The organism is Streptomyces cavernae, assembly GCF_004023625.1.
Lineage (GTDB): Bacteria > Actinomycetota > Actinomycetes > Streptomycetales > Streptomycetaceae > Streptomyces > Streptomyces cavernae.
Genome location: NZ_RPDJ01000011.1, coordinates 115344 through 173014 on the forward strand (window position 1 = coordinate 115344; position 57671 = coordinate 173014).

Annotated in this window: 47 protein-coding genes and 2 pseudogenes (2 of these 49 cut by a window edge); 42 read left to right on the forward strand and 7 right to left on the reverse strand. The window is 70.5% G+C overall.

Annotation, left to right across the window (positions count from 1 at the left end):
• The 4 genes from secD to EF387_RS22435 form a co-directional block, all read left to right on the forward strand.
• On the forward strand, positions 1–1523 hold the 3' portion of the coding sequence (gene secD / locus EF387_RS22420; RefSeq protein ID WP_128378383.1) for a protein translocase subunit SecD. 262 nt of this gene lie to the left of the window's left edge; the window shows 1523 of its 1785 coding nt (coding positions 263–1785); the start codon falls outside the window, past its left edge; its stop codon occupies positions 1521–1523.
• Between the two features lie 3 nt (positions 1524–1526).
• Positions 1527–2651, forward strand: coding sequence for a protein translocase subunit SecF (gene secF / locus EF387_RS22425; protein ID WP_128378384.1), 1125 nt, complete (start codon positions 1527–1529; stop codon positions 2649–2651).
• Positions 2648–3187: an adenine phosphoribosyltransferase gene (locus EF387_RS22430; protein ID WP_128378385.1), complete on the forward strand. Its 540-nt coding sequence runs from the start codon at positions 2648–2650 to the stop codon at positions 3185–3187. The genes secF and EF387_RS22430 overlap by 4 nt, the downstream gene beginning before the upstream one ends.
• A 238-nt stretch (positions 3188–3425) precedes the next feature.
• Positions 3426–5933: a RelA/SpoT family protein gene (locus tag EF387_RS22435; RefSeq protein ID WP_128378386.1), complete on the forward strand. Its 2508-nt coding sequence runs from the start codon at positions 3426–3428 to the stop codon at positions 5931–5933.
• A 136-nt stretch (positions 5934–6069) separates the two neighbouring features.
• On the opposite strand, the gene EF387_RS22440 is transcribed toward EF387_RS22435, so the two are convergent.
• Both EF387_RS22440 and EF387_RS22445 read right to left on the reverse strand, forming a co-directional pair.
• The gene (locus EF387_RS22440) at positions 6070–7299 is read right to left on the reverse strand and encodes a DUF349 domain-containing protein (protein ID WP_128378387.1); all 1230 of its coding nucleotides are present in this window, start codon (positions 7297–7299) and stop codon (positions 6070–6072) included.
• A 135-nt stretch (positions 7300–7434) separates the two neighbouring features.
• On the reverse strand, positions 7435–8253 hold the full coding sequence (locus tag EF387_RS22445) for a peptidylprolyl isomerase (RefSeq protein WP_128378388.1): 819 nt from the start codon (positions 8251–8253) through the stop codon (positions 7435–7437).
• Between the two features lie 159 nt (positions 8254–8412).
• Between EF387_RS22445 and EF387_RS22450 the strand changes: the two genes are divergently transcribed.
• Positions 8413–9129, forward strand: a complete 717-nt coding sequence (locus tag EF387_RS22450) for an MBL fold metallo-hydrolase (RefSeq protein WP_128378389.1) — start codon at positions 8413–8415, stop codon at positions 9127–9129.
• A gap of 13 nt (positions 9130–9142) precedes the next feature.
• A complete protein-coding gene (gene hisS / locus EF387_RS22455; RefSeq protein WP_128378390.1) occupies positions 9143–10405 on the forward strand; it encodes a histidine--tRNA ligase in 1263 nt (420 codons plus the stop codon).
• A gap of 225 nt (positions 10406–10630) precedes the next feature.
• Here hisS and EF387_RS48475 read toward each other — a convergent pair.
• Both EF387_RS48475 and EF387_RS22465 read right to left on the reverse strand, forming a co-directional pair.
• A pseudogene (locus EF387_RS48475) lies at positions 10631–10811 on the reverse strand (LuxR C-terminal-related transcriptional regulator); the annotation flags it as partial.
• A 73-nt stretch (positions 10812–10884) separates the two neighbouring features.
• Positions 10885–11588: pseudogene (locus EF387_RS22465) on the reverse strand (ATP-binding cassette domain-containing protein).
• Positions 11589–11772: 184 nt separating this feature from the next.
• Between EF387_RS22465 and EF387_RS22470 the strand changes: the two are divergent.
• The 17 genes from EF387_RS22470 to nusB all read left to right on the forward strand — a co-directional run bounded on the left by EF387_RS22470 (position 11773) and on the right by nusB (position 29492).
• The gene (locus EF387_RS22470) at positions 11773–12426 is read left to right on the forward strand and encodes a vitamin K epoxide reductase family protein (protein ID WP_128378391.1); all 654 of its coding nucleotides are present in this window, start codon (positions 11773–11775) and stop codon (positions 12424–12426) included.
• A 103-nt stretch (positions 12427–12529) separates the two neighbouring features.
• Positions 12530–13885, forward strand: coding sequence for a replication-associated recombination protein A (locus tag EF387_RS22475; RefSeq protein WP_128378392.1), 1356 nt, complete (start codon positions 12530–12532; stop codon positions 13883–13885).
• Positions 13886–14241: 356 nt separating this feature from the next.
• Positions 14242–14856 carry a 30S ribosomal protein S4 gene (gene rpsD / locus EF387_RS22480; protein WP_128378393.1) on the forward strand — a complete coding sequence of 205 codons (615 nt, stop codon included), beginning with the start codon at positions 14242–14244 and terminating at the stop codon, positions 14854–14856.
• A 223-nt stretch (positions 14857–15079) separates the two neighbouring features.
• Positions 15080–15514, forward strand: a complete 435-nt coding sequence (locus EF387_RS22485) for a DUF948 domain-containing protein (protein WP_128378394.1) — start codon at positions 15080–15082, stop codon at positions 15512–15514.
• A gap of 7 nt (positions 15515–15521) precedes the next feature.
• On the forward strand, positions 15522–15884 hold the full coding sequence (locus EF387_RS22490; RefSeq protein ID WP_128378395.1) for a hypothetical protein: 363 nt from the start codon (positions 15522–15524) through the stop codon (positions 15882–15884).
• Positions 15884–18556: an alanine--tRNA ligase gene (alaS, locus tag EF387_RS22495; RefSeq protein ID WP_128378396.1), complete on the forward strand. Its 2673-nt coding sequence runs from the start codon at positions 15884–15886 to the stop codon at positions 18554–18556. The genes EF387_RS22490 and alaS overlap by 1 nt, the downstream gene beginning before the upstream one ends.
• A 28-nt stretch (positions 18557–18584) precedes the next feature.
• On the forward strand, positions 18585–19049 hold the full coding sequence (ruvX, locus tag EF387_RS22500; protein WP_128378397.1) for a Holliday junction resolvase RuvX: 465 nt from the start codon (positions 18585–18587) through the stop codon (positions 19047–19049).
• A gap of 347 nt (positions 19050–19396) precedes the next feature.
• Positions 19397–21202: an endolytic transglycosylase MltG gene (gene mltG, locus EF387_RS22505; protein ID WP_128378398.1), complete on the forward strand. Its 1806-nt coding sequence runs from the start codon at positions 19397–19399 to the stop codon at positions 21200–21202.
• Between the two features lie 387 nt (positions 21203–21589).
• Positions 21590–22417, forward strand: a complete 828-nt coding sequence (locus EF387_RS22510; protein WP_128378399.1) for a shikimate dehydrogenase — start codon at positions 21590–21592, stop codon at positions 22415–22417.
• A gap of 46 nt (positions 22418–22463) precedes the next feature.
• The gene (locus EF387_RS22515) at positions 22464–22943 is read left to right on the forward strand and encodes a hypothetical protein (protein ID WP_238431637.1); all 480 of its coding nucleotides are present in this window, start codon (positions 22464–22466) and stop codon (positions 22941–22943) included.
• 189 nt (positions 22944–23132) lie between these two features.
• Positions 23133–24317, forward strand: a complete 1185-nt coding sequence (aroC, locus tag EF387_RS22520; protein WP_128378400.1) for a chorismate synthase — start codon at positions 23133–23135, stop codon at positions 24315–24317.
• Between the two features lie 35 nt (positions 24318–24352).
• Positions 24353–24838 (forward strand): shikimate kinase, encoded by a 486-nt coding sequence (locus EF387_RS22525; protein ID WP_128378580.1) that lies wholly within the window; start codon positions 24353–24355, stop codon positions 24836–24838.
• Entirely contained in the window at positions 24835–25956 is a 1122-nt protein-coding gene (gene aroB / locus EF387_RS22530) for a 3-dehydroquinate synthase (RefSeq protein ID WP_128378401.1), read from the forward strand. Before EF387_RS22525 ends, aroB begins: the two co-directional genes overlap by 4 nt.
• Positions 25957–26167: 211 nt before the next feature.
• Positions 26168–27061 carry a Pro-rich N-terminal domain-containing protein gene (locus tag EF387_RS22535; protein ID WP_128378402.1) on the forward strand — a complete coding sequence of 298 codons (894 nt, stop codon included), beginning with the start codon at positions 26168–26170 and terminating at the stop codon, positions 27059–27061.
• Between the two features lie 254 nt (positions 27062–27315).
• A complete protein-coding gene (locus EF387_RS22540) occupies positions 27316–28422 on the forward strand; it encodes an aminopeptidase P family protein (RefSeq protein ID WP_128378403.1) in 1107 nt (368 codons plus the stop codon).
• A gap of 66 nt (positions 28423–28488) precedes the next feature.
• Positions 28489–29055 (forward strand): elongation factor P, encoded by a 567-nt coding sequence (gene efp / locus EF387_RS22545; protein ID WP_128378404.1) that lies wholly within the window; start codon positions 28489–28491, stop codon positions 29053–29055.
• A 2-nt stretch (positions 29056–29057) separates the two neighbouring features.
• Entirely contained in the window at positions 29058–29492 is a 435-nt protein-coding gene (gene nusB, locus EF387_RS22550) for a transcription antitermination factor NusB (RefSeq protein WP_128378405.1), read from the forward strand.
• Positions 29493–30582: 1090 nt separating this feature from the next.
• Here the strand turns inward: nusB and bldD are convergent.
• Complete coding sequence (gene bldD / locus EF387_RS22555; RefSeq protein WP_128378406.1) at positions 30583–31083, reverse strand: transcriptional regulator BldD; 501 nt, start codon at positions 31081–31083, stop codon at positions 30583–30585.
• Positions 31084–31325: 242 nt separating this feature from the next.
• Here bldD and pyrR point away from each other — a divergent pair, with 242 nt between their 5' ends.
• The 14 genes from pyrR (at position 31326) to EF387_RS22625 (ending at position 47933) form a co-directional block, all read left to right on the forward strand.
• Complete coding sequence (gene pyrR, locus EF387_RS22560) at positions 31326–31898, forward strand: bifunctional pyr operon transcriptional regulator/uracil phosphoribosyltransferase PyrR (protein WP_128378407.1); 573 nt, start codon at positions 31326–31328, stop codon at positions 31896–31898.
• A 122-nt stretch (positions 31899–32020) separates the two neighbouring features.
• Positions 32021–32998 carry an aspartate carbamoyltransferase catalytic subunit gene (locus tag EF387_RS22565; protein ID WP_128378408.1) on the forward strand — a complete coding sequence of 326 codons (978 nt, stop codon included), beginning with the start codon at positions 32021–32023 and terminating at the stop codon, positions 32996–32998.
• A gap of 5 nt (positions 32999–33003) precedes the next feature.
• Positions 33004–34290 (forward strand): dihydroorotase, encoded by a 1287-nt coding sequence (locus EF387_RS22570; protein WP_128378409.1) that lies wholly within the window; start codon positions 33004–33006, stop codon positions 34288–34290.
• Complete coding sequence (locus tag EF387_RS22575; protein ID WP_128378410.1) at positions 34287–34868, forward strand: PH-like domain-containing protein; 582 nt, start codon at positions 34287–34289, stop codon at positions 34866–34868. The genes EF387_RS22570 and EF387_RS22575 overlap by 4 nt, the downstream gene beginning before the upstream one ends.
• Positions 34865–36007 carry a glutamine-hydrolyzing carbamoyl-phosphate synthase small subunit gene (gene carA / locus EF387_RS22580; protein WP_128378411.1) on the forward strand — a complete coding sequence of 381 codons (1143 nt, stop codon included), beginning with the start codon at positions 34865–34867 and terminating at the stop codon, positions 36005–36007. Before EF387_RS22575 ends, carA begins: the two co-directional genes overlap by 4 nt.
• Positions 36000–39308, forward strand: a complete 3309-nt coding sequence (carB, locus tag EF387_RS22585; protein WP_128378412.1) for a carbamoyl-phosphate synthase large subunit — start codon at positions 36000–36002, stop codon at positions 39306–39308. The genes carA and carB overlap by 8 nt, the downstream gene beginning before the upstream one ends.
• A 14-nt stretch (positions 39309–39322) precedes the next feature.
• Positions 39323–40450: a quinone-dependent dihydroorotate dehydrogenase gene (locus tag EF387_RS22590; RefSeq protein WP_128378581.1), complete on the forward strand. Its 1128-nt coding sequence runs from the start codon at positions 39323–39325 to the stop codon at positions 40448–40450.
• The gene (gene pyrF, locus EF387_RS22595; RefSeq protein WP_162467188.1) at positions 40447–41295 is read left to right on the forward strand and encodes an orotidine-5'-phosphate decarboxylase; all 849 of its coding nucleotides are present in this window, start codon (positions 40447–40449) and stop codon (positions 41293–41295) included. Before EF387_RS22590 ends, pyrF begins: the two co-directional genes overlap by 4 nt.
• A 347-nt stretch (positions 41296–41642) precedes the next feature.
• The gene (locus EF387_RS22600; protein WP_026246651.1) at positions 41643–41966 is read left to right on the forward strand and encodes an integration host factor; all 324 of its coding nucleotides are present in this window, start codon (positions 41643–41645) and stop codon (positions 41964–41966) included.
• A 36-nt stretch (positions 41967–42002) separates the two neighbouring features.
• Positions 42003–42560, forward strand: coding sequence for a guanylate kinase (gene gmk, locus EF387_RS22605; protein WP_128378413.1), 558 nt, complete (start codon positions 42003–42005; stop codon positions 42558–42560).
• 48 nt (positions 42561–42608) lie between these two features.
• Entirely contained in the window at positions 42609–42881 is a 273-nt protein-coding gene (gene rpoZ / locus EF387_RS22610) for a DNA-directed RNA polymerase subunit omega (RefSeq protein WP_003982715.1), read from the forward strand.
• Positions 42882–43003: 122 nt separating this feature from the next.
• Positions 43004–44206 carry a bifunctional phosphopantothenoylcysteine decarboxylase/phosphopantothenate--cysteine ligase CoaBC gene (gene coaBC / locus EF387_RS22615; RefSeq protein WP_128378414.1) on the forward strand — a complete coding sequence of 401 codons (1203 nt, stop codon included), beginning with the start codon at positions 43004–43006 and terminating at the stop codon, positions 44204–44206.
• A 238-nt stretch (positions 44207–44444) separates the two neighbouring features.
• Positions 44445–45653 carry a methionine adenosyltransferase gene (gene metK / locus EF387_RS22620; RefSeq protein ID WP_128378415.1) on the forward strand — a complete coding sequence of 403 codons (1209 nt, stop codon included), beginning with the start codon at positions 44445–44447 and terminating at the stop codon, positions 45651–45653.
• A gap of 114 nt (positions 45654–45767) precedes the next feature.
• Complete coding sequence (locus EF387_RS22625) at positions 45768–47933, forward strand: primosomal protein N' (RefSeq protein ID WP_128378416.1); 2166 nt, start codon at positions 45768–45770, stop codon at positions 47931–47933.
• 177 nt (positions 47934–48110) lie between these two features.
• On the opposite strand, the gene EF387_RS22630 is transcribed toward EF387_RS22625, so the two are convergent.
• The gene (locus EF387_RS22630; RefSeq protein WP_128378417.1) at positions 48111–48722 is read right to left on the reverse strand and encodes a hypothetical protein; all 612 of its coding nucleotides are present in this window, start codon (positions 48720–48722) and stop codon (positions 48111–48113) included.
• 386 nt (positions 48723–49108) lie between these two features.
• Between EF387_RS22630 and fmt the strand changes: the two genes are divergently transcribed.
• Both fmt and EF387_RS22640 read left to right on the forward strand, forming a co-directional pair.
• Positions 49109–50041: a methionyl-tRNA formyltransferase gene (gene fmt / locus EF387_RS22635; protein WP_128378418.1), complete on the forward strand. Its 933-nt coding sequence runs from the start codon at positions 49109–49111 to the stop codon at positions 50039–50041.
• Between the two features lie 115 nt (positions 50042–50156).
• Positions 50157–51587 (forward strand): RsmB/NOP family class I SAM-dependent RNA methyltransferase, encoded by a 1431-nt coding sequence (locus tag EF387_RS22640; protein WP_128378419.1) that lies wholly within the window; start codon positions 50157–50159, stop codon positions 51585–51587.
• Positions 51588–51941: 354 nt separating this feature from the next.
• Here the strand turns inward: EF387_RS22640 and EF387_RS22645 are convergent, their stop codons facing one another.
• The gene (locus EF387_RS22645) at positions 51942–54113 is read right to left on the reverse strand and encodes an MMPL family transporter (protein WP_128378420.1); all 2172 of its coding nucleotides are present in this window, start codon (positions 54111–54113) and stop codon (positions 51942–51944) included.
• Positions 54114–54343: 230 nt separating this feature from the next.
• Here EF387_RS22645 and rpe point away from each other — a divergent pair, with 230 nt between their 5' ends.
• The 3 genes from rpe to EF387_RS22660 form a co-directional block, all read left to right on the forward strand.
• Positions 54344–55030: a ribulose-phosphate 3-epimerase gene (gene rpe, locus EF387_RS22650; RefSeq protein WP_128378421.1), complete on the forward strand. Its 687-nt coding sequence runs from the start codon at positions 54344–54346 to the stop codon at positions 55028–55030.
• Positions 55031–55168: 138 nt separating this feature from the next.
• On the forward strand, positions 55169–56215 hold the full coding sequence (locus EF387_RS22655) for a sugar-binding transcriptional regulator (RefSeq protein ID WP_128378422.1): 1047 nt from the start codon (positions 55169–55171) through the stop codon (positions 56213–56215).
• A 190-nt stretch (positions 56216–56405) separates the two neighbouring features.
• A protein-coding gene (locus EF387_RS22660; protein ID WP_162467194.1) for a GuaB1 family IMP dehydrogenase-related protein crosses the window boundary here: on the forward strand, positions 56406–57671 show its 5' portion. It continues 177 nt past the right edge of the window; the window shows 1266 of its 1443 coding nt (coding positions 1–1266); it begins with the start codon at positions 56406–56408; its stop codon lies off the right edge, out of view.

Consider the following 57671-nt stretch of genomic DNA (forward strand, 5'->3'; position numbering starts at 1 on the left):
TGGGCGTCTCGGAAGCGGAGGTCCAGACCCAGGGCAGCGACAACATCATCGTCAACATCCCCAAGGGCACCGACTCCAAGCAGGCCCGCGAGCAGGTCGGCACCACCGCGAAGCTGTACTTCCGCCCGGTGCTGGCGACCGAGGTCTCCGGCGCGGCGGCTTCGCCCAGCCCGTCCCCGAGCGCTTCCGGCAGCCCCTCGGCGTCCCCTTCGGACAAGCCGACGGAGAAGGACAAGGCGACCCCGTCCGGCTCCGCCACCCCGTCGGCCGGCGCCACCTCCCAGGGCCGCGCGCTCACCGACGCCCTGAAGGCCGACCCCACACCGAGCGGCAGCGCGTCGGCGTCCGCCAAGGCGAGCACGTCGCCGTCCGCCAGTGCCTCGCCCTCCCCGAGCGGCACCCCCTCGGACGACACCGCCAAGCTCCAGGCCGCGTACGCCGCGCTCGACTGCACCAAGGAGGCGCAGCGCGCCAAGGCCGGTGACGGGGTCAAGGCGAACGAGCCCACCCTCGCCTGCGGTCAGAACTCGCAGAAGCAGTGGCAGAAGTACATCCTCGGCCCGGCCGAGGTCGACGGCACGGACGTCGACAAGGCGGAGGCGGTGTTCGACACCCAGAGCTCCGCCGGGTGGAAAGTCACGATGAACTTCACGGACAAGGGAAGCGACAAGTTCGCGGCCATCACCGGCAAGCTGGCCAAGAACCAGTCCCCGCAGAACCAGTTCGCCATCGTCCTCGACGGTGACGTGGTCTCCGACCCCTACGTCAACCAGGCGCTGACCGGCGGAAGCGCCGAGATCTCCGGCAGCTTCACCCAGGACGAGGCCAAGAACCTCGCCAACGTCCTGTCCTACGGCGCCCTGCCGCTGTCCTTCAAGGAGGACAGCGTCACCACGGTGAACGCCGCGCTCGGCGGTGAGCAGCTGCGCGCCGGTCTGATCGCCGGCGCCATCGGTCTCGCCCTGGTCGTCATCTACCTGGTGGTCTACTACCGAGGCCTGTCGCTCATCGCGGTCGCCTCGCTGCTCGTCTCCGCGGCCCTCACCTACGTGATCATGTCGCTGCTCGGCCCGACGATCAAGTTCGCGCTGAACCTGCCCGCCGTCTGCGGTGCCATCGTGGCCATCGGCATCACAGCGGACTCGTTCATCGTGTACTTCGAACGCGTCCGGGACGAGATCCGTGAAGGACGCACCCTGCGCCCCGCCGTCGAGCGGGCCTGGCCGCGCGCCCGGCGCACGATCCTCGTCTCCGACTTCGTGTCCTTCCTCGCCGCCGCCGTGCTCTTCGTCGTCACCGTCGGCAAGGTCCAGGGCTTCGCGTTCACGCTGGGCCTGACCACCGTGCTCGACGTGGTCGTGGTCTTCTTCTTCACCAAGCCGCTGCTGACCCTCCTCGCCCGCACCAAATTCTTCGCGAACGGGCACCCGTGGTCCGGGCTCGACCCGAAGCGGCTCGGCGCCAAACCCCCGCTGCGCCGCACCCGCCGTCCCTCCGCCGCCGTCGACCCGAAGGAGGCGTGAGAGATGTCGAAACTCGGCAACCTCGGCGCCCGACTCCACCGAGGCGAGGTCGGTTACGACTTCGTCGGCAACCGCAAGATCTGGTACGGCATCTCGATCCTGATCACCATCACGGCCATCGTGGGCCTGGCGGTACGCGGGCTGAACATGGGCATCGAGTTCCAGGGCGGTGCCGCCTTCACCACCTCCAAGACCAGCGTCTCCGTCAGCCAGGCACGGTCGTACGCGGAGGAGGCGTCCGGCCACGACGCCGTCGTGCAGAAGCTCGGCACCGGCGGGCTGCGCATCCAGGTGGCCGGTGTGGACACCGACAAGGCAGACCAGATCGCGGAGAAACTCGCCGACGACATGAACGTCGAGGCGTCGTCCATCAACGCGGAGCTGGTCGGCCCCAGTTGGGGTGAGCAGGTCGCCAACAAGGCATGGACCGGTCTCGGCATCTTCATGGTCCTGGTGGTCATCTACCTGGCCATCGCCTTCGAATGGCGGATGGCCCTGGCCGCCCTCGTGGCCCTCATCCACGACATCACCATCACGGTCGGCATCTACGCCCTCGTCGGCTTCGAAGTGACACCGGGCACCGTGATCGGTCTGCTCACGATCCTCGGCTACTCGCTCTACGACACCGTCGTCGTCTTCGACAGCCTCAAGGAACAGACGAAGGACCTCACCAAACAGACCCGCTGGACCTACAGCGACGTCGCCAACCGGTCCATCAACAGCACCCTGGTGCGCTCCATCAACACCACGGTCGTCGCCCTGCTGCCGGTCGCCGGTCTGCTCTTCATCGGCGGCGGAGTGCTGGGCGCGGGCATGCTCAACGACATCTCGCTGTCGCTGTTCGTCGGCCTCGCGGCCGGTGCCTACTCCTCGATCTTCATCGCCACGCCGCTCGTCGCCGACCTCAAGGAGCGCGAGCCGCAGATGCGGAGCCTGAAGAAGCGGGTCCTGGCCAAGCGGCAGGCCGCGGCGCAGGGTGACGTCGCGGAGGGCGCCGAGCCCGTCGAGACGTCCTACGACGCGGAGCCGGAGGACGCGACGCCCGCGGTCGTCGGTCCGCGCGGCCAGCGCTCGCAACCCGCGGCCCGCGGCCGTGGGCGGGGCCGTCCCTCGGGGAAGCGCCGATGACCGAGATCAAGCAACTGCTGCTCAGCTGCATCCGGGACGTGCCCGACCACCCGGAGCCGGGAGTGATGTTCAAGGACATCACCCCGCTGCTGGCCGACCCGTCGGCGTTCGCGGCGCTCACCGGCGCGCTCGCCGACCTGTGCGTCAAGCACGGCGCCACCAAGGTCGTCGGCCTGGAGGCCCGCGGGTTCATCCTGGGCGCGCCGGCCGCCGTCCGCGCGGGCCTCGGCTTCATCCCCGTACGCAAGGCGGGCAAGCTCCCCGGCGCCACCCTCAGCCAGGCGTACGACCTGGAGTACGGCTCGGCCGAGATCGAGGTGCACGCCGAGGACCTGACGGCGGGCGACCGCGTCATGGTCATCGACGACGTCCTCGCCACCGGCGGCACCGCCGAGGCGTCGATCCAGCTGATCCGCCGCGCCGGCGCCGAGGTGGCGGGCGTGTCGGTGCTGATGGAGCTGGGCTTCCTGGGCGGCCGCGGGCGGCTGGAGCCGGCCCTGGAAGGCGCGCCGCTGGAGGCACTGCTGCAGCTCTGACGAACCTCCGGCGAGCGTCTGACCAACGTCCGACGAGGGTGTGACGGGAGTTCGACGCGGCTCTGAGCGTCACCCGTTCGGCCGCTGGGGCGGGCCCGGAGGAATCCGGCGCCCGCCTCGTGCGTTTCTCCTGCACAGAGGCGTCTCACCGGTCGAAGGGGAGCCCGGAGCCCAGGATCGCTACCATGGGGGCTCCGGAGCCTGACCGGGGGACCCGGATCGCGCACGAGGAGTCCTCTTGCCAGACGAGGCCCAGCATCTGACCGCCGCCAAGCCCGAGCAGGGCCCGGCGCCCGCCGCAACGCCCGAAAAGAGCGCCCCGGCGGAGCGTCCCCGGCCCGCCACCGGCGACGCGGCCGTTCAGCACGCGCCCGCGGAACGCCCCGCGAACACCCCCGTGGCCCGGCCCGCACCCCCGCCCACGCGCACCGGCGGCTCGTCCAACCGCGTCCGCGCCCGTCTGGCCCGGCTCGGCGTGCAGCGCTCCAATCCCTACAACCCGGTCCTGGAGCCCCTGCTGCGGATAGTGCGCAGCAACGACCCGAAGATCGAGACCGCCACGCTCCGCCAGGTCGAGCGCGCCTACCAGGTGGCCGAGCGCTGGCACCGCGGTCAGAAGCGCAAGAGCGGCGACCCGTACATCACCCATCCGCTCGCCGTCACCACCATCCTCGCCGAACTCGGCATGGACCCGGCCACCCTCATGGCGGGGCTGCTGCACGACACCGTCGAGGACACCGAGTACGGCCTGGACACGCTGCGGCGCGACTTCGGCGACCAGGTGGCCCTCCTCGTCGACGGCGTCACCAAGCTGGACAAGGTCAAGTTCGGTGAGGCCGCGCAGGCGGAGACCGTGCGCAAGATGGTCGTCGCCATGGCCAAGGACCCGCGCGTCCTGGTCATCAAGCTCGCCGACCGCCTGCACAACATGCGCACCATGCGCTACCTCAAGCGCGAGAAGCAGGAGAAGAAGGCACGCGAGACGCTGGAGATCTACGCGCCGCTCGCCCACCGGCTGGGCATGAACACCATCAAGTGGGAGCTGGAGGACCTCGCGTTCGCGATCCTCTACCCCAAGATGTACGACGAGATCGTGCGCCTCGTCGCCGAGCGCGCCCCCAAGCGGGACGAGTACCTCGCCATAGTGACCGACGAGGTGCAGGCCGACCTGCGCGCCGCCCGCATCAAGGCGACCGTGACCGGGCGCCCGAAGCACTACTACAGCGTCTACCAGAAGATGATCGTCCGCGGCCGTGACTTCGCGGAGATCTACGACCTGGTGGGCATCCGCGTCCTCGTCGACACCGTGCGCGACTGCTACGCGGCCCTGGGCACCGTCCACGCCCGCTGGAACCCGGTTCCTGGGCGGTTCAAGGACTACATCGCGATGCCCAAGTTCAACATGTACCAGTCGCTGCACACGACGGTGATCGGTCCCAACGGCAAACCCGTCGAACTCCAGATCCGTACGTTCGACATGCACCGCCGCGCCGAGTACGGCATCGCCGCGCACTGGAAGTACAAGCAGGAGGCGGTGGCCGGGGCGTCCAAGGTGCGCACCGACGCCCCGCGCGGCGCCGGCGGCAAGGCCGGCAAGGACGCGGGCGCCGTCAACGACATGGCGTGGCTGCGCCAGCTGCTGGACTGGCAGAAGGAGACCGAGGACCCGTCCGAGTTCCTGGAGTCGCTGCGCTTCGACCTCTCCCGCAACGAGGTCTTCGTCTTCACGCCGAAGGGCGACGTCATAGCGCTCCCGGCGGGCGCGACACCGGTGGACTTCGCGTACGCGGTGCACACCGAGGTCGGGCACCGCACGATAGGAGCACGGGTCAACGGCCGCCTGGTACCGCTGGAGTCCACCCTGGACAACGGCGATCTGGTGGAGGTCTTCACCTCCAAGGCACCGGGCGCGGGCCCGTCCCGGGACTGGCTCGGCTTCGTCAAGTCCCCCCGGGCCCGCAACAAGATCCGTGCGTGGTTCTCCAAGGAGCGCCGCGACGAGGCCATCGAGCAGGGCAAGGACGCCATCGCGCGCGCGATGCGCAAGCAGAACCTGCCGATCCAGCGGATCCTGACCGGCGACTCGCTGGTGACGCTCGCGCACGAGATGCGCTACCCGGACATCTCCTCGCTCTACGCGGCGATCGGCGAGGGCCACGTGGCCGCACAGAACGTCGTACAGAAGCTGGTGCAGGCGCTCGGCGGGGAGGAGGCGGCAAGCGAGGAGATCGACGAGTCCGTCCCGCCGACGCGCAGCCGCAGCCGTAAGCGCCGCAGCAGCAGCGACCCCGGCGTGGTCGTCAAGGGCGTCGATGACGTGTGGGTGAAGCTCGCCCGCTGCTGTACGCCCGTCCCGGGCGACCCCATCATCGGCTTCGTCACGCGGGGCAGTGGCGTATCGGTTCACCGCAGCGACTGCGTCAACGTGGAGTCACTGTCCCGTGAGCCGGAGCGGATCCTCGACGTCGAGTGGGCTCCCACCCAGTCGTCGGTGTTCCTGGTCGCGATCCAGGTGGAGGCGCTGGACCGGTCCCGGCTGCTGTCGGACGTCACCCGGGTCCTGTCGGACCAGCACGTGAACATCCTCTCGGCGGCCGTGCAGACGTCCCGCGACCGGGTCGCCACCTCCCGCTTCACCTTCGAGATGGGCGATCCCAAGCACCTGGGCCACGTCCTGAAGGCGGTACGGGGTGTGGAGGGCGTGTACGACGTGTACCGCGTGACATCGGCGCGCAGGCCGTCTTAGGTCGGCACAGCAGGGTCGCAGTCCGGCAGAGCACGCAAAAGCGCAGCACAGCAGCACGCCGGAGTGCGGCACAACGCACGCAGAGGGGCTCCCGTACCGGTGTACGGGAGCCCCTTTCGCAGTTCGGTGAGCGGTGTCAGCCGCCGAACTCCTGCAGACCCTTCAGGGCCTGGTCCAGCAGGGCCTGACGGCCCTCCAGCTCCCTCTCCAGCTTGTCGGCCCTGGCGTTGTTGCCCTGGGCGCGCGCCGACTCGATCTGGGCCCGGAGCTTGTCCACGGCCGCCTGGAGCTGGCCGGTCAGGCCCTCGGCACGCGCGCGTGCCTCCGGGTTCGTACGGCGCCACTCCGCTTCCTCGGAGTCCTGCAGGGCCCGCTCCACCGCGTGCATCCGGCCCTCCACCTTCGGGCGCGCGTCCCGCGGCACATGGCCGATGGCCTCCCAGCGCTCGTTGATGGAGCGGAACGCGGCACGAGCCGCCTTCAGGTCCGTGATCGGCAGCAGCTTCTCCGCCTCTTCGGCGAGTTCCTCCTTGAGCTTGAGGTTCTCCGCCTGCTCCGCGTCCCGCTCGGCGAAGACCGAGCTGCGGGCCGCGAAGAAGACGTCCTGCGCGCCGCGGAAGCGGTTCCACAGGTCGTCCTCGTGCTCACGCTGGGCACGGCCCGCCGCCTTCCACTCCGCCATCAGCTCGCGGTACCGCGCGGCCGTCGGACCCCACTCCGTCGACCCGGACAGCGCCTCGGCCTCCGCGACCAGCCGCTCCTTGGTCTTGCGGGCCTCCTCGCGCTGCGCGTCCAGGGCCGCGAAGTGCGCCTTGCGCCGCTTGGAGAACGCCGAGCGGGCGTGCGAGAAGCGGTGCCACAGCTCGTCGTCCGACTTGCGGTCCAGGCGCGGCAGACCCTTCCAGGTGTCCACGAGCGCCCGCAGGCGCTCACCCGCCGCCCGCCACTGGTCGGACTGCGCCAGCTCCTCGGCCTCGACGACCAGCGCCTCCTTGGAGTGCCGCGCCTGGTCGGACTGCCGGGCCTTCTGTGCCCTGCGTTCCTCACGGCGCGCCTCGACCGCCTCGACCAGCTTGTCCAGCCGGGCGCGCAGCGCGTCGAGGTCGCCGACCGCGTGATGCGCGTCGACCTGCTCCCGCAGGTGGTCGATGGCTGTCTGGGCGTCCTTCGCGGACAGGTCGGTGGTCTTCACCCGCCGTTCGAGGAGGCCGATCTCCACGACCAGGCCCTCGTACTTGCGCTCGAAATAGGCCAACGCTTCCTCGGGCGTGCCGGCCTGCCAGGAACCGACGACCTGCTCGCCATCGGCCGTACGCACGTACACGGTCCCCGTCTCGTCGACGCGGCCCCACGGGTCGCTGCTCACAGCGCCTCCTCCACATGATGCCCGCGAGGGGCCTCAGCGCCCCCGAGCATCGTCCACAGTTTCGTCACGGCCAACATAGGCGACCGGCGGGGCGGCTGTCCGCATCCCGCGCGACCGAAATTCCGCAGTTGACAGTCAGGATTTCGTCACTGTTGCCTTGTTGATCACAACGGTCGCGTTCGGTGCACCGTCGCCCTGGCCGGTGTTCTCGCCCGCCGCCGCGATCTTCCTGAGAACCTTCATCCCCGATTCGGAAATGGTCCCGAACGGTGTGTAGCTGGGCGGAAGCTGACTGTCCTCGTACACGAGGAAGAACTGGCTGCCGCCGGAGTTCTTCTGGCCCGTGTTCGCCATCGCGACCGTGCCTGCGGGATAGACGTTACCCTTGAGGCTTTTGTCCTTCAGGTTCTCGTCGGGGATGGTGTAGCCGGGACCACCGGTTCCGGTGCCCTGCGGGTCGCCGCACTGCAGCACGTAGATGCCGTTCGTGGTCAGCCGGTGGCACTTGGTGTGGTCGAAGAACCCCTTGCCCGCGAGGAAGTCGAACGAGTTCACGGTGCGCGGCGCCGCCGCCGTCTTCATCGCGACCTCTATGTCACCGCACGTGGTCGCCAGCTTCAGCGTGTACTTCGCGGACTTGTCGATCGTCAGCGCCGGCTCCTTCTTCCAGCTCTGCGACTTCACCTTGCCCTCGGCCGGCTTCTCGCACGGGTCCGGCGCCTTGCTGGGGGAGGCGCTCGGCGTCACCTCCGCGCCCGCGTTCGCCTTCTTGCCGTCGTCCTTGAAGACGCCGGTCGCGTAGGAGACCAGGCTGCCCACGAGGATCACACCGAGGACCGACGCGATCGCCGCGTTGCGTGCCTTCGCCTTACGCCGCGCGGCCGTGCGCCGCTGCTGCTGCCGCAGGAACTTCTCCCGTGCGAGCTGCCGCTTCCGCTGCTCCTGGCTGACCACCGGGTTCTCTCCTCATGCGTCTCGTACGTCGGGTGGGACGCCTGGGGCCTGTGAGCAGACCGCCTGCGTGTGACCCGTACGGTATATGGGTTCGCTGAGGAATCGGCAGCGCCGGTAGGCTCTAGGTCCCACCTCCGGACGACACAACTAAGGACGATCGTGCTCATTGCCGGGTTCCCCGCCGGGGCCTGGGGGACCAATTGTTATCTGGTCGCCCCCGCCGCGGGTGAGGAATGCGTGATCATCGACCCCGGCCACCAGGCCACCGCGGGAGTCGAGGAAGCGCTTCGCAAGCACCGCCTCAAGCCCGTCGCAGTCGTCCTCACCCACGGCCACCTCGACCACGTGGCCTCGGTCGTCCCCGTGTGCGGCGCGCACGACGTGCCCGCGTGGATCCACCCCCAGGACCGGTACATGATGAGCGACCCGGAGAAGGCACTCGGCCGGTCGATCGGGATGCCGCTGATGGGCGAACTCACCGTGGGGGAGCCGAACGACGTCAAGGAGCTGACGGACGGCGCGCAGCTGCGGCTCGCGGGCCTGGAACTGTCCGTCGCGCACGCGCCCGGCCATACCAAGGGGTCGGTGACCTTCAGGCTGCCCGAGGCCGCGGACATCCCGCAGGTCTTCTTCTCGGGCGACCTGCTCTTCGCCGGCTCCATCGGACGCACCGACCTGCCCGGCGGCGACATGGACGAGATGCTCGAGTCGCTGGCCCGCGTGTGCCTGCCGCTCGACGACTCGACCGTGGTGCTGTCCGGCCACGGCCCCCAGACGACCATCGGCCAGGAGCGCGCCACCAACCCCTATCTGCGGCAGGTGGCCGCTGCCCGCCAACCGGGCAGCGCCCAGGACGCTCCCCGACGAGGATTGTGACGAGAGACCTTCCGTGAGCACCTTCCAGGCCCCCAAGGGCACGTACGACCTGCTGCCGCCGGACTCCGCGAAGTACCTGGCGGTCCGCGAGGCGATCGCCGCCCCCCTGCGCAACTCCGGCTACGGCTACATCGAGACGCCCGGCTTCGAGAACGTCGAACTGTTCGCGCGCGGTGTCGGCGAGTCCACCGACATCGTCACCAAGGAGATGTACGCCTTCGAGACGAAGGGCGGCGACAGGCTGGCCCTGCGCCCCGAAGGCACCGCGTCCGTGCTGCGCGCGGCGCTGGAGGCCAACCTCCACAAGGCGGGCAATCTCCCCGTCAAGCTCTGGTACTCGGGCTCGTACTACCGCTACGAGCGCCCCCAGAAGGGCCGCTACCGCCACTTCTCGCAGGTGGGCGCCGAGGCCATCGGAGCTGAGGACCCGGCGCTGGACGCCGAGCTGATCATCCTGGCGAACCAGGCGTACCGGTCGCTGGGCCTCAGCGACTTCCGCATCCTGCTGAACTCGCTGGGCGACAAGGAGTGCCGTCCGGTGTACCGGGCCGCGCTCCAGGACTTCCTGCGCGGCCTGGACCTCGACGAGGACACCCTTCGCCGCTCCGAGATCAACCCGCTGCGGGTGCTGGACGACAAGCGTGAGTCGGTCCAGAAGCAGCTCGGTGACGCCCCGTTGCTGCGGGACTACCTGTGCGACGCCTGCAAGGCGTACCACGAGGAGGTGCGCGAGCTGATCACGGCGGCGGGCGTGTCCTTCGAGGACGACCCCAAGCTGGTGCGCGGCCTGGACTACTACACGCGCACGACCTTCGAGTTCGTCCACGACGGTCTGGGATCCCAGTCCGCGGTGGGCGGCGGTGGCCGCTACGACGGCCTGTCCGAGATGATCGGCGGCCCCGCGCTGCCGTCGGTGGGCTGGGCACTGGGCGTGGACCGTACGGTGCTGGCGCTCGAGGCCGAGGGAGTCGAGCTCGAACTGCCCTCCGCCACCAGCGTGTTCGCGGTTCCGCTGGGGGAGGAGGCCCGGCGGGTGCTCTTCAGGGTGGTCACCGAGCTGCGCCGGACAGGTGTCGCGGCGGACTTCTCGTACGGCGGGAAGGGGCTCAAGGGGGCCATGAAGAGCGCCAACCGGAGTGGGGCCCGGTTCGCTCTGGTCGCCGGTGAGCGGGATCTCGCCGAGGGTGTCGTGCAGCTCAAGGACATGGAGTCCGGGGAGCAGGACGCTGTCGCTTTGACCGATGTGGTGTCCGAACTGGCGTCGAGGCTGGGCTGAGCGGGGCGTTTCAAGCGGGCTTCCGGGCTGCCGTCCCAGACCCCGAGTCGGATATCGGCCCGGGCCTGAACGGCCTCGGCCTCGAACGCCGGCCGGGCTGGAGACGCGGGATTGTGTCTGCGTGCGGCTGCGCGGTGTGGGCGACTGGCACAGCCCACCCGCGCATACCCGGAAACACTGCGGGGCAGCCCCCGGGGCAGCAAGGTTCGTGGGGCGACCCCAGCCCAGCAAACCCAGACGCATGGCCGTGGTCACCGCGGCCGTCCTGTCGTCCACCCCACGTGCCGAACACCCGCAAGCAGAATGCGTCTTGACCGTTCGACTCGCCGATGGACAGCCGCCGCCCGACCTCGGCGTTGGTGCACCCCTCCGCCACCAGCCGCAGCACCGCCTGCTCCCGCTCCGACGCGAAGTGACCGTGTCCGGGGACCGCGAAGCGCGCCGCTCGCGCTTTCGCGGTCCCCGGGACGGGTGATCCGCTACGGGCGGCTGATCCCCAGGCCAGGACCTCTACTCGAAACGGCGCATCAGCCCGGTAACCGTGCGGGTTGGGGTCCGAGTGCGCTCGCTGCGCGGGGCGCCGTCGGACTCGGTCCACTCTCGACGGTGGGCTCGGTTCCGTAGCGGGCGCGCGGGGCGGTGGGTTTGCCCTTGGCCAGCCCGGCCCCGCGAGCCGGTGCGCGAGCGCCTCGGCCTCCTCCGGGTAGCAGGTAGTGGCTGGTCAGCACGATGGTGGTGCCCTCGTCGGTGAGCCTGCGGATCAGTGCTCAGAACCGGCGGCGGGCGGCCGGGGTGAAGTCCGTCATCGGTGCCGGACAGGGCCTTGATCCGGCTGCCCGGCCTTCTCCTCCAGGCCGACCAGACCGATGACCTCCTCGGGATCACATGGACTCGGGTAATATCGTGCGAAATGTCGCACTGTTTCCCGAACCGTCAACTCGGCGGGTGCGGATTCGTCCTGCCGGACGATTCCCACGCGCGAGCGCCACGCGTGCGCAGCGGACTGCGGGTCCGAGCCCAGCCCGGACACCTCGCCGCCTGGCCGGCTGCGAGTGCCCCGGAGGATCCCCACCGCGGTGCTCCTGCCGGCGCCGTCGGGGCCGAGGATCCCGACGACCTCTCCGTGGCGAATGGCCAGGTCGACGCCGTTCACCGCGGTCGCGTCGCCGTACCGCTCGCGCAGCCCCCGAACCTGAACCGCGAGCTCGTTCGCGTGTGTTGTCGTGTCGTCGAGCGTCGTCCCGAACCGAACGTTCCGGGACGGCCGTGCGTACTTCCTTACGTCCATCGAACGGTGGGCAGACGCACGTGTGCGGCACAATGACCGGTGCCAGCAGGTCCACATCTCGAGTGATGGAATCGGCGTGATGAGCAAGACGACAGTCAACGTCTCCACCGTCCCGCGCGAGGCGGAGCGTACGGACTCGGCCAGGTCGGTGGGCGGCAGCCGGGCGTTCGCCCTGCTGCTGATGATCACCGGTGCGGCCGGTCTGCTCGCCGCATGGATCATCACCATCGACAAGTTCAAGATCCTCGAGGCCAAGGCCGAGGGCAAGACGTTCACGCCCGGGTGCAGCTTCAACCCGGTGGTGTCCTGCGGCAGCGTGATGGAGAGCGACCAGGCCTCCGTCTTCGGGTTCCCCAACCCGATGCTCGGCCTCGTCACCTACGCCGTGGTGATCGGCGTGGGTGTCAGTCTGCTCGCCGGGGCCCGCTTCCCGCGCTGGTATTGGCTGACCTTCAACGCCGGCACCCTCTTCGGCGTCGGTTTCTGCGCCTGGCTGATGTTCCAGTCGCTGTACCGCATCAACGCGCTGTGCCTGTGGTGCTGCCTGGCCTGGGTGGCCACGATCGTCATGTTCTGGTACGTGACGTCGTTCAACATCCGCAACGGCTTCCTGCCCGCCCCGCGCCCGGTCAAGAACTTCTTCGGCGAGTTCACCTGGGTCCTGCCGGTGATGCACATCGGGATCATCGGCATGCTGATCCTGACCCGCTGGTGGGACTTCTGGACCAGCTGATCCCGGCCTTTCCCGCGGGCCCCGGGCGTCCTCCGTCCGGGGCCCGCGGCGTTGTCCGACCGGGCCCGCGGCGTTGTCAGCCGGGTGACATAGCCTTTTGGACGTGGAACCCGACCTCTTCACCGCCGCGGCCGAGGAACGCCAGGAGAAGGACCCGGCAGGCAGCCCCCTGGCGGTCCGGATGCGCCCGCGCACCCTCGACGAGGTGGTGGGCCAACAGCACCTGCTGAAGCCCGGCTCGCCGCTGCGCCGACTCGTCGGCGAGGGCAACTCGGGCCCGGCCGGCCCGTCCTCGGTGATCCTGTGGGGCCCGCCCGGCACCGGCAAGACGACCCTCGCGTACGTCGTCTCCAAGGCCACCAACAAGCGCTTCGTGGAACTCTCCGCGATCACCGCGGGCGTCAAGGAGGTCCGCGCGGTCATCGACGGCGCCCGCCGGGCCACCGGCGGCTACGGCAAGGAGACCGTCCTCTTCCTCGACGAGATCCACCGCTTCAGCAAGGCACAGCAGGACTCCCTGCTCCCCGCCGTCGAGAACCGCTGGGTGACACTGATCGCCGCCACCACCGAGAACCCGTACTTCTCGGTGATCTCCCCGCTGCTGTCCCGCTCCCTGCTGCTCACGCTCGAACCGCTCACCGACGACGACGTCCGGGGCCTGCTCCGGCGCGCCCTCACCGAGGAGCGCGGGCTGGCCGGCGCCGTCACCCTCCCCGAGGACACCGAGAACCACCTGCTGCGGATCGCCGGCGGCGACGCCCGCCGGGCGCTGACCGCACTGGAGGCCGCCGCCGGAGCCGCGCTGGACAAGGGGGAGCCGGAGATCGGTCTGACGACCCTCGAGGAGACCGTCGACCGCGCCGCCGTGAAGTACGACCGCTCCGGCGACCAGCACTACGACGTGGCCAGCGCCCTCATCAAGTCCATCCGCGGCTCCGACGTCGACGCGGCACTGCACTACCTGGCCCGCATGATCGAGGCCGGCGAGGACCCCCGCTTCATCGCCCGCCGCCTGATGATCTCCGCCAGCGAGGACATCGGCCTCGCCGACCCGAACGCCCTGCCGATCGCGGTGGCCGCCGCCCAGGCCGTCGCCATGATCGGCTTCCCCGAGGCCGCACTGACCCTCAGCCACGCCACCATCGCCCTCGCCCTGGCCCCCAAGTCCAACGCCGCGACCACGGCCATCGGCGCCGCCATGGAGGACGTGCGCAAGGGCCTCGCGGGGCCCGTTCCGCCGCACCTGCGCGACGGGCACTACAAGGGCGCGGCGAAGCTCGGTCACGCACAGGGGTACGTGTACCCGCACGACCTGCCCGAGGGCATCGCCGCCCAGCAGTACGCGCCCGAAGCCATCAAGGACCGGGAGTACTACACCCCGACCCGGCACGGCGCCGAGGCCCGCTACGCGGACGCGGTCGAGTGGACCCGCAAGCACCTCGGTCGAAAGCGGTCCTGAGCGCCCTGTAAGATGGCCCGAAGTGCTGCGTCCCGTGTCCGGCCCCTCCACAGAGGTTCCCTCCGTAGAGGTGCTGACATATCCACAGCGGGACATTCAGCCGGAACCCCGGAACCGTACGCGTACGGCCCGGGGATCCAGGAGCGTCGCGCACCGGCGAACGGTGTCGCGGGCAGCCCACCACCACCCGGTCTCCCGGAGCGGTAGGTGGGCCACTCGCGTGCTGCACGTATGTGCCCAGACCAGGGGAGCGGCTGCCCGGCAGGTCCTGTGCGGACCCGGCGGGATTCCCCGGCTGCGGATGCGACCTCCCCTAACCGTGGAAGCCGGATATTCGGAAAAGAGATCAAAGACAGATGGCGAACCAGTCCCGCCCCAAGGTCAAGAAGTCGCGTGCCCTCGGCATCGCGCTGACCCCGAAGGCCGTCAAGTACTTCGAGGCCCGCCCCTACCCGCCGGGTGAGCACGGCCGCGGCCGCAAGCAGAACTCGGACTACAAGGTCCGTCTGCTCGAGAAGCAGCGCCTGCGCGCGCAGTACGACGTGTCCGAGCGCCAGCTCGTCCGCGCCTACGAGCGTGCCTCCAAGGTCCAGGGCAAGACCGGTGAGGCCCTGATCATCGAGCTGGAGCGTCGCCTCGACGCCCTGGTCCTGCGTTCGGGCATCGCCCGCACGATCTACCAGGCCCGCCAGATGGTCGTCCACGGCCACATCGAGGTCAACGGCCAGAAGGTCGACAAGCCGTCCTACCGCGTCCGTCCCGACGACGTCGTGATGGTCCGCGAGCGCAGCCGGGACAAGACCCTGTTCCAGATCGCCCGTGAGGGCGGCTTCGCCCCCGACGGCGAGACCCCGCGCTACCTCCAGGTGAACCTCAAGGCCCTGGCCTTCCGCCTGGACCGCGACCCGAACCGCAAGGAGATCCCGGTGATCTGCGACGAGCAGCTCGTCGTCGAGTACTACGCCCGCTGATCCTTTCGCGGCGGACGTAGACCCACCGGCCTCGCGCCCCGGCCCGCCGTCCTCCCCGCCTCGTGGCGGGCGGGGCGGCGGGCCCTCGCGTACCCCGGCTGAGGCCGCCGCGGCCGTGTGCGCCGCGTACCGCGAAATCCGGTGCGGAGCGGTACCCCGGGCGCGATAGGCTCGGGGAACGACTTTTCTCGATGTTCAGGCACGTTTAGGGAGCGGGTGCGCGGTGTCCGGTGGAGAGGTGGCCGGGATCCTGGTGGCCGTCTTCTGGGCGATCCTGGTCTCCTTCCTCGCCGTCGCACTGGCGAGGCTGGCCCAGACGCTCAAGGCGACCACCAAGCTGGTGGCGGACGTGACCGACCAGGCCGTCCCGCTGCTCGCCGACGCCTCGACGGCGGTCCGCTCGGCCCAGACCCAGATCGAGCGGGTCGACGCCATCGCCTCGGACGTCCAGGAGGTGACGTCGAACGCGTCCGCGCTGTCGACGACCGTCGCCTCCACCTTCGGCGGCCCGCTGGTGAAGGTGGCGGCGTTCGGCTACGGAGTGCGCCGGGCCATCGGCGGCCGTCGTGAGAACGTGGAACCGAAGGCGCCCCGCCGCACCGTGCTCGTGGGCCGCACCGTCCCGTCCGCACGGCGGGGAAAGCGGAAGAAGGACTGACGCAGCGATGTTCCGCCGTACGTTCTGGTTCACCGCCGGCGCAGCCGCGGGTGTGTGGGCCACCACCAAGGTCAACCGCACGCTCCGCAAGCTGACCCCGGAGAGCCTCGCCGCCACGGCGGCGAACAAGGCGATCGAGACGGGTCACCGCTTCAAGGACCGGGCGGTGGGCTTCGCGCACGACGTCCGCGACAACATGGCCCGGCGGGAGGCCGAACTCGACGAGGTGCTCGGTCTGAACGAGCGACCCGAGCTTCCGTCCCCCCGGCGCTTCGCCGCCATCGAGAACACCAACGACCCGAAGTACAGCAAGGATCCGAGGTACGTCGAGCGGTCGACGTACTCGTACAACCGGAATGAGGACCACTGATGGAGTCGGCTGAGATTCGTCGCCGCTGGTTGAGCTTCTTCGAGGAGCGCGGTCACACCGTCGTCCCTTCGGCGTCGCTCATCGCGGACGACCCGACTCTGCTCCTGGTCAACGCCGGAATGGTGCCGTTCAAGCCCTACTTCCTGGGTGAGGTCAAGCCGTCGTTCGCGCGTGCCACGAGCGTCCAGAAGTGCGTCCGCACGCCGGACATCGAGGAGGTCGGCAAGACCACCCGGCACGGCACGTTCTTCCAGATGTGCGGCAACTTCTCCTTCGGCGACTACTTCAAGGAAGGCGCCATCAAATACGCCTGGGAGCTGCTCACCACGCCCCAGGACAAGGGCGGCTACGGTCTGGAGCCCGAGAAGCTCTGGATCACCGTCTACAAGGACGACGACGAGGCCGAGCGCATCTGGCACGAGATCGTCGGCGTGCCCAAGGAGCGCATCCAGCGCCTCGGCATGAAGGACAACTACTGGTCCATGGGCGTACCCGGCCCCTGCGGCCCGTGCTCCGAGATCAACTACGACCGCGGCCCCGAGTTCGGTGTCGAGGGCGGCCCCGCCGTCAACGACGAGCGGTACGTGGAGATCTGGAACCTGGTCTTCATGCAGTACGAGCGCGGCGAGGGCACCTCGAAGGAGGACTTCGAGATCCTCGGTGAGCTGCCCAGCAAGAACATCGACACCGGCCTCGGCCTCGAGCGTCTCGCCATGATCCTGCAGGGCGTGCAGAACATGTACGAGATCGACACCTCCATGGCCGTCATCAAGAAGGCCACCGAGCTGACCGGTGTCGCCTATGGCGACGCCCACGCCTCGGACGTCTCCCTGCGCGTGGTCACCGACCACATCCGCACCGCCGTGATGCTCATCGGCGACGGCGTCACGCCCGGCAACGAGGGCCGCGGCTATGTCCTGCGCCGCATCATGCGCCGCGCCATCCGCAACATGCGTCTGCTCGGTGCCACGGGCCCGGTCGTCCAGGACCTGATCGACACCGTCATCGAGATGATGGGCCAGCAGTACCCGGAGCTCATCAGCGACCGCGAGCGCATCGAGCGGGTCGCCCTCGCCGAGGAGTCCGCCTTCCTGAAGACCCTGAAGGCCGGCACCAACATCCTCGACACCGCCGTCACGGACACCAAGGCCGCCGGCGGCACGGTCCTGGCCGGCGACAAGGCCTTCCTGCTCCACGACACCTGGGGCTTCCCGATCGACCTCACCCTCGAGATGGCCGCCGAGCAGGGCCTGTCCGTGGACGAGGAGGGCTTCCGCCGCCTGATGAAGGAGCAGCGGGAGCGCGCCAAGGCCGACGCCCAGGCCAAGAAGACCGGCCACGCCGACCTCGGCGCCTACCGCGAGATCGCCGACGCCGCCGGTGAGACCGAGTTCGTGGGCTACACCCAGACCGAGGGCGAGTCCACGATCGTCGGCATCCTCGTCGACGGCCTCTCCTCCCCGGCCGCCACCGAGGGCGACGAGGTCGAGGTGGTCCTCGACCGCACCCCGTTCTACGCCGAGGGCGGCGGCCAGATCGGCGACACCGGCCGCATCAAGGTGGACACCGGTGCCGTCATCGAGGTCCGCGACTGCCAGAAGCCGGTTCCGGGCGTCTACGTCCACAAGGGCGTCGTCCAGGTCGGAGAGGTCACCGTCGGTGCCAAGGCCCAGGCCTCCATCGACGTACGCCGCCGCAAGGCCATCGCCCGCGCCCACTCGGCCACCCACCTCACCCACCAGGCCCTGCGCGACGCCCTCGGCCCGACGGCCGCCCAGGCCGGTTCCGAGAACCAGCCGGGCCGTTTCCGCTTCGACTTCGGCTCCCCGTCCGCCGTCCCGACGGCCGTGATGACCGATGTCGAGCAGCAGATCAACGAGGTGCTCGCCCGCGACCTCGACGTGCACGCCGAGATCATGGGTATCGACGAGGCCAAGAAGCAGGGCGCCATCGCCGAGTTCGGCGAGAAGTACGGCGAGCGCGTCCGCGTCGTCACCATCGGTGACTTCTCCAAGGAGCTGTGTGGTGGCACCCACGTCCACAACACCGCCCAGCTCGGCCTGGTGAAGCTGCTCGGCGAGTCCTCGATCGGCTCCGGTGTGCGCCGTATCGAGGCCCTCGTCGGCGTCGACGCCTACAACTTCCTCGCCCGTGAGCACACGGTCGTCGCCCAGCTCCAGGAGCTGGTCAAGGGCCGCCCGGAAGAGCTCCCGGAGAAGATCTCCGCCATGCTCGGCAAGCTGAAGGACGCCGAGAAGGAGATCGAGAAGTTCCGTGCCGAGAAAGTGCTGCAGGCCGCCGCCGGTCTGGCCGAGTCCGCCAAGGACGTCCGCGGGGTGGCCGTGGTCACCGGTCAGGTCCCGGACGGCACCACCGCCGACGACCTGCGCAAGCTGGTCCTCGACGTGCGCGGCCGGATCCAGGGCGGCCGGGCCGCCGTGGTCGCCCTGTTCACCGTCAACAACGGCAAGCCGCTCACGGTCATCGCCACCAACGAGGCCGCCCGCGAGCGCGGTCTGAAGGCCGGTGACCTGGTTCGCACCGCCGCCAAGAGCCTCGGCGGCGGCGGTGGCGGCAAGCCGGACGTCGCCCAGGGCGGTGGCCAGAACCCGGCCGCCGTCGGCGAGGCCGTCGACGCCGTCGAACGCCTGGTCGCCGAGACGGCCCAGTAAGAATCCACGAAGAAACGGCCACAAAAGTATGCGAAGAGGACGTCGCCTCGCGATCGACGTCGGGGACGCCCGGATCGGGGTCGCCTCCTGCGACCCCGACGGGATCCTCGCCACCCCGGTCGAAACGGTCCCCGGCCGAGACGTCCCGGCCGCCCAGCGGCGGCTGAAGCAACTGGTCGAGGAGTATGAACCGATCGAGATCGTGGTCGGGCTTCCCCGCTCCCTCGGGGGCGGCGAGGGCCCGGCCGCGGCCAAGGTTCGCGGCTTCGCCCGGGAGCTGGCGCAGAATGTGCCGTCCGTGCCGGTGCGTCTCGTGGACGAGCGGATGACGACGGTGACGGCGAGTCAGGGGTTGCGCGCCTCCGGTGTGCGGTCCAAGAAGGGCAGATCGGTCATCGACCAGGCGGCCGCGGTGGTGATCCTGCAGAGTGCGCTCGAGGCCGAACGGGCCTCCGGCCAGGCGCCCGGAGAGGGCGTCGAGGTGACTGACTGATCATGCGGTTTTCCCGGATACCGGGAAGTACGGCCTCTCGCCCCGCATGGTCGCACTGAATACCGGTACTGGGTGCAGGTCCGTGGTCGGGCAGCCGGGTAGAGCCCCTGGCCTGCGTCGACCTGAACAGAAGGCCTGCCGGGCGGATGAGGTGGACTGAGCGGCCGGAAGTCGGGCAGGCGGATGCTGAACATCTCTCACTGCAGATATGAATCTCAACTGATCGCGATACGGTAACGTTCCGTGAGATGCGGTGGGTGTTCGAACAGCGACCGCACAGCAGAGAGGCGGACGCAAGCCGTGCCAGAAGCGCCTCGCGACCGCCGCCTTGCGGCCTGAGGGGATCGATGACTGATTATGGCCGGGGCCCAGGCTCCGAACCGTGGCACCCCGAAGACCCGTTGTACGGAGACGGCAACTGGGGACAGGACTCCTCCTACGGCGGCCAGCAGCAGCACTACCCGCAGCAGCAGTACGGCGACTGGGGCGGACAGGCCGGGTACGACCAGCAGCACTACGGGACCACAGCCCAGCAGCAGTACGAGGGGCACGGGCAGCCGTATCAGGGACACGGTCAGCAGCAGTGGGACGGTCAGGCACCGCAGGGCTACCACGGTTACGGGCAGCAGGGGTACGACGGCCAGGGTCACCAGGGCCAGCAAGGTCACCCGAATCATCAGGGGTACGGCGCTCACGGTCAGCAGGGCTACGGCGGCCAAGGGCAGGGATACGGGGGGCAGGGTCAGCAGGGCTACGACCCCCACGGCGGACAACAGCACAACGGTGGCTGGCACGGTGCCCCGGAGCAGGCGCCCGGTCAGTACACCGGCGGCCCGAACGACTCCTACGGAGGACGGCCCGCTCCCTACGGCGGCGAGCAGCCCGGCGGCTACCCGGCCGAGGCGCAGCGACAGCCGGAACCGCCCGCCAGGCGCCGCGCCGAACCGGAGCCGCCCGAAACCGACTGGGACCCCGGACCGGACCAGGGTGAGCACGCCTTCTTCTCCGACCGCGACGATGACGACGACAGCGACGACGAAGCCGAATCCCGCAACGGCAAGGGCGGGAAAAAGCCCAAAAAACGCCGCAGTGGAATGGCCTGTCTGGTCGTACTGCTGGTCCTCGGCGGCGGTGTCGGCGGAGTCGGATATTACGGCTACCAGTTCTACCAGAATCGTTTCGGCCCGCCTCCGGACTACGCGGGGGACGGCACGAGTCAGACCGTGACGGTGACCGTCCCCAAGGGGTCAGGCGGTGCTGCGATCGGTCAGTTGCTGAAGAAGGCGGGCGTCATCAAGAGCGTCGACGCGTTCGTGGCTGCCCAGGGCGATCATCCGGAGGGAAAAGCCATCCAGGACGGCGTCTACACGCTTCACATGCAGATGTCCGCATCGAGCGCGTTGTCCTTGATGCTGGATCCCAAGAGCCGCAACAACCTGGTGATTCCCGAGGGCAAGCGAGCGCTCGAAATCTTCGCGATGATCGACAGTCGGCTCGGAGTGAAGAAAGGGACGACCAGGAACGTCGCTCTGAAGGACTGGAAGAAGCTCGGCCTGCCGGACTGGGCCAATGACAACCCTGACATCAAGGAACCGGTAGAGGGTTTCCTCTACCCCTCCAGCTATCCGGTCAACAAAGGTATGAAACCCGCGGACGTGCTGAAGGAAATGGTGGCCCAGGCCAACGCAAAGTACGAGGAAATGGGGCTGGAGAAGAAAGCTGCCGATCTTGGCCTCGACAGCCCGCTGCAACTGCTCACGGTAGCGAGCCTTGTACAGGCCGAGGGCTACAACAAGAGCGACTTCGAGAAGGTCGCGAGGGTTGTCTACAACCGCCTCAAGCCCAACAACACCGAGACTGTCGGTCGGCTCGAATTCGACTCGACCGTCAACTACCTGAAGGGCGAGTCCAAGCTGGCCACAGGGCCGGTCGACGAACTGCGGAAGATCGACGATCCCTACAACACCTACAAGGTCACAGGTCTGCCCCCCGGGCCGGTTGGCAACCCCGGCGAGGTGGCCCTGGAGGCAACACTCGATCCGGCCGAGGGCAACTGGTACTACTTCGTCTCGATCAGCAAGGACAAGACGCTCTTCGCCGAGACGAACGAAGAGCACAACCGTAACCGTGAGAAGTACCTTGAGGGGCAGTAGAGCACGGTCGCGGTCCGGCAAGGAGCGCCACGACTTACCCTGAGCAGATGCGCCGAGGGCCCGCTGACGCCTTCAGTAGGCCCCTGAACAAGGAATAGCGGATGCGGCTGCCTATGAAAAGGGGCATTGCAGGCAGCCGTGCGAGAATGCTCAGGCGATGGTGGAGTACCAGTTGCCGTAGGCGTGGTCGTAAGCTTCGGGCTGATCGTACATCCACCCGCGGATGTCGACGTCAGTGTTCTCTACGAAGTCAAAGTTGAAGTCCGCGCGGGTTCCCTTTGGTGAATCGATGCATGAAGTGCCGTTCGGGTAAAGAGGGTTCATTCCGGATGTGGTCGCAAATGCGTGACAACGTATTCTCAGGCAGTAGAGGGGCGAGGAGGAGTAATGGCTGACCGGAGCAGGGCCGCCGTCCTCGGCTCACCGATCGCCCATTCCCTCTCCCCGGTGCTGCACCGTGCCGCCTACACCGAACTGGGACTGGGCGACTGGTCGTACGACCGGTTCGAAGTCGACGAGGCCGCGCTGCCGGGCTTCCTCGCGGAGCTCGGCCCCGAGTGGGCCGGGCTGTCGCTGACCATGCCGTTGAAGCGGGCCGTGATCCCGCTGCTCGACGGGATCAGCGACACCGCGGCCTCGGTCGAGGCCGTCAACACCGTCGTCCTCACCGAGGACGGGCGGCGCGTCGGCGACAACACCGACATCCCCGGGATGGTCGCCGCGCTGCGCGAGCGCGGCATCGAACAGGTCGACTCCGCCGCGATCCTCGGCGCCGGTGCCACGGCCTCCTCCGCACTGGCCGCGCTCGCCCGCATCTGCACCGGAGAAGTCGTCGCGTACGTCCGCAGCGAGGCCCGTGCCGCCGAGATGCGCCAGTGGGGCGAGCGACTGGACATCGACGTGCGCACCGCCGACTGGTCCGAGGCCGAACGTGCCCTGCGCGCCCCGCTCGTGATAGCCACCACCCCGGCGGGCACCACCGACGCACTCTCCGGAGCCGTCCCCGAGCGCCCGGCCACCCTCTTCGACGTGCTGTACGACCCCTGGCCGACCGCTCTGGCGGCGCGCTGGTCGGCGTACGGCGGCGCCGTCGTCAGCGGACTCGACCTGCTCGTGCACCAGGCCGTCCTCCAGGTCGAGCAGATGACGGGCCGCTCCCCGGCGCCCCTGGAGGCCATGCGAAAAGCGGGAGAGCACGCGCTCGCCGGACGTTAGGATCCACTCCGGTTCCGCAGGGGGCGGAGCAAGGGGGGATTTTGACATGACCACACAGGCGTCGTGGAAGAGCGAGATGTTCCAGGCCGTGCTGAACTTCCTGCCGGACTGGCTCCAGTGGACGGCGATCGCTCTGGCGGTGCTCGGCGTTCTCGTCTCCTGGGGCTTCAAGCTCAGGCGCAGGATCGCCCAGCGGCGCGCGGTCAACGCGATCCTGCCCACGCACGGGGGCGAGGGCAGGGGTGCCGACTATCTGGGTGCGTATGCCCCGCAGCAGCGCCCGGAGCCGGCGCGGCAGAGTGGGCAGGAGCCGCGAGGTGCCGACTTTCTGGGTGCGTATGCCCCGCAGCAGCGCCCGGAGCCGGCGCGGCAGAGTGGGCAGGAGCCGCGAGGTGCCGACTTTCTGGGTGCGTATGCCCCGCAGCAGCGCCCGGAGCCGGCGCGGCAGAGTGGGCAGGAGCCGCGAGGTGCCGACTTCCTCGGTGCCTACGCCCCGCAGCCGCGCCAGGAGAGCAGCCGGTCCTGACCGCCCCGTGTTCCGCCTGCCCTGGATCCCGTCCGTCTGCTGGACCAGGTCCGGGCGGTGGGCCCGGACGTGGGAGGATCGAGAGTGGCGGGCCAGGGCCGCGCACCCGGTCGCGCCGTCGCCGTACGCGAGGACGCGCGTACGCAGGGCAGTACGCAGTACCAGGGCGCGAAGTCATGAGGAGCACCGTTGAGCAGGTTGCGCTGGCTGACCGCGGGGGAGTCCCACGGCCCCGCACTCGTCGCGACGCTGGAGGGCCTTCCCGCCGGCGTGCCGATCACCACGGACATGGTGGCGGACCACCTGGCGCGGCGGCGTCTCGGCTATGGGCGCGGTGCCCGGATGAAGTTCGAGCGCGACGAGGTCACCTTCATCGGCGGCGTCCGCCACGGCCTGACCCTGGGCTCCCCGGTGGCGATCATGGTCGGCAACACCGAGTGGCCCAAGTGGGAGCAGGTCATGGCCGCCGACCCGGTCGACCCGGAGGTGCTCGCCGGGCTTGCCCGTAACGCCCCGCTGACCCGGCCGCGCCCCGGCCACGCCGACCTCGCGGGCATGCAGAAGTACGGTTTCGACGAGGCGCGGCCGATCCTGGAGCGGGCCTCGGCACGCGAGACCGCGGCCCGGGTGGCGCTCGGCGCGGTGGCGCGCTCGTACCTGAAGGAGACGGCCGGGATCGAGATCGTCTCGCACGTGGTGGAGCTGGCCGCCGCCAAGGCCCCGTACGGCGTGTACCCCAAGCCCTCCGACGTCGAGAAGCTCGACGCTGACCCGGTGCGCTGCCTGGACGCGGACGCGTCGAAGGCGATGGTCGCGGAGATCGACCAGGCCCACAAGGACGGCGACACCCTCGGCGGGGTCGTCGAGGTGCTCGCCTACGGAGTGCCGGTGGGACTCGGCTCGCACGTGCACTGGGACCGGCGGCTCGACGCCCGGCTGGCGGCGGCGCTGATGGGCATCCAAGCCATCAAGGGCGTCGAGGTCGGCGACGGTTTCGACCTGGCGCGGGTACCGGGTTCGAAGGCGCACGACGAGATCCTGGCCACCGACGAGGGAATCAAGCGGGCCTCCGGACGCTCCGGCGGCACCGAGGGCGGGCTGGCCACGGGCGAGCTGCTCCGGGTGCGGGCGGCGATGAAGCCGATCGCGACGGTGCCGCGGGCGCTGCAGACGGTGGACGTGGCCACGGGTGAGCCCACGCAGGCGCATCACCAGCGCTCGGACGTCTGCGCGGTGCCGGCCGCCGGGATCGTCGCCGAGGCGATGGTGGCACTGGTACTGGCGGACGCCGTCGCGGAGAAGTTCGGCGGGGACTCCGTGGCCGAGACCCGGCGGAACGTCGAGTCCTACCTCGAGAACCTGGTCGTCCGGTGAGCGGTAGGGGTCCGAGGGTCGTCCTCGTCGGGCCGATGGGGGTCGGCAAGTCGACCGTGGGCGCACTGCTGGCCGACCGGCTGGGCTGCGGCTTCCGCGACACCGACGAGGACATCGTGGCCGAACAGGGACGCAGCATCGCCGACATCTTCGTCGACGAGGGCGAGCCCGCCTTCCGCGCCATCGAGAAGCGGGCGGTGCACCGGGCACTCGCCGAGCACGACGGTGTCCTCGCCCTCGGCGGCGGCTCCATCCTCGACTCGGACACCCGCGCCCTGCTCGACGCACTGCCCGTCGTCTACCTGTCGATGGACGTCGAGGAGGCGGTCAAGCGCACGGGCCTCAACGTCGCCCGGCCGCTGCTCGCCGTCAATCCGCGCCGCCAGTGGCGCGAGCTGATGGAGGCACGCCGTCATCTGTACACCGAAGTCGCCCGTGCCGTGGTGTCCACCGACGGCCGCGGCCCCGAAGAGGTCGCACAGGCGGTCCTGGACGCCCTGGAGTTGAAAGAAGAGGCATGACCCAGCATTCCGAGCATTCCGAGCCTTCCGAGCAGGCGGTGACCCGGATCCAGGTCGGCGGGACCGCGGGCACCGAGCCGTACGAGGTGCTGGTGGGTCGTCAACTCCTGGGCGAACTCGGCGGGTTGATCGGCGAGAAGGCCAAGCGGGTCGCGGTCCTGCACCCCGAAGCACTGGCCGAGACCGGTGATGCGGTGCGCGCCGACCTCGCCGAGCAGGGCTACGAGGCCGTCGCCATCCAGGTGCCGAACGCGGAGGAGGCGAAGACCGCCGAGGTCGCCGCCTACTGCTGGAAGGCGCTGGGCCAGTCCGGGTTCACCCGCACCGACGTCCTGGTCGGCGTCGGCGGCGGGGCCACCACCGACCTCGCCGGGTTCGTCGCCGCGACCTGGCTGCGCGGCGTGCGCTGGATCGCCATCCCCACCACCGTGCTCGGCATGGTGGACGCGGCGGTCGGCGGCAAGACCGGCATCAACACCGCCGAGGGCAAGAACCTCGTCGGCGCGTTCCACCCTCCGGCCGGAGTGCTGTGCGACCTGGCCGCGCTGGACTCCCTCCCGGTCAACGACTACGTGTCCGGGCTCGCCGAGATCATCAAGGCCGGGTTCATTGCCGACCCGGTGATCCTGGAACTGATCGAGGCCGACCCGCAGGCCGCCCGTACCCCGGCCGGCCCGCACACCGCCGAACTGATCGAGCGGTCCATCAGGGTCAAGGCCGAGGTGGTCTCCGGCGACCTGAAGGAGTCCGGCCTGCGGGAGATCCTCAACTACGGTCACACCCTCGCGCACGCCATCGAGAAGAACGAGCGGTACAAGTGGCGGCACGGCGCGGCGGTGTCCGTGGGCATGCACTTCGCCGCCGAACTCGGCCGTCTCGCGGGCCGGTTGGACGACGCGACCGCGGACCGGCACCGCACCGTGCTGGAATCGGTGGGGCTGCCGCTGCACTACCGCTACGACCAGTGGCCCAAGTTGCTGGAGACGATGAAGGTCGACAAGAAGTCGCGCGGCGACCTGCTGCGCTTCATCGTCCTCGACGGACTGGCCAAGCCGACCGTAATGGAGGGCCCCGACCCGGCCGTGCTGCTCGCGGCCTACGGCGAAGTGGGGCAGTAACTCCCGCGGCGAGACGGAGCAACACCCACACGACCCGGTTCGTCCCTCTGCCATGGGCACTCCTCAGCTTCCCCGGCCGTTCACACAACGACGGCCGGGGAAGGTACCGTTCAGTTGGGGGCGCCCTCACGCCCTTTAGGCTGTGAGGGAGAGCGGACACAACACCCCGCTCGCCAGCGTCGATTGACCGTACGAGACGGAGTGGCACCGGATGCAGCACGCAGTGGGGTCTCCGCTGCCGCCGCCCCCTCAGCCGGGGCACGGACCGGCCGCCGGCCATTCGCCGGCCGCACACCAGCCGGGGCCGCAGCACCCGGGTTCCGCGCCCATGAGTCCGCCCCCCGCCCCCGCGGGGCCGCCCCCTCCCGGGTACACGCCCCCGGGACCTCCGGTACCGCCCGCACACGCTCCGCACGCCCATGCGGCCCCTGTGTCCCCACAGCATCTGCTGCCCGCACCGGAGACCACGGGACATGTGCAGCTGCCACCGGGCGGACCGGTCGCCATGCCGAGCCCGCCGCCGGCACCGGGCGGGCCCGATCCCGCGGCCACCACACTCGCGGTGCTGCTCATCGGGCCCGCGGGCGCGGGCAAGACGAGCGTCGCGAAGTACTGGGCGGACCACAGGCGCGTCCCCACGGCGCACATCAGTCTCGACGACGTACGGGAATGGGTGCGCGCGGGCTTCGCGGATCCGCAGTCGGGGTGGAACGACCACTCCGAGGCGCAGTATCGTCTGGCCCGCCGCACCTGCGGCTTCGCCGCACGCAACTTCCTGGCCAACGGCATCTCGTGCATCCTCGACGACGCCGTCTTTCCGGACCGGCCGGTGGTAGGTCTCGGGGGCTGGAAGCGCCATGTGGGCCCCGGTCTGCTGCCGGTCGTCCTGCTGCCCGGCCTGGAGATCGTCCTGGAGCGCAACGCGGAACGCTCCGGGAACCGTCGCCTCACCGACGAGGAGGTCGCCCGCATCCACGGCCGGATGGCGGGCTGGTACGGCTCGGGCCTCCCGATCATCGACAACTCCCAACTGGACGTCCCCGGCACGGCCCGGGTGCTCGACGAGGTGCTGGCGCGGTCGATCGCGAGTCCGCCTAAGTGGTAGGACGCTGAGCGGGCTGCTCGGGCTGTGGTGGCTGCTCGGGTTGTGTGTGCTGTGCGGGCTGTGGGGCTCGGGCCGCTCGGGTTGTGGTGTGCTGTGTGCGCCGCTCGGGCTGTGCGAGGTGTGCGGGCTGTGGGGGTTGTTCGGGTTGTGCGGTGGGGGCGGCGTTGTGCTCGGTGGTACACCGGCCCCGGGCGCGCCGCCCATCCGGACCTCTCGGCAGGCCGAGATGAAAGGCCGCTCGTAGGCTCGATGGCATGCCAGAGGAGTACGCGGCCCGTCGAGACCGGGTGAGGGAGCGATGCATGACCGGGGGCAGCGCCGCCGCGCTCATCTCCCGGCCCGCCAACGTGCGCTACCTCGCGGGCGCGGCACCCCGCGGCGCCGTACTGCTGCTCGGGCGGACCACGGACGTACTGGTCTGCGGAGCACCACTCAGTGGCGACACCGCGGAGGGACGCCCCGACGAGGCGGTGCGGATCCATGTGCTGCCCGGGCCGGGAGGCGACCCCGCAGTCGCCGCGGCGGACCTCGCCACCGCCGCGGGCGCCGACACCCTCGCCGTGGAGGAGCAGCACATGACGGTGGCCCGCCACCGGGCCCTGCGCTCGGTCGCCCGTCGACTGCGCCTCACCGACCTCGGCGCCGCCGTCGAACAGCTGCGCGTGGTCAAGGACGAGGAGGAGATCTCCTGTCTGCGCATCGCGGCGGAGATCGCCGACCAGGCCCTCGCCGAACTGCTCGAATCCATCCTCGTCGGCCGTACGGAACGCCATCTCGCTCTGGAGCTGGAGCGCCGGCTCGTCGACCACGGCGCGGACGGCCCCGCGTTCGCGACCTCCGTCGCCACCGGACCCAACGCCGGACGCCGAGCCCACCGTCCCACCGATCGCCGCGTCGAGGAGGGAGACTTCCTCTCCGTCTGCCTCGGCGCCGCCTACCGCGGCTACCGCTGCGAGATCGGCCGTACCTTCGTCATCGGCACGACTCCCGCCGACTGGCAGATCGAGCTGTACGACCTGGTCTTCGCCGCCCAGCGGGCCGGACGCGAGGCACTGGCCCCGGGCGCCGCCTACCGTGACGTGGACCACGCGGCCCGCCAGGTGCTCGACTCGGCGGGCCACGGTGAAGGCCTCGCACCTGTGACGGGGCACGGGGTCGGGCTCGAAATCGATGAGGACCCGCAATTGGCCCCTTCGTCCATGGGTAAACTGGACGCTTGCGTGCCGGTCACCGTCGAACCGGGGGTCCACCTCCCGGGCCGGGGCGGTGTCCGGATCGATGACACGCTCGTCGTACGCCCCGAGGCGGACGGCGGACCCGAGCTACTCACCATCACGACCAAGGAGCTGCTCGCGCTCTAGCCTCGAGAGCATCGAGCTGTGCGCCGCCCCGTGGTCGTCCACGTCAGTCCAGGAGATTCCGCAACCGTGGCTTCCACGAACGACCTCAAGAACGGCATGGTGCTCAAGCTCGACGCGGGCCAGCTGTGGTCCGTCGTCGAGTTCCAGCACGTCAAGCCCGGCAAGGGCCCCGCCTTCGTGCGCACCAAGCTCAAGAACGTGCTCTCCGGCAAGGTCGTCGACAAGACCTTCAACGCCGGTGTCAAGGTCGAGACGGCCACTGTCGACAAGCGCGACATGCAGTTCTCGTACATGGACGGCGAGTACTTCGTCTTCATGGACATGGAGACCTACGACCAGCTGCACATCGACCGCAAGGTCGTCGGCGACGCCGCGAACTTCCTCGTCGAGGGCTTCGAGGCGACCGTCGCGCAGCACGAGGGCGAGGTCCTCTTCGTGGAGCTGCCCGCCGCCGTCGAGCTGACCATCCAGGAGACCGAGCCGGGCGTGCAGGGCGACCGCTCCACCGGCGGCACCAAGCCCGCCACCCTGGAGACCGGCCACCAGATCCAGGTCCCGCTCTTCATCACCACCGGTGAGAAGATCAAGGTCGACACCCGCACGAGCGACTACCTCGGCCGGGTGAACAGCTAACCGTGGCTGCCCGCAACACGGCCCGCAAGCGAGCCTTCCAGATCCTCTTCGAGGGCGACCAACGTGGGGCCGATGTCCTGACGGTCCTCGCGGACTGGATCCGGCACTCCCGGACCGACACCCGGCAGCCGCCGGTGAGCGAGTACACGATGCAACTGGTCGAGGGCTACGCGAAGCGTGTGCAGCGGATCGACGAGCTGCTGGCGCAGTACGCGGTCGGCTGGACGCTGGACCGGATGCCGGTCGTCGACCGCAACATCCTGCGCCTCGGAGCCTACGAGCTGCTCTGGGTCGACGAGACGCCGGACGCCGTGGTGCTGGACGAGATGGTGCAGCTGGCGAAGGAGTTCTCGACGGACGAGTCGCCCGCGTTCGTGAACGGCTTGCTCGGTCGGCTGAAGGAGCTGAAGCCGACACTGCGACGCGACGAGGGTTGAGCCGGGCGCCTGACGTTCGATGTTGGCCGGTCTGGGGAGGGGCGGCTGCCGGGCCGGTGCCTGGCTTGGCGCGCCTACCGGTGGTCCGCGCCTACCGGTGGTCCGCGCCTACCGGTGGTTCGCGCCTACCGGCGGTTCGTGGGTCGGGGCCGCGCCGGATTCTCCGTCCTCGGTCTGGCGGGTGCCGGCTCTGACGGGGGGTTGGACTGGTCCGACCGCCAGCCGCTGCGGGCGGAGAACCCGGCACGTCCCCTGCCGCACGCTGGCGGCTGCCGGCCGGTGGGGGCGGGGGACCCCGGCGGCCCCCTGTCCCCTGCTGCGTGCTGGTGGTTGTCGGCCGGTGGGGGCGGGGGACCCCGGCGGCCCCCTGTCCCCTGCTGCGTGCTGGTGGTTGTCGGCCGGTGGGGGCGGGGGACCCCGGCGGCCCCCTGTCCCCTGCTGTGTGCTGGTGGTTGTCGGCCGGTGGGGGCGGGGGACCCCGGTGGCCCCCTGTCCCCTGCTGTGTGCTGGTGGTTGTCGGCCGGTGGGGGCGGGGGACCCCGGTGGCCCCCTGTCCCCTGCTGCGTGCTGGCGGTTGTCGGCTGGTGGGGTGGCGGGCCCGGGGACGTGCTCTGTCGCGTGCTGGTGGTTGTCGGCCGGTGGGGGCGGAGGACCCCGGCGGCCCCCCGTCCCCTGCTGCGTGCTGGCGGTTGCATCGGCTGGTAGGGCTGAGGGCACGGGTGCGTTCCCTGCCGCATGTGGCGGCCGGTGGGGCGGTGTTTACCCGGCCCTGGACAGCGTTCGTTTTCGGGCTGTCGGGCCGGTTTTCCAGGGGCGCGGGGAATTGCGTGCTCAGCCCCGACCGGAGGTCATCGGCGGGCCCGTGGTGAGTGGCCGCGGGCCCGCCGACCTTTCTCCGCGCATCCTCCGGGGCGCCCCAGAGCGCGTACGGCGGCCCGGAACGCGCGCGGGGGCGCAGAGTACCGGTAAGGGTGCGACCGGCGCTGTGACGGAGTAGGAAAGCCGCCGGGGTGGCCGGATCCAGAAGGGTTCCGGCCACCCCGGCGGCACGTTTCTGCAGTGTCTGCGGGGAACCGACGCGACAGGTGGGTCAGGCTTCTTCGTGGGTGACCGCGCGGCGCGCATCCGCGTCCAGGACACCCCAGCTGATCAGCTGCTCGGTGAGGACCGAGGGCGACTGGTCGTAGATGACGGCGAGTGTGCGCAGGTCGTCCTGGCGGATCGACAGGACCTTGCCGTTGTAGTCACCGCGCTGGGACTGGATCGTCGCCGCGTACCGCTGCAGCGGGCCCGCCTTCTCGGCCGGCACGGTGGCCAGCCGCTCAAGGTCCAGGACCAGCTTCGGCGGCGGCTCGGCGGCCCCGCCCGGAGTGGTGCCCGGCAGCAGTTCCTGCACGGGGACACCGTAGAAGTCGGCCAGCTCCGCGAGGCGCTGCACGGTAACGGCGCGGTCGCCGCGCTCGTACGAACCGACCACCACCGCCTTCCAGCGGCCCTGGGACTTCTCCTCGACACCGTGGAGAGACAAGCCCTGCTGGGTGCGGATGGCCCGGAGCTTGGCCCCGAGCTGTTTGGCGTATTCGCTGGACATATAGCTCCCCGGACACGGGTAGACATGCGGCTCCGCCGCGCGGCTGGTGACTCACTGTGAGGTTACGCAGCGTTACTCTCCCCCGTCAAGCCGAATGGTCCGGACCGGCCCTCCCGTGGAAGCGGGGCTTCAGGACCCCCGAGGGGGTGATCAGGCGCATTGGCCGCCTGGTACCGTTGATGGCGCAATTCCGACGTCCTTTAAGGTCCGTCCCGTGAGGCGGAGAAGGAGGTCCGTTTCGTATGGACACACAACGGTCCGATGCCCGGCCCGTGCTCGAAGCCCCCGACATCGCGCGGGTGCTGACCCGCATCGCCCACGAGATCGTCGAACGCGCCAAGGGCGCCGACGACGTCGTGCTCCTCGGCATTCCGACCCGAGGTGTCTTCCTCGCCCAGCGGCTCGCCGCCAAGCTCGAGGAGATCACCGGCCGCAAGGTCCCGGTCGGCTCGCTCGACATCACCATGTACCGCGACGACCTGCGCATGCACCCCCCGCGTGCGCTGGCCCGCACCGACATCCCAGGTGACGGTGTCGACGGGCGGCTCGTCGTACTCGTCGACGACGTGCTCTTCTCCGGCCGCACCATCCGCGCCGCGCTCGACGCCCTGAACGACATCGGCCGACCGCGCGCCGTCCAGCTCGCGGTCCTCGTCGACCGAGGCCACCGCGAACTCCCGATCCGTGCCGACTACGTCGGCAAGAACCTCCCCACGTCGCTGCGGGAGACGGTCAAGGTCCAGCTCGCCGAGGAGGACGGCCGGGACACCGTGCTGCTCGGCGTGAAGCAGACCACCCCGGACGCACAGCACTGAGCACCGTGCGCACGGCACCGCCGTGCGCCCTGCGCGTGCGCCCGAGCGCGCCCGCCTGCCCGGGCGTGCCCTTCCGGCAGGGCCACGCCTCACGAACTGAACTGCCTTACGGAGCCTGACAGATGCAGCGTCATCTCATCTCGGCCGCCGACCTCACCCGCGACGACGCCGTCCAGATCCTCGACACCGCCGAGGAGATGGCCCGGGTCGCCGACCGGCCGATCAAGAAACTGCCCACCCTGCGCGGCCGCACCGTCGTCAACCTCTTCTTCGAGGACTCCACCCGCACCCGGATCTCCTTCGAGGCCGCCGAGAAGCGCCTCTCCGCCGATGTCATCAACTTCTCCGCCAAGGGGTCGTCGGTGTCGAAGGGCGAATCGCTGAAGGACACCGCGCAGACCCTGGAAGCCATGGGCGTCGACGCGGTCGTCATCCGGCACGGTGCCTCCGGGGCCCCGTACCGGCTCGCCACCTCGGGCTGGATCGACGCCGTCGTCATCAACGCGGGCGACGGCACCCACCAGCACCCCACCCAGGCCCTGCTCGACGCCTTCACCATGCGCCGCCGGCTCGTCGGCCGGGACGCGGGGATCGGTCAGGACCTCGGTGGCAAGCGCGTCACCCTCGTCGGCGACATCCTGCACAGCCGGGTCGCCCGCTCCAACGTCGATCTGCTGCACACCCTCGGTGCCGAGGTCACCCTGGTCGCGCCGCCCACCCTGCTGCCCGTCGGCGTCGAGTCCTGGCCCTGCGAGATCTCCTACGACCTCGACGCCACCCTGCCCAAGTCCGACGCGGTGATGCTGCTGCGCGTCCAGCGCGAGCGCATGAACGCGGCCTTCTTCCCGACCGAGCGCGAGTACACCCGCCGCTACGGCCTCGACGGCGACCGCATGGCGCGGATGCCCGAGCACGCCATCGTGATGCACCCCGGCCCGATGGTCCGGGGCATGGAGATCACCGCGGAGGTCGCCGACTCCGACCGCTGCACCGCCGTCGAGCAGGTCGCCAACGGCGTCTCCATTCGCATGGCCGTCCTCTACCTGCTGCTCGGCGGCATGGACCCCGCCGTCACCCACACCCGTACCGAGGAGAAGTAAGACAGATGAGCAAGATCCTGATCCGTGGTGCGAAGGTGCTCGGCGGCGAGCCGCAGGACGTCCTGATCAGCGGTGAGGTCATCGAGGCCGTCGGCGCCGGGCTGTCGGACGAGGGGGCGGAGGTCGTCGAGGCGGGCGGCAGGGTGCTGCTGCCGGGGCTCGTCGATCTGCACACCCATCTGCGGGAGCCGGGGCGCGAGGACTCCGAGACCGTCCTGACCGGGACGCGGGCCGCGGCCTCCGGTGGTTACACCGCCGTGTTCGCCATGGCCAACACCTTCCCCGTCGCGGACACCGCAGGCGTCGTCGAGCAGGTCTACCGGCTCGGCAAGGACCACGGCTACTGCGACGTCCAGCCCATCGGCGCCGTCACGGTCGGCCTGGAGGGCAAGAAGCTCGCCGAACTCGGCGCCATGCACGAGTCGGCGGCCGGTGTCACGGTCTTCTCCGACGACGGCAAGTGCGTCGACGACGCCGTGATCATGCGGCGTGCGCTGGAGTACGTGAAGGCCTTCGGCGGTGTGGTCGCCCAGCACGCGCAGGAGCCGCGGCTGACCGAGGGCGCGCAGATGAACGAGGGCGTCGTCTCCGCCGAGCTGGGTCTCGGCGGCTGGCCCGCCGTCGCCGAGGAGTCGATCATCGCGCGCGACGTGCTGCTCGCCGAGCACGTCGGATCGCGCGTGCACATCTGCCACCTGTCGACCGCCGGGTCGGTGGAGATCGTGCGCTGGGCCAAGTCCCGCGGCATCGACGTCACCGCCGAGGTCACCCCACACCACCTGCTGCTCACCGACGAGCTGGTGCGCTCCTACAACCCGGTCTACAAGGTCAACCCGCCGCTGCGCACCGAGCGCGACGTGCTCGCGCTGCGCCAGGCACTCGCGGACGGCACCATCGATATCGTCGCCACCGACCACGCCCCGCATCCCCACGAGGACAAGGACTGCGAGTGGGCGGCCGCCGCCATGGGGATGGTAGGCCTGGAGACCGCGCTGTCCGTGGTGCAGGAGACCATGGTCGACACCGGGCTGCTCGACTGGGCCGGCGTCGCCGACCGCATGTCGCTCAAGCCCGCGAAGATCGGCCGGGCCGCCGGCCACGGCCGCCCCGTCTCGGCAGGTGAGCCCGCCAACCTCACCCTCGTCGACACCACCTACCGTGGGTCCGTGGACCCCGCGGGCTTCGCCTCGCGCAGCCGCAACACCCCCTACGAGGGCCGTGAGCTGCCGGGCCGTGTCACGCACACGTGGCTCCGGGGCCGGGCCACGCTCGTCGACGGGAAGCTCGCGTGACATCACTCCAAGCACTACCGGCCGTACTGGCCGCCGAAGAGAAGTCGGCGGAGGTGACCGACTGGGCCGCGCGCATCGGCTGGCTCGTCGGACTCGCCCTGTTCGTCGCGCTCGTCTACTGGCTGATGCGCGAGGGCTGGAAGTGGCGGGCCACGCTCCAGGGCGATCTGCCCGAGCTGCCCCTCGCCCCGGAGGAGCCCGGTCCCGCGCGACTGGAGCTGACGGGCCGCTACCACGGCTCCACCACCGCCGGACAGTGGCTCGACCGCATCGTGGCGCGCGGTCTCGGCAACCGCAGCCGGGTCGAGCTGACGCTGACCGACGCCGGCCTGGACGTCGTACGGCCCGGGGACGCGGACTTCTTCATCCCCGTCGCGCAGTTGCGCGAGGCCCGGCTCGACAAGGGCATCGCGGGCAAGGTCCTCACCGAGGGCGGACTGCTCGTCGTGACCTGGGCGCACGGCGACAAGCTGATCGACTCCGGCTTCCGCTCCGACCGCGCGGCCGAGCACAACGACTGGGTCGCCACCCTCAACCAGATGATCAAGACGACCACCGAGACGGAAGGCGCACGATGACGACCTCCACCCGGGGAGCCTCGAAAACTCCCGCCGTACTCGTCCTGGAGGACGGCCGGATCTTCCGCGGCCGTGCCTACGGGGCCGTGGGGGAGACCTTCGGCGAAGCGGTGTTCTCCACCGGCATGACCGGCTACCAGGAGACCCTCACCGACCCGTCGTACCGCCGCCAGGTCGTCGTGATGACCGCCCCGCACGTCGGCAACACCGGAGTCAACGACGAGGACCCCGAATCCCGGCAGATCTGGGTCGCGGGCTACGTCGTACGCGACCCCGCGCGCGTTCCCTCCAACTGGCGGCACAGGCGCACGCTCGACGACGAACTCAGCGAGCAGGGCGTCGTCGGGATCTCCGGCATCGACACCCGCGCGCTGACCCGCCATCTGCGCGAGCGCGGCGCCATGCGCGTCGGCATCTTCAGCGGAGACGCCGTCAAGGACGACCGCGAGTTGCTCGACCGCGTCCTTCAGGCCCCCCAGATGAAGGGCGCGAGCCTCTACGAGGAGGTCACGGTCGACGAGGCGTACGTCGTCCCGGCGATCGGCGAGAAGAAATTCACCGTCGCCGCCATAGACCTCGGCATCAAGGGCATGACCCCGCACCGCATGGCCGAACGCGGCATCGAGGTGCACGTGCTGCCGGCCACGGCCACGCTCGAGGACGTGTACGCGGTCAACCCGGACGGCGTGTTCTTCTCCAACGGGCCGGGCGACCCGGCCACCGCCGACCACCCCGTGTCCCTGATGCGGGGCGTCCTGGAGCGCGGCACACCACTGTTCGGCATCTGCTTCGGCAACCAGCTCCTCGGCCGGGCGCTCGGCTTCGGCACCTACAAGCTGAAGTACGGCCACCGCGGCATCAACCAGCCCGTGCAGGACCGCACGACGGGCAAGGTGGAGGTCACCGCGCACAACCACGGCTTCGCCGTCGACGCCCCGCTCGACAAGGTCTCCGACACCCCCTTCGGCCGTGCCGAGGTCTCCCACGTCTGCCTCAACGACGACGTGGTGGAGGGCCTCCAACTGCTCGACAAGCCCGCCTTCAGCGTCCAGTACCACCCCGAAGCGGCAGCGGGCCCGCACGACGCCGCCTACCTGTTCGACCGCTTCGTATCCCTGATGGAGGGCCAGCGTGCCTAAGCGCACCGATATCCAGTCCGTCCTGGTCATCGGCTCCGGCCCGATCGTCATCGGCCAGGCCGCCGAGTTCGACTACTCCGGCACCCAGGCGTGCCGCGTCCTGAAGGCCGAGGGCCTCAGGGTCGTCCTGGTGAACTCCAACCCGGCGACGATCATGACCGACCCGGAGATCGCCGACGCCACGTACGTCGAGCCGATCACCCCGGAGTTCGTCGAGAAGATCATCGCCAAGGAGCGCCCGGACGCCCTGCTGCCCACCCTGGGCGGTCAGACGGCGCTCAACACCGCCATCGCGCTGCATGAGAACGGTGTGCTCGCCAAGTACGGCGTCGAGCTCATCGGTGCCAACGTCGAGGCGATTCACAAGGGTGAAGACCGCGATCAGTTCAAGCTGGTGGTTGAGGCGGTTCACAGCAAGATCGGGCACGGCGAGAGCGCACGCTCTGTCATCTGCCACTCGATGGACGACGTCCTCAAGGGCGTCGAGCAGCTCGGCGGCTACCCCGTCGTCGTCCGGCCCTCCTTCACCATGGGCGGCGCCGGCTCCGGCTTCGCCCACGACGAGGAGGAGCTGCGCCGCATCGCGGGCACCGGCCTCACGCTCTCCCCGACGACTGAGGTGCTCTTGGAGGAGTCGATCCTCGGCTGGAAGGAGTACGAGCTGGAGCTGATGCGCGACAAGCACGACAACGTCGTGGTCGTCTGCTCCATCGAGAACTTCGACCCCATGGGCGTGCACACCGGCGACTCGATCACCGTCGCGCCCGCGATGACGCTCACCGACCGCGAGTACCAGATCCTGCGCGACATCGGCATCGCCGTCATCCGCGAGGTCGGCGTCGACACCGGCGGCTGCAACATCCAGTTCGCGGTCAACCCCGAGGACGGCCGGGTCATCGTCATCGAGATGAACCCGCGCGTGTCCCGGTCCTCGGCGCTCGCCTCGAAGGCGACGGGCTTCCCCATCGCGAAGATCGCCGCGAAGCTGGCCGTCGGCTACACGCTCGACGAGATCCCCAACGACATCACCGAGCAGACCCCGGCCTCCTTCGAGCCGACGCTCGACTACGTGGTCGTGAAGGCCCCGCGGTTCGCCTTCGAGAAGTTCCCGCAGGCCGACTCCACGCTGACCACCACGATGAAGTCGGTCGGCGAGGCGATGGCCATCGGCCGGAACTTCACCGAGGCACTCCAGAAGGCGCTCCGGTCACTGGAGAAGAAGGGCAGCCAGTTCACCTTCGTCGGCGAGCCCGGCGACAAGGCCGAGCTGCTGCGCGACGCCGTTCGCCCCACCGACGGCCGCGTCAACACCGTGATGCAGGCCATCCGTGCGGGCGCCACCGCAGAGGAGGTCTTCGAGGCCACGAAGATCGACCCGTGGTTCGTCGACCAGCTCTTCCTGATCAAGGAGATCGCGGACGAACTGGCCGCCGCCGCCAAGCTCGACCCCGAACTGCTCGCCGAGGCCAAGCGGCACGGCTTCTCCGACCAGCAGATCGCCGAGATCCGCGGGCTGCGCGAGGACGTCGTCCGCGAGGTCCGGCACGCCCTCGGTGTGCGCCCGGTCTACAAGACGGTCGACACCTGCGCCGCCGAGTTCGCGGCGAGGACGCCGTACTTCTACTCCTCCTACGACGAGGAGACCGAGGTCGCGACCCGGACCAGGCCCGCGGTGATCATCCTGGGCTCCGGCCCCAACCGCATCGGCCAGGGCATCGAGTTCGACTACTCCTGCGTCCACGCATCCTTCGCGCTGCACGACGCCGGCTACGAGACCGTGATGGTCAACTGCAACCCCGAGACCGTCTCCACGGACTACGACACCTCCGACCGGCTGTACTTCGAGCCGCTGACCCTCGAGGACGTGCTCGAGATCGTCCACGCCGAGCAGCAGGCCGGACCGGTCGCGGGCGTGGTCGTACAGCTCGGCGGCCAGACCCCGCTCGGCCTGTCGCAGGCCCTGAAGGACAACGGCGTGCCGATCGTCGGCACCTCGCCCGAGGCCATCCACGCCGCCGAGGACCGCGGAGCCTTCGGACGCGTGCTGGCCGAGGCCGGCCTCCCGGCGCCCAAGCACGGCACCGCCACCACCTTCGCCGAGGCCAAGGCCATCGCCGACGAGATCGGCTACCCGGTCCTCGTACGGCCCAGTTACGTCCTCGGCGGGCGCGGCATGGAGATCGTCTACGACGAGACGCGCCTGCAGTCGTACATCGCCGAGTCCACCGAGATCAGCCCGTCCCGGCCGGTGCTCGTCGACCGGTTCCTCGACGACGCGATCGAGATCGACGTCGATGCCCTCTACGACGGCGAGGAGCTCTACCTCGGCGGCGTGATGGAGCACATCGAGGAGGCCGGCATCCACTCCGGCGACTCGGCGTGCGCCCTGCCCCCGATCACCCTGGGCGGCTTCGACGTCAAGCGGCTGCGCGCCTCCACGGAGGCCATCGCCAAGGGCGTCGGGGTCCGCGGTCTGATCAACATCCAGTTCGCGATGGCGGGCGACATCCTGTACGTGCTGGAGGCCAACCCGCGCGCCTCCCGGACCGTGCCCTTCACCTCGAAGGCGACCGCCGTCCCGCTCGCCAAGGCCGCCGCCCGGATCTCGCTGGGCGCGACCATCGCCGAACTGCGCGCCGAGGGATTGCTGCCCGCGAACGGCGACGGCGGCACCCTTCCGCTCGACGCGCCGATCTCCGTCAAGGAGGCCGTGATGCCGTGGTCGCGGTTCCGCGACATCCAAGGGCGCGGCGTCGACACGGTGCTCGGCCCGGAGATGCGCTCCACCGGCGAGGTCATGGGCATCGACTCGGTCTTCGGCTCGGCGTACGCCAAGTCGCAGGCCGGTGCGTACGGCCCGCTGCCCACCAAGGGCCGCGCGTTCATCTCCGTCGCCAACCGCGACAAGCGTTCGATGATCTTCCCGGCGCGCGAGCTGGTGGCCCACGGCTTCGAACTGCTGGCCACCTCTGGCACGGCGGAGGTGCTCAAGCGCAACGGCATCAACGCCAAGGTCGTGCGCAAGCACTTCGAGGGCGAAGGCCCCAACGGAGAGAAGACCATCGTCCAGCTGATCCACGACGGCGAGGTCGACCTCATCGTCAACACCCCGTACGGCACCGGTGGCCGCCTCGACGGCTACGACATCCGCACGGCGGCCGTGGCACGGTCCGTGCCCTGCCTCACGACCGTCCAGGCGCTCGCCGCGGCCGTCCAGGGCATCGACGCCCTCAACCACGGCGGGGTGGGCGTGCGTTCGCTCCAGGAGCACGCCGAGCACCTCATGGCGGCGCGGGACTGATGACCGTGAGCGGACTGTACCGACTGTTCTTCGTCGTGATCTTCAAACGGATGGACCCCGAGCGGGCCCACCACCTGGCGGTCGGCTGGATCCGGCTGGCCGCCAGGATCCCGGTGCTGCGGACCTTCGTCGCGGCGGCCCTGGCCCCGCGCTACGAGGAGCTGCGCACCGAGGCCTTCGGGCTGCGGATGCACGGACCGTTCGGGCTCGCGGCCGGCTTCGACAAGAACGCCGTCGCGATCGACGGCATGTCGATGCTCGGGTTCGACCACGTCGAGATCGGCACGGTCACCGGCGAGCCGCAGCCCGGGAACCCCAGACAGCGGCTGTTCCGGCTGGTGCCGGACCGGGCGCTGATCAACCGCATGGGGTTCAACAACGAGGGCTCGGCGGCCGTCGCGGCACGGCTCGCCGGACGCCGGGCCGTCTTCCGTACGACCGTCGGCGTCAACATCGGCAAGACCAAGGCCGTGCCGGAGGCGGAGGCCGTCGGGGACTATGTGAAGTCGGCGGAGCGACTCGCCCGCCACGCCGACTACCTGGTGGTCAACGTCAGCTCCCCGAACACCCCCGGGCTGCGTGACCTGCAGGCCACCGAGGCGCTGCGACCGCTGCTGACAGCGGTGCGGGAGGCCGCGGACCGTACGGTCCCCGAGCGACGGGTACCGCTGCTGGTGAAGATCGCGCCCGACCTGGCCGACGAGGATGTCGACGCGGTCGCCGACCTCGCCGTGGAACTGGGCCTGGACGGGATCATCGCCACGAACACCACCATCGCGCGCGAGGGACTCGGTCTGCGATCCGCACCGGCCGTGGTGAAGGAGACGGGCGGGCTGTCCGGCGCGCCGCTGAAAGCACGCTCCCTGGAGGTACTCAGGCGCCTCTACGCGCGCGTGGGCGACCGGATCACCCTCGTGGGAGTGGGCGGCATCGAGAACGCCGAGGACGCCTGGCAGCGGATCCTCGCCGGCGCCACCCTGGTCCAGGGCTACAGCGCCTTCATCTACCAGGGCCCGTTCTGGGCACGCGCACTCCACAAGGGGCTCGCCGCACGGCTGCGAACCAGCCCGTACGCCACGATCGCCGACGCGGTCGGTGCCGATGTCAGGGACAGCACCAGCAACAGCGGGAGGGCGGCATGAGCGGTCTGGAACCCTTCGGCGCGCGGCTGCGCCGGGCCATGGACGAGCGGGGCCCGCTCTGCGTCGGCATCGACCCGCACGCGTCCCTGCTGGCCGACTGGGGCCTGAACGACGACGTCGCGGGTCTGGAGCGGTTCAGTCGCACGGTCGTCGAGGCGCTGGCGGACCGGGTGGCGGTCCTCAAGCCGCAGAGCGCCTTCTTCGAGCGGTTCGGGTCGCGCGGGATCGCCGTCCTGGAGAAGTCGGTCGAGGAGGCGCGGGCGGCCGGGGCGCTGGTCGTCATGGACGCCAAGCGCGGCGACATCGGCTCGACGATGGCCGCGTACGCGGAGTCGTTCCTGCACAAGGACGCGCCGCTGTTCTCGGACGCGCTGACCGTGTCGCCGTACCTCGGCTACGGGTCCCTGAAGCCGGCGGTTCAGCTGGCGCGGGAGAGCGGTGCGGGTCTCTTCGTGCTCGCGCTGACCTCCAACCCCGAGGGCGGCGAGGTGCAGCACGCCGTGCGCCCCGCCGACGGGCGCAGCGTCGGGGCGACGATGCTGGCGCACCTCGCGGCCGAGAACGCCGGGGAGGAGCCGCTGGGCTCCTTCGGCGCGGTCGTGGGCGCCACGCTCGGTGACCTCTCTTCCTACGGCCTCGCGATCAACGGTCCGCTGCTCGCGCCCGGCATCGGGGCCCAGGGGGCGGCTCCGGCGGACCTCCCGGGAGTCTTCGGCGCCGCCGTGCGCAACGTGGTGCCGAACGTCAGCCGGGGGGTGCTGCGGCACGGCCCCGGGGCGGCGGAGCTGCGGGCGGCCGCCGCGCGGTTCGCGGACGAGGTACGTGCCGCGCTGACCGTCGGCTGAGCGTGATGTCCGCCACAGGTGCCGTGACCGGCCTGTCTGCCAGGAAGGTCTCCCACAAGCGTCTCTTGAGGTTCTCTTAAGGGAGCGTCGACTGAAATCCTTCCCAAATCCGGGGAGTTTTGCCCGGAATGTCGGGTTCAGTGGAGGCTGACCAGGACTTTTCCTCTGTTCTCGCTGACTACGGCGCACTTGGCCGCTAGTCTCCGACGAGTGGGGGCACCTCCCACGCCCCTCAAGGCAGTGGGGGAGAACGGGTGAAGCGTGTTGCTCGTAGCTCCTCAGGTGTGGGGCGACTAGGTTCCTCACCGGTCCGTATCCGACAGTTCGACATCCGAGGTGACGTAGGCGTGGCTCTTCCGCCCCTTACCCCTGAACAGCGCGCAGCCGCGCTCGAAAAGGCCGCCGCGGCTCGCCGGGAGCGGGCCGAGGTCAAGAATCGACTCAAGCACTCCGGCGCCTCCCTTCACGAGGTCATCAAGCAGGGCCAGGAGAACGACGTCATCGGCAAGATGAAGGTCTCCGCCCTCCTCGAGTCCCTGCCGGGCGTGGGCAAGGTCCGCGCCAAGCAGATCATGGAGCGACTCGGGATCTCCGAGAGCCGCCGCGTGCGGGGGCTCGGTTCCAACCAGATCGCCTCCCTGGAACGTGAATTCGGCAGCACCGGCGCCTGATTCCTGGGCCGTCGGGATTGCTGGAATAATCGCTGCATGAGTGAACGTCCGCGGCTGACCGTGCTCTCCGGCCCCTCCGGGGTCGGCAAGAGCACGGTCGTCGCCCATATGCGCAAGGAACATCCCGAGGTCTGGCTCTCGGTCTCGGCGACGACCCGCAAGCCCCGCCCCGGTGAGCAGCACGGGGTCCACTATTTCTTCGTCAGTGACGACGAGATGGACAAGCTGATCGCCAACGGCGAGCTGCTGGAGTGGGCGGAGTTCGCCGGCAACCGCTACGGGACCCCTCGCCGCGCCGTTCAGGAGCGTCTGGAGGCGGGCGAGCCGGTGCTCCTGGAGATCGACCTCCAGGGCGCCCGTCAGGTCCGCGAGTCGATGCCCGAGTCCCAGCTGGTGTTCCTGGCCCCGCCCTCCTGGGAGGAGCTGGTGCGCAGACTCACCGGACGGGGCACCGAGCCGCCCGAGGTGATCGAGCGCCGTCTGGAGGCGGCCAAGGTCGAACTCGCGGCCGAGCCCGAGTTCGACGTCACCCTGGTCAACACCTCCGTCGAGGACGTGGCGCGTGAGCTGCTAGCCTTGATGGACGTTGTGTGATCAGTGCTGAAGATGTCTGATCTCATCCCATCTTTCGGAAGGTAGAGCGTGTCCTCTTCCATCACCGCGCCCGAGGGCATCATCAACCCGCCGATCGACGAGCTCCTCGAGGCCACCGACTCGAAGTACAGCCTCGTGATCTACGCGGCCAAGCGGGCCCGCCAGATCAACGCGTACTACTCGCAGCTCGGCGAGGGCCTCCTCGAGTACGTCGGTCCGCTCGTCGACACCCACGTCCACGAGAAGCCGCTCTCGATCGCCCTGCGCGAGATCAACGCGGGTCTGCTGACGTCCGAGGCCGTCGAGGGCCCGGCGCAGTAGTTTTCTCACCGCACAGAAGTTTCATTGAGTCTTTTCCACAGGCCTGACAGCACGGCTGTCAGGCCTGTGGTGTCTCATGGAGTTCGTACGGGAGCCGAGTCCGGGGCGAGACGGGAGAGACGGTGGACAAGCCGAAGGTCGTGCTGGGGGTCAGTGGCGGCATCGCCGCGTACAAGGCCTGTGAGCTGCTGCGCAGACTGACCGAATCGGGTCACGACGTCCGCGTCGTGCCCACCGCCTCGGCGCTGCACTTCGTCGGCGCGGCCACCTGGTCCGCGCTCTCCGGCAACCCGGTCTCCACCGAGGTCTGGGAAGACGTCCACGAGGTTCCGCACGTACGCATCGGACAGCAGGCCGACCTGGTGGTCGTGGCCCCGGCGACGGCTGACACGCTGGCCAGGGCGGCACACGGCCTCGCCGACGACCTCCTCACCAACACCCTGCTCACCGCCCGCTGCCCCGTCGTCTTCGCCCCCGCCATGCACACCGAGATGTGGGAGCACCCGGCCACTCAGGAGAACGTGGCGACGCTCCGCCGCCGCGGCGCCCTCGTGATCGAACCGGCGGTGGGCCGGCTGACGGGTGTCGACACGGGCAAGGGCCGGCTGCCCGACCCGGCCGAGATCTTCGACGTCTGCCGCCGAGTGCTCGCCCGGGGCGTACGTGAGCCGGACCTGGCGGGCCGCCATGTCGTCGTCAGCGCCGGCGGTACCCGGGAACCCCTCGACCCCGTCCGCTTCCTCGGCAACCGCTCCTCCGGGAAGCAGGGATACGCCCTCGCCCGGACGGCCGCCGCACGGGGGGCCCGCGTCACACTGATCGCCGCGAACACCACCCTGCCGGACCCGGCGGGCGTGGACGTCGTCCAGGTCGGGACGGCCGTTCAGCTCCGCGAGGCGGTACTGAAGGCGGCGCCGGACGCCGACGCCGTGGTTATGGCCGCCGCGGTCGCCGACTTCCGCCCGGCGGCGTACGCCACCGGAAAGATCAAGAAGAAGGACGGCCAGGACCCCGAGCCGATCACCCTCGTGCGCAATCCGGACGTCCTCGCCGAGATCTCGGCCGAGCGCGCCCGCCCCGGCCAGGTGATCGTCGGCTTCGCCGCGGAGACCGACGACGTCCTCGCCAACGGCCGGGCGAAGCTGGAGCGAAAGGGTTGTGATCTTCTCGTGGTGAACGAGGTGGGGGAGCGCAGGACGTTCGGCTCCGAGGAGAACGAAGCCGTGGTGCTGGGCGCCGACGGCAGCGAGACGCCGGTGCCGCACGGGCCCAAGGAAGCCCTCGCCGACACCGTGTGGGACCTGGTTCTCAGCCGATTGGGCTGAAGGTTCAAGTTCGGTCCATCAGACCGCTGATGCCCGTACATTGGGGCGTGGCGACCCTGGCGAAGGCCGCACCGCATTGGCAGAATGCCCGTGCCGCAGGTCACCGGCACCCGAGGGGCGAGACACTTGGACCGGCGGCCGGGCACGACCGATAAACTGTTCGCGGACGACGCCGGGCGCAGCCCCCGTCCCGTCCGCCCATGATCAGCCAGCAGCCGCTGCAACCACAGGGAGCGTTGTGTCCCGTCGCCTGTTCACCTCGGAGTCCGTGACCGAGGGCCACCCCGACAAGATCGCTGACCAGATCAGTGACACCATTCTCGACGCGCTTCTGCGCGAGGACCCCACGTCCCGGGTCGCGGTCGAGACCCTGATCACGACCGGTCTGGTGCACGTGGCCGGTGAGGTCACCACCCAGGCGTACGCGCCGATCGCGCAGCTGGTGCGCGACAAGATCCTCGAGATCGGTTACGACTCCTCCAAGAAGGGCTTCGACGGCGCCTCCTGTGGTGTCTCGGTGTCGATCGGTGCCCAGTCGCCGGACATCGCGCAGGGTGTGGACACCGCCTACGAGTCCCGGGTCGAGGGGGATGAGGACGAGCTCGACAAGCAGGGCGCGGGCGACCAGGGCCTAATGTTCGGCTACGCGACGGACGAGACGCCCACCCTGATGCCGCTGCCGATCTTCCTGGCGCACCGCTTGTCGAGCCGCCTGTCGGAGGTCCGCAAGAACGGCACGATCCCCTACCTGCGCCCCGACGGAAAGACCCAGGTCACCATCGAGTACGACGGTGACAAGGCGGTCCGTCTGGACACGGTGGTGGTCTCCTCGCAGCACGCGAGCGACATCGACCTCGACTCCCTGCTGGCCCCCGACATCCGCGAGTTCGTGGTCGAGGCCGAGCTGAAGGCGCTGCTGGACGACGGCATCAAGCTGGACACCGAGGGCTACCGCCTGCTGGTCAACCCCACCGGCCGCTTCGAGATCGGCGGCCCGATGGGTGACGCGGGCCTCACCGGCCGGAAGATCATCATTGACACCTACGGCGGCATGGCCCGCCACGGTGGCGGCGCCTTCTCCGGCAAGGACCCGTCCAAGGTCGACCGCTCCGCCGCGTACGCGATGCGCTGGGTCGCCAAGAACGTGGTCGCGGCCGGCCTCGCGACGCGCTGCGAGGTGCAGGTCGCGTACGCCATCGGCAAGGCCGAGCCCGTCGGTCTGTTCGTCGAGACCTTCGGCACCGCGAAGGTCGACGCGGAGAAGATCGAGAACGCCATCACCGAGGTCTTCGACCTCCGCCCGGCCGCCATCATCCGCGACCTCGACCTGCTCCGTCCGATCTACTCCCAGACGGCCGCCTACGGTCACTTCGGCCGCGAGCTGCCGGACTTCACCTGGGAGCGGACCGACCGGGTGGAGGAGCTGCGCAAGGCTGTCGGACTGTAGTCCTTCCGCTCTTCACCGGGGCCCGGCACGCACCTTGCGTGCCGGGCCCCGGCACGTTCCCGACCGGTCCCGGGCGGCGCCGCGCTGTCGGTGGGGTCTGGTAGGAATGCAAGGGTGAGCAGCGAGAACAGGCCCGGGGACGGTGGCGCGCACAGCGCCGCGCCGGAGCAGCTCGCGCTCATCCGGGAGAGCGTGCGCCGGGCCAAGGAACCCCGGGCGAAACCCCGGACGTGGCGTGGTGCCGCGCTCGCCGGGGAGCTGCCGGTGGCGCGGGTGCTCGTCGACAAGGGCGTCCTCCACCTGGACCGGTACTTCGACTACGCGGTCCCCGCGGAGCTGGACGCCGACGCGCAGCCCGGCGTACGGGTGCGGGTGCGGTTCGGGGCCGGGCGGCACCGCGTCCGGGACGGGCGGCGTGAGGGCGGGGGCCTGATCGACGGGTTCCTCGTCGAGCGGGTCGCCGCGTCCGACTACTCGGGGCCGCTCGCCGCGCTCGCCCAGGTCGTGTCGCCCGAACCGGTCCTCAGCGCCGAACTGCTCGGGCTCTCGCGGTCCGTCGCCGACCGGTACGCCGGGTCCTTGGCCGATGTGCTGCAGCTCGCGGTCCCGCCACGCAACGCACGCGCCGAGGGAAAGCCCTCCCCCGAGCCGCTGCCCGCGCCGGACGTGCCCGAGCCGGGATCCTGGGGGCGCTATGCGCACGGCGCGGCCTTCGTGGAGTCCCTGGCCGTCGGCGGATCGCCGCGGGCCGTGTGGAACGCGCTGCCCGGGCCCGAGTGGGCCGGGGAACTGGCGCGGGCAGTGGCGGCGACGCTCGCCTCCGGCCGGGGCGCCCTGGTGGTCGTGCCGGACGGACGGACGGCCGGCCGGGTGGACGCCGCGCTGACGGGTTTGCTCGGGGTGGGGCGGCACGCGTTGCTCACCGCCGACGCCGGGCCCGAGAAGCGGTACCGGGAGTGGCTGGCGGTACGGCGAGGTTCGGTGCGGGCCGTCGTCGGCACCCGGGCCGCCATGTTCGCCCCCGTACAGAAATTGGGACTCGTCGCGATCTGGGACGACGGCGACGACAGCCACAGCGAGCAGCACGCCCCGCAGCCGCATGCGCGAGAGGTACTGCTGTTGCGCGCGGCTCAGGAGAAGTGCGCCTTCCTGCTGGGCAGTTGGAGCTGCACGGTGGAGGCCGCGCAACTCGTGGAGAGCGGCTGGGCGCGACCGCTGGTCGCGGACCGGGAGCGGGTTCGGGCGGCGGCGCCACTTGTGCGCACCGTCGGCGACGGTGAACTCGCGCGCGACGAGGCGGCGCGTGCCGCCCGGCTGCCCAGCCTGGCCTGGCAGGTGGCCAGGGACGGGCTGCGCGACGGCCCGGTGCTGGTGCAGGTGCCCAGGCGCGGATACGTACCGCGGATGGCGTGCGCCACCTGCCGGGCGCCGGCGCGGTGCCGGCACTGCGCGGGGCCCCTGCAAGCGCGAGAGCAGGACGCGGGCGCGGGGGCGGTGAGGTGCGGTTGGTGCGGACGCGACGAGGCCGCCTGGCACTGCCCCGAGTGCGGCGGGTCCCGGTTGCGTGCGCAGGTAGTCGGGGCACGGCGCACCGCCGAGGAGTTGGGGCGGGCGTTCCCGGCGGTGCCGGTGCGGACGTCGGGGCGGGAACAGGTCCTCGACACGGTCCCGTCGTCGCCCGCGCTCGTCGTGAGCACACCGGGCGCGGAGCCCGTCGCCGAGGGCGGGTACGCGGCCGCCCTGCTGCTGGACGGCTGGGCGATGCTGGGGCGGCCCGATTTGCGCGCCGGGGAGGACGCGTTGCGGCGGTGGATCCAGGCGGCCTCGCTGGTGCGCGGACACGGGGCGGGCGGCACCGTGGTGGTGGTCGCCGAGCCGACGCTGCGACCCGTGCAGGCGCTCGTACGGTGGGACCCCGTCGGGCATGCGGTGCGCGAGCTGGCCGAGCGGGCCGAGCTGGGGTTTCCACCGGTGTCCCGGATGGCCGCGGTCTCCGGGCCCGCCGAGGCCGTCGCGGCCTTCCTCGCCGATGCCCAACTGCCCACGGAGGCCGAGCTGTTGGGGCCGGTGCCGCTGCCGGTGACGCCGGCGGGCCGCCCCCGCAGGCCCGGGGCGCCCCCGCCAGGCGAGCACTGGGAACGGGCCCTGCTGCGGGTACCACCCGGCCGGGGCGCAGCGCTCGCTGCGGCGCTCAAGAGCGCGCAGGCGGCGCGGATGGCGCGTGGCGGCGACGAGGGTATGCGGGTCCGGGTGCGGATCGATCCGCCGGACATCGGGTGACGGCCGAGCCGGGCATGGGTGATGGTGGGGCTGGGCTCGGCCCTGTGCTTCGCCTCCCGGACGGGTCGTCCCCGCGGAGCGTCTCGCCCTGGACACACTGCTGCCTCCCGGCCGAGTGCCGGGAGGCAGCCCGGCGCCGGGAGGCAGCAGTGTGCTGAGGTCAAGGTGTGGTTGAGGTCAGCCGTTACGCGGGCCCGGAAGCGCTCCCTGCCGGGGGTCGTCCCGGAGCGCCGGGACCACCGGGGCCACTGGGCCCACAGAGCCGGAGCCCACCGGGGCCACCGGGCCGACCTGCGTCACAGGTGCCGCCGGGGCCGGCTGTGCGGGCATGGCACGGGCCGCGGGGACCGTGGGGACCGAGGAGACGCCCGTGCCGACGGCGACCGGGCGGGTGCCCGATGGTTCCGCCGTGCGCTCCGCCTCGACGGCTGCCTGGGCCGCCGCGCGGCGGGCACCGTACCGGCGGTGGACCGCCTGTTTGGTGACGCCCAGCGCCGAGCCCACCGCGTCCCACGAGAAGCCGAGAGAGCGGTCGAAGTCCACGGCGGCCGTGACGAGGGTCTCGACGCTGTCCCGCAGCTCCTGGGCGAGGCGGACGGTCGGGGCAGGGGCACGTCCGTAGACGACGAAGCCCGTGGCGGGGCCGGAGCGGCGCGGGCGGTAGACGTTGCCCAGCTGGGCCGTGAGCGTGCGTAGTGCGTCCACCTGCCGGCGGACCCGCTCGATGTCCCGCACCAGCAAGTGCAGGCTGGCCCGAGCCTGGGCGTCGTGGGTTGCGTGGTCGGCCATGAACAAGCCTCTCGAACCGGCGTGAAAAGGATCGGGCCGCGATGGGGCCCGCTTGGTCAACTCTTTCTTGACCAACGCGTTTTTGGGTGAGTGGTCACGCTCCGGGGGCGCGCGTACGTGTTTACGCCCCTGAAAGGGCATCTGCACCCGGCAGGGGCGGGGCAGGGCATCGGCTACCGGCGTGGGGCTGGGAATGGGAAGGGGCATGGGCACCGGCGTCGGGCTGTGAAGGGCATCGGCACCGGCGTGGGGCCGGCGGCGGGTCCGGCCGCGGCCCCGCCCTCACGGTTGCCGGCGGGGTGACAACCCGCGCGCCCCGGCGCCGCCCGGACCCATACACTGGTGTGCTGCCGTCACCTCCCCGTCCGAGAGGCCAACCGCCCCCCATGAAGCTCGTCTTCGCAGGCACCCCTGAGGTCGCCGTCCCCGCTCTGGACGCCCTGATCGACTCCGGGCGGCACGAGGTCGCCGCGGTCGTGACGCGGCCCGACGCACCGGCGGGGCGGGGGCGGCGGCTCGTCGCCAGCCCCGTGGCCGAGCGGGCCGCCGAGGCCGGGATCGAGGTGCTCAAGCCGGCGAAGCCGCGGGACGAGGAGTTCCTGGCGCGACTGCGGGAGATCGCGCCGGACTGCTGCCCGGTCGTCGCGTACGGCGCGCTGCTGCCGCGGGTCGCGCTCGACGTGCCGGCGCACGGGTGGGTCAATCTGCACTTCTCCCTGCTGCCCGCCTGGCGCGGCGCCGCCCCGGTGCAGCACGCGATCATGGCGGGTGACGAGATCACCGGGGCGTCAACGTTCCTGATCGAGGAAGGCCTCGACTCCGGGCCCGTGTACGGAACCGTCACCGAGGAGATCCGGCCGACCGACACCAGCGGCGACCTGCTGACCCGGCTCGCCTTCGCGGGCGCCGGGCTGCTCTCGGCCACCATGGACGGCATCGAGGACGGGACCCTGAAGGCCGTGCCGCAGCCCGCCGACGGCGTCTCCCTGGCACCGAAGATCACCGTCGAGGACGCCCACGTGGACTGGGCCGCGCCCGCCCTGCGCGTCGACCGGGTGGTGCGTGGCTGTACGCCCGCTCCCGGCGCCTGGACCGTCTTCCGCGGCGAGCGGCTCAAGCTCGTACAGGTGGCCCCGGTGCCCGAGCGGACCGGTCTCGCTCCGGGGGCCCTCGCCGTCGGGAAGAACAACGTGTACGTCGGAACCGGTTCGTACGCCGTCGAGTTGCTGTGGGTCCAGGCCCAGGGGAAGAAGCCGATGCGTGCCGCGGACTGGGCCCGGGGGGTCCGTATCGCCGCCGGTGAGTCGCTCGGGGCGTGAGGCTTGGTCGAGGCTGTGCCGCCGGCCGGCCCAGGCCGTGATCAGGGCGCTCCAGCGGGGGAACCCGGCGTAGTCTGAACGGATTACGTCATCCAGAACCCGGAGCACCTTGTCCGTGAGTGAGCAGTCCCGCCGACCCCGTAAGCCCGGCAAGCCCTACCGCCGCCCCAAGAAGGACCCCGTACGGATCCTCGCCTTCGAGGCGCTGCGGGCCGTCGACGAGCGGGACGCCTACGCCAACCTCGTCCTTCCGCCGCTGCTGCGCAAGGCGCGCGAGAAGGAGGGGCCGGAGAGGTTCGACGGGCGGGACGCGGCGCTGGCCACCGAGCTGGTGTACGGGACCCTGCGCAAGCAGGGCACGTACGACGAGATCATCGCCGCCTGCGTCGACCGGCCGCTGCGCGAGGTCGACCCGCCCGTGCTCGACGTGCTGAGCCTGGGGGTCCACCAGCTCCTCGGAACGCGGATCCCGACGCACGCCGCCGTCTCCTCCACGGTCGAGCTCGCCCGGGTCGTCCTCGGCGACGGGCGGGCCAAGTTCGTCAACGCCGTGCTGCGGAAGGTGGCGCAGGACGACCTGGACGGGTGGCTGGAGCGGGTCGCGCCGCCGTACGACGAGGACCCCGAGGACCATCTCGCCGTGGTGCACTCGCACCCCCGCTGGGTGGTCTCGGCGTTGTGGGACTCGCTGGGCGGCGGGCGCGCCGGGATCGAGGATCTCCTGGAGGCCGACAACGAACGGCCGGAGGTGACGCTCGTCGCCCGGCCGGGGCGGGCCACCGTCGAGGAACTGCTCTCCGGCGAGGAGGCCGCCCTCCCGGGGCGCTGGTCACCGTACGCCGTGCGGCTCAGCGAGGGCGGTGAGCCCGGGGCGATCGAGGCCGTGCGGGAAGGCCGCGCCGGCGTGCAGGACGAGGGCAGCCAGCTGGTGGCGCTGGCGCTCGCGAACGCGCCGCTGGACGGCCCCGACGAGAAGTGGCTGGACGGCTGCGCGGGCCCCGGCGGCAAGGCGGCACTGCTCGCCGGGCTCGCCGCCGAGCGCGGCGCGATGCTGCTCGCCTCCGAGAAGCAGCCGCACCGGGCGGGGCTCGTGGGGCGGGCGCTCGCCGGGAACCCCGGTCCCTACCAGGTCATCGCCGCGGACGGAACCCGGCCGCCGTGGCGCCCCGGAACCTTCGACCGGGTGCTGATGGACGTCCCGTGCACCGGGCTCGGCGCGCTGCGCCGCCGTCCCGAGGCCCGCTGGCGGCGACGCCCGGAGGACCTCGACGGCTTCGCCCCGTTGCAGCGCGGGCTGCTGCGCACGGCACTGGAGTCGGTGCGGGTCGGGGGAGTGGTCGGGTACGCGACCTGTTCCCCGCACCTCGCGGAGACGCGCGCGGTCGTCGATGACGTCCTCAAGCAGCATCAGGGGGCCGAACTCCTCGACGCCCGGCCCTTGTTGCCGGGGGTGCCGGCGCTCGGCGACGGCCCGGACGTACAGCTGTGGCCGCATCTGCACGGGACCGACGCGATGTATCTGGCACTGATCCGGCGGACGGCCTGAGCTGTTCCGGCGGGTGGCTTGGGCTGTTCCGGCGGGTGGCTTGGGCTGTTCCGGCGGGTGGCCTGAGCTGTTCCGGCGGGTGGCTTGGGCTGATCCGGTGGGGCGGGCTGAGCTGTTCCGGTGGGGCGGCCTGAGCTGTTCCGGCGGGCGGCTTGGGCTGATCCGGCGGGTGGCCTGAGCCGATCCGGTGGGGCGGGCTGAGCTGATCCCGGTGGGGCGGGCTGTGGCCGATCCGGCGGGGCGGCGTGAGCAGGGGGGCGGCCTGAGCAGGCGGGGCGGCCTGTACCGATCCGGCGGGCGGCACCGGGGGCCCGTGCCGTCCGCCGGAGGGTAGCCCCCGTCACCAGCCCCCGGTCACCGTCGTTGCGCCGCCGGTTCCGGCGCCTTTTCCAGGGCCGCGCTCTCGCGGGCCAGTCGATGCGGCCACCACACCTTCGGGCCCACGTCCAGGAACAGCGCCGTCACCAGGACGGAGCGGACGATGAAGGTGTCCAGGAGGACGCCCAGGGCCACCGCGAAGCCGATCTCCGCGAAGGCGACCATCGGGAGCGTGCCCAGCGCGGCGAAGGTGCCGGCCAGGACCAGGCCGGCCGAGGTGATCACCGCGCCGGTGGCGGTGAGGCCGGTGACCACACCTCGACGTGTTCCCTGGCGTTCTGCCTCCTCGCGGATACGGGTGGTCAGGAAGATGTTGTAGTCGATGCCCAGCGCCACCAGGAACACGAAGACGAAGAGCGGGAAGTCGGTGGTCTCGCCCGCGTAGTCGAAGATGTGGCGGAAGGCGAGCGCGCTCGCCCCGAGCGCCGCCGTGAAGGACAAGACCACCGTGCCGATGAGCAGGAGGGGTGCCAACAGGGCGCGCAGCAGGACCGCCAGGATCAGCAGGACGACCACCAGCACCGCGGGGATGATCACCACGTTGTCGTGCGTCGTCGCCCGGTCCATGTCGAGCAGGGCCGCTGTGCCGCCACCCACCTGGGCATCCGCGTCGGGGATGGCATGGACCCGGTCCCGTACCCGTTCGACCGTCTGTTTCGCGGCCTCGCTGTCGGCCGGATCCGTCATGGTCGCCTCGAACAGGATCTTCCCCTCGAACGACGGTTTCGTCCCGGGCGGCACGTTGATGCTTTGTGGCACGACTCCGCGTGTGTCGGCGACCGCGGCCTTTACCCGCGCGCCCTCGTCCTCTTCGGCCACCACGACGAGCGGGTCGCCCGCGCCCGCCGGGAAGTACCGTTCGGAGACCTCCTGCCCGGTGATCGAGTCGGGTTTGCCGGTGAACGCGTCCGCGTTGCTGATGCCCTCCGCGCGGAGCTGGATCAGACCGAGGGAGAGCACAGCCAGGGCCAGCGCGGTGGAGACCCAGGTGACCCGCGGGCGGCGGGCGATCCTGTGGCCCGTCCGCGCCCACACACCCCGTTCGGTGGGGTCCTCCGTGCCGTAGCGCGGGATCACCGGCCAGAAGATCCAGCGCCCGAAGATCAGCAGCAGGGCCGGGAACAGCGTCATCATGGCGAGCAGCGCGACGGCCACGCCGATCGCGGCGACGGGGCCGAGGCTGCTGGTGGAGTTCATCTCGGCGACGAGCAGGACCAGCATGCTCAGCACCACGGTGGCGCCGGAGGCCAGGACCGCGGGGCCCGCCCGGTTCATGGCGAGCGACATCGCCTCGTGCCGGCTCTGGTGGCGGCGCAGCTCCTCCCGGTAGCGGGCGACGAGCAGCAGCGCGTAGTCGGTGCCCGCGCCGAAGACGAGGACGGTGAGGATGCCCGCGCTCTGCCCGTTCACCGTGAGCCCGGCATGCTCCGCAAGCAGATAGATCAGCGCTTGGGCGATGAACAGCGCGGCCACCACTGGCAGCACCGGCACCAGCAGCAGGGTCGGACTGCGGTAGGTCAGGAGCAGCATCACGATCACGACGGCCATCGCCGCGAACAGCAGCGTGGAGTCGATGCCCTCGAACGCCTCGGAGAAGTCGGCGGAGGTGCCACCGGGCCCGGTGATGTGCACCGCGAGCCCGTCTCCGCCCTCGCCGCTGCGGTCCCGGATGGAGTCGACGGCGGGCGCGATCCGCTCCCAGCCCTTCTCGTCCATCGTGATCGGCACGTAGATGATGGCGGCCTCGGGGGCGGGCTGCTGGTTGTAGACGGGCCCCCGGGTCTCGTCGCCGCGGATCCCGTGGTCGCTCAGCGCCCGGATCTCCCGGGTGTCATCGGCGATCTGGCGCCGGTCCTGCGCGGTCAGCCCGCCCTCGCGCGCGTAGATGACGACGGCCGGGATCGTCTCCGGGCGGAAGTCGGTGGAGATGTCGAGGACCTGGGTGGACTCGGCGGAGCCGGGCAGCCAGGACTGGGCGTCGTTGTCCTGCGCGTCGGTGAGCTTGCCGGCCAGGGGGGCCAGGAACACGAGGAGCACCAGCCACAGGACGACGACGACCCACTTGGTGCGCCGCCCGCACACGAAACCGAAGATTCCCTGCCGCACATGGTGCTGGTGTTGGTGGTGGTGCCCGCGTACGTCCGTCATGGCGTTTCCCGTAGCCGTACATGGAGACGGTCGACATGCTCGGTCGTCCAGCATGGCACGGACCGCGGCGACACGGGAGGGTTCGTGACGGGTTGCGCGGTGCCGTCCGTATTCGTCCTGGGTGCGGGTCCGGTGTCCGGCCGCGGAACGGAGCCCGCCCGTGGTCCGGGGGTGGCCGTCGGTCCGGGACCGGCGAAGGCGACCGGTGCCGGGCATGGCAGGCTTGGGGCATGGCCGTGCAGATCAACCCCAGCATCCTGTCCGCCGACTTCGCCCGTCTCGCCGAAGAGGCGAGGGCGGTCGAAGGGGCCGACTGGCTCCATGTCGATGTGATGGACAACCATTTCGTCCCGAACCTCACGCTCGGTGTGCCGGTCGTGGAGTCGCTGGCGCGGGCGACGGACACTGCGCTGGACTGCCATCTGATGATCGAGGACCCCGATCGGTGGGCCCCCCAGTACGTCGAAGCGGGTGCGGGTTCTGTCACCTTCCATGTGGAGGCCGCCGCCGCACCCGTGCGTCTCGCGCGCGAGATCCGGGCGAAGGGCGCCCGTGCCTCGATGGCGCTGAAGCCCGCGACACCGATCGAGCCGTACGAGGACCTGCTCCCCGAGCTCGACATGTTGCTGATCATGACCGTCGAGCCGGGCTTCGGGGGACAGGCCTTTCTCGACATCATGCTCCCGAAGATCCGCCGCAGCCGCGAGTTGATCAGCAAGCACGGCCTCGAACTGTGGCTCCAGGTCGACGGCGGTGTCTCGGCCGCCACCATCGAACGCTGCGCGGAGGCCGGCGCGGACGTCTTCGTCGCGGGATCCGCGGTGTACGGGGCCGACGATCCGGCCGAGGCGGTACGCGCGCTGCGTTCCCGCGCGGAGACCGCGACGAAGGCCGCGACCTGGTTCTGCGGCCACTGAGCAGAACCGCCGCGGACCGGTCTTCCGACCGGTGAGCACGGCCTTTTCGGCGACCGCAGGGCCAAGGGAACGTGAACGGCGCCCATCCGGGCTGATCAAGTACGCCGAATCTGCGAGGATGAACGGCGTATCCAGAGTGTGAACAGCAGTGAGGAGATGGCCGTGTCGGGTATGTCGGCGGGCCGGTCAGCCATGCGGATGGGACCCGCTGAGCTGGTGCAGGCGGCGGCCATGGCCCGTCGCTTCTACCTCGAGGGCAAGTCCAAGATCCAGATCGCGGAGGAGTTCGGCGTCAGCCGCTTCAAGGTGGCCCGGGTCCTGGAGACCGCCCTCGAACGTGATCTCGTACGCATCGAGATCCGAGTGCCGGCCGAACTGGACGCCGAGCGCTCCGACGCGCTGCGCGCCCGTTACGGCCTCAGGCACGCCGTGGTCGTGGAGTCCCCGGCGGAGGCTGCCGAGGAGTCGCCCGATCCCGAGAACCTCGGTGAGGTCGCGGCGGACTTGCTTGGCGAACTGGTGACCGAGGGGGATGTCCTTGGGCTGGCTTGGGGCCGGTCCACCATCCACATGGCGGCGGCCCTGGACCGGCTGCCACCGTGCACGGTGGTGCAGTTGACGGGTGTGTACGACGCCGGGACCGCCGAACGCGGATCGGTGGAGGCGGTGCGGCGCGCCGCACAGGTGTCGGGCGGCGACGCCCACCCCATCTACGCGCCGATGCTGCTGCCCGACGCCGCCACCGCCGCCGCGCTGCGCCACCAGACCGGGATCGCCCGCGCCTTCGAGTACTTCGACAAGGTCACGGTGGCCTGCGTCTCCATCGGCTCCTGGGAGGCGGGCATCTCCACGGTGCACGACATGCTGACGGACGAGGAGCGGGCGCACTACTCGTCGCTGGGCGTGGCCGCCGAGATGTCGGCGCACCTCTTCGACGCGGAGGGCCGCAGGGTCGGCCGTGATCTGGGGGAGCGGTGCATCACGGTCAAGGCGGACCAGCTGCGGCGCATCCCGGAGGTCGTCGCGATCGCGGGCGGTAGCCGCAAGGCCGCGGCCATCGACGCGGTGCTCCGCTCCGGGCTGGTCACCAGCCTGGTCACCGACACATCGGCGGCGGACTACCTGATGTCCGCCGGCCCGGCGCCGCGTTCGGCCCTGGGCCGTCAGGATCCGGACGGCCCCTGACCCCCTGACGGCCTCCGCCGGTGCCGGGCCTGGCACCGGCCTTTGGAGGATCCGCCGAGGGCCGCTCCGACCTGCCTGGATGATCGGCCGAGCAGTGGTACGCCCCTGACATGGGACAATGAAGTACGTGCTCTTCCCCCTGGCTGACCTGTCCGGGGGCCGCCTGACGAACCACTGGGATGTGCAGCACGTGCGTTTCCTCAATGGCATCCAGCCCCCGTACGACCTGACGTACGACGACGTCTTCATGGTCCCGAGCCGCAGCGCGGTCGGCTCCCGGCAGGGTGTGGACCTGGCCTCGCCGGATCTCACCGGCACCACGATCCCGCTCGTCGTCGCCAACATGACCGCGATCGCCGGCCGCCGCATGGCCGAGACCGTCTCCCGCCGCGGCGGACTCGTGGTCATCCCGCAGGACATCCCGATCGACGTGGTCACCGAGGTCATCTCCTGGGTGAAGAGCCGCCACCTGGTGCTGGACACCCCGATCGTCCTCGGCCCGCACCAGACCGTCGCCGACGCCCTCTCGCTGCTGCCGAAGCGGGCGCACAACGCGGGCGTCGTGGTGGACGACGGGCACCGGCCGGTCGGCGTCGTCACCGACCGGGACCTCTCCGGAGTCGACCGCTTCACCCAGCTGTCCGAGGTGATGTCACGTGACCTGCTGCTGATCGACGCGGAGATCGAGCCCCGCGAGGCCTTCCACAAGCTCGACGCCGCCAACCGCCGCTACGCCCCAGCCGTCGACCGGGACGGCAGGCTCGCGGGCATCCTGACCCGCAAGGGCGCGCTGCGCGCCACGCTCTACACGCCGGCCGTGGACGCCCAGGGCAGGCTGCGCGTCGCCGCCGCCGTCGGGATCAACGGCGATGTCGCGGGCAAGGCCAAGCAACTCCTCGCTGCGGGCGTCGACACGCTCGTGGTGGACACCGCCCACGGCCACCAGGAGTCGATGCTCGCCGCCCTGAAGGCCGTCCGCGGCCTCGATCCGCAGGTGCCGGTCGTCGCGGGCAACGTCGTCGCCGCCGAAGGGGTACGGGACCTGATCGCGGCCGGCGCCGACATCGTCAAGGTTGGCGTGGGGCCCGGCGCCATGTGCACCACGCGCATGATGACCGGCGTCGGCAGGCCGCAGTTCTCCGCGGTCCTGGAGTGCGCGGCCGAGGCACGCAGGCTCGGCAAGCACGTCTGGGCCGACGGCGGTGTGCGGCACCCGCGCGACGTCGCGATGGCGCTCGCCGCGGGAGCGTCCAACGTCATGGTCGGGTCCTGGTTCGCGGGTACCTACGAGTCCCCGGGCGACCTCCAGCAGGACGCGGACGGACGCCTCTACAAGGAGTCCTTCGGCATGGCCTCCGCGCGCGCGGTGCGCAACCGCACCTCGGAGGAGTCGGCCTACGACCGCGCCCGCAAGGCGCTGTTCGAGGAGGGCATCTCCACGTCGCGGATGTATCTG

Coding starts and splice junctions, on each gene's coding strand:
- ruvX (WP_128378397.1), top strand. CDS start 18,585: ATGCGAAGAGGACGTCGCCTCGCGATCGACGTCGGGGACGCCCGGATC.
- EF387_RS22630 (WP_128378417.1), bottom strand. CDS start 48,722: ATGGCCGACCACGCAACCCACGACGCCCAGGCTCGGGCCAGCCTGCAC.
- aroB (WP_128378401.1), top strand. CDS start 24,835: ATGACCCAGCATTCCGAGCATTCCGAGCCTTCCGAGCAGGCGGTGACC.
- carA (WP_128378411.1), top strand. CDS start 34,865: ATGACGACCTCCACCCGGGGAGCCTCGAAAACTCCCGCCGTACTCGTC.
- EF387_RS22430 (WP_128378385.1), top strand. CDS start 2,648: ATGACCGAGATCAAGCAACTGCTGCTCAGCTGCATCCGGGACGTGCCC.
- gmk (WP_128378413.1), top strand. CDS start 42,003: ATGAGTGAACGTCCGCGGCTGACCGTGCTCTCCGGCCCCTCCGGGGTC.
- rpe (WP_128378421.1), top strand. CDS start 54,344: ATGGCCGTGCAGATCAACCCCAGCATCCTGTCCGCCGACTTCGCCCGT.
- EF387_RS22540 (WP_128378403.1), top strand. CDS start 27,316: ATGCCAGAGGAGTACGCGGCCCGTCGAGACCGGGTGAGGGAGCGATGC.
- EF387_RS22510 (WP_128378399.1), top strand. CDS start 21,590: ATGGCTGACCGGAGCAGGGCCGCCGTCCTCGGCTCACCGATCGCCCAT.
- rpsD (WP_128378393.1), top strand. CDS start 14,242: ATGGCGAACCAGTCCCGCCCCAAGGTCAAGAAGTCGCGTGCCCTCGGC.
- EF387_RS22515 (WP_238431637.1), top strand. CDS start 22,464: ATGACCACACAGGCGTCGTGGAAGAGCGAGATGTTCCAGGCCGTGCTG.
- EF387_RS22490 (WP_128378395.1), top strand. CDS start 15,522: ATGTTCCGCCGTACGTTCTGGTTCACCGCCGGCGCAGCCGCGGGTGTG.
- EF387_RS22525 (WP_128378580.1), top strand. CDS start 24,353: ATGGGGGTCGGCAAGTCGACCGTGGGCGCACTGCTGGCCGACCGGCTG.
- pyrF (WP_162467188.1), top strand. CDS start 40,447: ATGAGCGGTCTGGAACCCTTCGGCGCGCGGCTGCGCCGGGCCATGGAC.
- fmt (WP_128378418.1), top strand. CDS start 49,109: ATGAAGCTCGTCTTCGCAGGCACCCCTGAGGTCGCCGTCCCCGCTCTG.
- bldD (WP_128378406.1), bottom strand. CDS start 31,083: ATGTCCAGCGAATACGCCAAACAGCTCGGGGCCAAGCTCCGGGCCATC.
- alaS (WP_128378396.1), top strand. CDS start 15,884: ATGGAGTCGGCTGAGATTCGTCGCCGCTGGTTGAGCTTCTTCGAGGAG.
- secF (WP_128378384.1), top strand. CDS start 1,527: ATGTCGAAACTCGGCAACCTCGGCGCCCGACTCCACCGAGGCGAGGTC.
- EF387_RS22535 (WP_128378402.1), top strand. CDS start 26,168: ATGCAGCACGCAGTGGGGTCTCCGCTGCCGCCGCCCCCTCAGCCGGGG.
- mltG (WP_128378398.1), top strand. CDS start 19,397: ATGACTGATTATGGCCGGGGCCCAGGCTCCGAACCGTGGCACCCCGAA.
- EF387_RS22645 (WP_128378420.1), bottom strand. CDS start 54,113: ATGACGGACGTACGCGGGCACCACCACCAACACCAGCACCATGTGCGG.
- EF387_RS22570 (WP_128378409.1), top strand. CDS start 33,004: ATGAGCAAGATCCTGATCCGTGGTGCGAAGGTGCTCGGCGGCGAGCCG.
- pyrR (WP_128378407.1), top strand. CDS start 31,326: ATGGACACACAACGGTCCGATGCCCGGCCCGTGCTCGAAGCCCCCGAC.
- EF387_RS22565 (WP_128378408.1), top strand. CDS start 32,021: ATGCAGCGTCATCTCATCTCGGCCGCCGACCTCACCCGCGACGACGCC.
- EF387_RS22470 (WP_128378391.1), top strand. CDS start 11,773: ATGAGCAAGACGACAGTCAACGTCTCCACCGTCCCGCGCGAGGCGGAG.